The 57,671-nt window shown below is 43.0% G+C and carries 52 protein-coding genes (2 of these 52 cut by a window edge); 29 read left to right on the top strand and 23 right to left on the bottom strand.

The window, feature by feature from the left end:
• Positions 1–389, top strand: partial view of a DUF2628 domain-containing protein gene (locus Q0788_RS07295; protein WP_298809157.1) — the 3' end only. It extends 541 nt beyond the left edge of the window; the window shows 389 of its 930 coding nt (coding positions 542–930); its start codon lies off the left edge, out of view; the stop codon is at positions 387–389.
• A 58-nt stretch (positions 390–447) separates the two neighbouring features.
• Here Q0788_RS07295 and Q0788_RS07300 read toward each other — a convergent pair whose 3' ends face one another.
• The 8 genes from Q0788_RS07300 to gmk all read right to left on the bottom strand — a co-directional run bounded on the left by Q0788_RS07300 (position 448) and on the right by gmk (position 11,390).
• Positions 448–2,334 carry a monovalent cation:proton antiporter-2 (CPA2) family protein gene (locus tag Q0788_RS07300; RefSeq protein WP_114700593.1) on the bottom strand — a complete coding sequence of 629 codons (1,887 nt, stop codon included), beginning with the start codon at positions 2,332–2,334 and terminating at the stop codon, positions 448–450.
• Between the two features lie 91 nt (positions 2,335–2,425).
• The gene (locus tag Q0788_RS07305) at positions 2,426–3,130 is read right to left on the bottom strand and encodes a hypothetical protein (RefSeq protein WP_102091894.1); all 705 of its coding nucleotides are present in this window, start codon (positions 3,128–3,130) and stop codon (positions 2,426–2,428) included.
• Between the two features lie 307 nt (positions 3,131–3,437).
• Positions 3,438–4,625 carry a cation diffusion facilitator family transporter gene (locus tag Q0788_RS07310; RefSeq protein ID WP_298809160.1) on the bottom strand — a complete coding sequence of 396 codons (1,188 nt, stop codon included), beginning with the start codon at positions 4,623–4,625 and terminating at the stop codon, positions 3,438–3,440.
• 217 nt (positions 4,626–4,842) lie between these two features.
• Positions 4,843–7,131 (bottom strand): primosomal protein N', encoded by a 2,289-nt coding sequence (locus tag Q0788_RS07315; protein ID WP_298809162.1) that lies wholly within the window; start codon positions 7,129–7,131, stop codon positions 4,843–4,845.
• A 174-nt stretch (positions 7,132–7,305) separates the two neighbouring features.
• Complete coding sequence (locus Q0788_RS07320; RefSeq protein WP_057761400.1) at positions 7,306–7,686, bottom strand: RidA family protein; 381 nt, start codon at positions 7,684–7,686, stop codon at positions 7,306–7,308.
• A gap of 113 nt (positions 7,687–7,799) precedes the next feature.
• On the bottom strand, positions 7,800–9,998 hold the full coding sequence (locus tag Q0788_RS07325; RefSeq protein ID WP_057761397.1) for an HD domain-containing protein: 2,199 nt from the start codon (positions 9,996–9,998) through the stop codon (positions 7,800–7,802).
• Between the two features lie 339 nt (positions 9,999–10,337).
• A complete protein-coding gene (rpoZ, locus tag Q0788_RS07330; protein WP_057761396.1) occupies positions 10,338–10,598 on the bottom strand; it encodes a DNA-directed RNA polymerase subunit omega in 261 nt (86 codons plus the stop codon).
• 165 nt (positions 10,599–10,763) lie between these two features.
• Complete coding sequence (gene gmk, locus Q0788_RS07335) at positions 10,764–11,390, bottom strand: guanylate kinase (RefSeq protein ID WP_298809166.1); 627 nt, start codon at positions 11,388–11,390, stop codon at positions 10,764–10,766.
• A gap of 373 nt (positions 11,391–11,763) precedes the next feature.
• Between gmk and ispH the strand changes: the two genes are divergently transcribed.
• From ispH to Q0788_RS07390, 11 genes are all read left to right on the top strand, one after another.
• Positions 11,764–12,720 carry a 4-hydroxy-3-methylbut-2-enyl diphosphate reductase gene (ispH, locus tag Q0788_RS07340; RefSeq protein ID WP_102091898.1) on the top strand — a complete coding sequence of 319 codons (957 nt, stop codon included), beginning with the start codon at positions 11,764–11,766 and terminating at the stop codon, positions 12,718–12,720.
• Between the two features lie 59 nt (positions 12,721–12,779).
• Positions 12,780–13,028 (top strand): hypothetical protein, encoded by a 249-nt coding sequence (locus Q0788_RS07345; RefSeq protein WP_057761390.1) that lies wholly within the window; start codon positions 12,780–12,782, stop codon positions 13,026–13,028.
• Positions 13,029–13,081: 53 nt separating this feature from the next.
• The gene (locus Q0788_RS07350; RefSeq protein WP_298809172.1) at positions 13,082–13,897 is read left to right on the top strand and encodes a thioesterase family protein; all 816 of its coding nucleotides are present in this window, start codon (positions 13,082–13,084) and stop codon (positions 13,895–13,897) included.
• Positions 13,898–14,431: 534 nt separating this feature from the next.
• Complete coding sequence (gene htpG / locus Q0788_RS07355; protein ID WP_298809174.1) at positions 14,432–16,393, top strand: molecular chaperone HtpG; 1,962 nt, start codon at positions 14,432–14,434, stop codon at positions 16,391–16,393.
• Between the two features lie 319 nt (positions 16,394–16,712).
• Positions 16,713–18,194, top strand: a complete 1,482-nt coding sequence (locus tag Q0788_RS07360; protein WP_298809176.1) for a C13 family peptidase — start codon at positions 16,713–16,715, stop codon at positions 18,192–18,194.
• A 112-nt stretch (positions 18,195–18,306) separates the two neighbouring features.
• Positions 18,307–19,197 (top strand): S-formylglutathione hydrolase, encoded by an 891-nt coding sequence (gene fghA / locus Q0788_RS07365; protein ID WP_298809178.1) that lies wholly within the window; start codon positions 18,307–18,309, stop codon positions 19,195–19,197.
• A gap of 229 nt (positions 19,198–19,426) precedes the next feature.
• Positions 19,427–19,708, top strand: a complete 282-nt coding sequence (locus Q0788_RS13890) for a TIGR03643 family protein (RefSeq protein ID WP_367179716.1) — start codon at positions 19,427–19,429, stop codon at positions 19,706–19,708.
• A gap of 114 nt (positions 19,709–19,822) precedes the next feature.
• Complete coding sequence (gene rpe, locus Q0788_RS07375) at positions 19,823–20,512, top strand: ribulose-phosphate 3-epimerase (RefSeq protein ID WP_101205795.1); 690 nt, start codon at positions 19,823–19,825, stop codon at positions 20,510–20,512.
• A gap of 211 nt (positions 20,513–20,723) precedes the next feature.
• The gene (locus tag Q0788_RS07380; RefSeq protein WP_298809182.1) at positions 20,724–21,122 is read left to right on the top strand and encodes a hypothetical protein; all 399 of its coding nucleotides are present in this window, start codon (positions 20,724–20,726) and stop codon (positions 21,120–21,122) included.
• Positions 21,123–21,266: 144 nt separating this feature from the next.
• On the top strand, positions 21,267–21,578 hold the full coding sequence (locus tag Q0788_RS07385) for a hypothetical protein (protein WP_298809185.1): 312 nt from the start codon (positions 21,267–21,269) through the stop codon (positions 21,576–21,578).
• A 221-nt stretch (positions 21,579–21,799) separates the two neighbouring features.
• A complete protein-coding gene (locus Q0788_RS07390; protein WP_201548793.1) occupies positions 21,800–22,111 on the top strand; it encodes a hypothetical protein in 312 nt (103 codons plus the stop codon).
• 186 nt (positions 22,112–22,297) lie between these two features.
• On the opposite strand, the gene rpmG is transcribed toward Q0788_RS07390, so the two are convergent.
• Both rpmG and rpmB read right to left on the bottom strand, forming a co-directional pair.
• Positions 22,298–22,453 carry a 50S ribosomal protein L33 gene (rpmG, locus tag Q0788_RS07395; protein WP_010201403.1) on the bottom strand — a complete coding sequence of 52 codons (156 nt, stop codon included), beginning with the start codon at positions 22,451–22,453 and terminating at the stop codon, positions 22,298–22,300.
• Between the two features lie 128 nt (positions 22,454–22,581).
• Positions 22,582–22,818, bottom strand: a complete 237-nt coding sequence (gene rpmB, locus Q0788_RS07400) for a 50S ribosomal protein L28 (protein WP_057761372.1) — start codon at positions 22,816–22,818, stop codon at positions 22,582–22,584.
• Between the two features lie 484 nt (positions 22,819–23,302).
• Here rpmB and Q0788_RS07405 point away from each other — a divergent pair, with 484 nt between their 5' ends.
• Both Q0788_RS07405 and purU read left to right on the top strand, forming a co-directional pair.
• The gene (locus tag Q0788_RS07405) at positions 23,303–25,429 is read left to right on the top strand and encodes an Ig-like domain-containing protein (RefSeq protein WP_298809188.1); all 2,127 of its coding nucleotides are present in this window, start codon (positions 23,303–23,305) and stop codon (positions 25,427–25,429) included.
• Between the two features lie 182 nt (positions 25,430–25,611).
• Positions 25,612–26,532: a formyltetrahydrofolate deformylase gene (gene purU, locus Q0788_RS07410; protein ID WP_082624635.1), complete on the top strand. Its 921-nt coding sequence runs from the start codon at positions 25,612–25,614 to the stop codon at positions 26,530–26,532.
• A gap of 85 nt (positions 26,533–26,617) precedes the next feature.
• Here the strand turns inward: purU and Q0788_RS07415 are convergent, their stop codons facing one another.
• Positions 26,618–27,409, bottom strand: coding sequence for an inner membrane protein YpjD (locus tag Q0788_RS07415; RefSeq protein WP_298809191.1), 792 nt, complete (start codon positions 27,407–27,409; stop codon positions 26,618–26,620).
• Positions 27,410–27,834: 425 nt separating this feature from the next.
• Here Q0788_RS07415 and ffh point away from each other — a divergent pair, with 425 nt between their 5' ends.
• The 6 genes from ffh to Q0788_RS07445 all read left to right on the top strand — a co-directional run bounded on the left by ffh (position 27,835) and on the right by Q0788_RS07445 (position 34,440).
• Positions 27,835–29,382: a signal recognition particle protein gene (gene ffh / locus Q0788_RS07420; RefSeq protein WP_298809192.1), complete on the top strand. Its 1,548-nt coding sequence runs from the start codon at positions 27,835–27,837 to the stop codon at positions 29,380–29,382.
• Positions 29,383–29,651: 269 nt separating this feature from the next.
• Entirely contained in the window at positions 29,652–30,353 is a 702-nt protein-coding gene (gene tsaB, locus Q0788_RS07425) for a tRNA (adenosine(37)-N6)-threonylcarbamoyltransferase complex dimerization subunit type 1 TsaB (protein WP_298809589.1), read from the top strand.
• Positions 30,354–30,562: 209 nt separating this feature from the next.
• The gene (locus Q0788_RS07430) at positions 30,563–31,405 is read left to right on the top strand and encodes an undecaprenyl-diphosphate phosphatase (RefSeq protein ID WP_298809193.1); all 843 of its coding nucleotides are present in this window, start codon (positions 30,563–30,565) and stop codon (positions 31,403–31,405) included.
• Positions 31,406–31,487: 82 nt separating this feature from the next.
• Positions 31,488–32,387: a class I SAM-dependent methyltransferase gene (locus tag Q0788_RS07435; RefSeq protein WP_298809195.1), complete on the top strand. Its 900-nt coding sequence runs from the start codon at positions 31,488–31,490 to the stop codon at positions 32,385–32,387.
• Positions 32,388–32,852: 465 nt separating this feature from the next.
• Positions 32,853–33,770: a 4-hydroxybenzoate octaprenyltransferase gene (gene ubiA, locus Q0788_RS07440; protein WP_298809197.1), complete on the top strand. Its 918-nt coding sequence runs from the start codon at positions 32,853–32,855 to the stop codon at positions 33,768–33,770.
• Positions 33,763–34,440, top strand: coding sequence for a DUF4112 domain-containing protein (locus Q0788_RS07445; RefSeq protein WP_298809199.1), 678 nt, complete (start codon positions 33,763–33,765; stop codon positions 34,438–34,440). Before ubiA ends, Q0788_RS07445 begins: the two co-directional genes overlap by 8 nt.
• A 150-nt stretch (positions 34,441–34,590) precedes the next feature.
• On the opposite strand, the gene Q0788_RS07450 is transcribed toward Q0788_RS07445, so the two are convergent.
• The 6 genes from Q0788_RS07450 to ispZ form a co-directional block, all read right to left on the bottom strand.
• Positions 34,591–35,229 carry a hypothetical protein gene (locus Q0788_RS07450; RefSeq protein ID WP_298809200.1) on the bottom strand — a complete coding sequence of 213 codons (639 nt, stop codon included), beginning with the start codon at positions 35,227–35,229 and terminating at the stop codon, positions 34,591–34,593.
• An 82-nt stretch (positions 35,230–35,311) separates the two neighbouring features.
• Complete coding sequence (locus tag Q0788_RS07455) at positions 35,312–35,746, bottom strand: secondary thiamine-phosphate synthase enzyme YjbQ (protein ID WP_298809201.1); 435 nt, start codon at positions 35,744–35,746, stop codon at positions 35,312–35,314.
• A gap of 101 nt (positions 35,747–35,847) precedes the next feature.
• Positions 35,848–37,914, bottom strand: a complete 2,067-nt coding sequence (gene mnmD, locus Q0788_RS07460; protein ID WP_298809203.1) for a tRNA (5-methylaminomethyl-2-thiouridine)(34)-methyltransferase MnmD — start codon at positions 37,912–37,914, stop codon at positions 35,848–35,850.
• Between the two features lie 124 nt (positions 37,915–38,038).
• Complete coding sequence (locus Q0788_RS07465) at positions 38,039–38,428, bottom strand: hypothetical protein (RefSeq protein WP_298809205.1); 390 nt, start codon at positions 38,426–38,428, stop codon at positions 38,039–38,041.
• A gap of 56 nt (positions 38,429–38,484) precedes the next feature.
• Positions 38,485–38,811 (bottom strand): YciI family protein, encoded by a 327-nt coding sequence (locus Q0788_RS07470; RefSeq protein ID WP_102092803.1) that lies wholly within the window; start codon positions 38,809–38,811, stop codon positions 38,485–38,487.
• A 104-nt stretch (positions 38,812–38,915) separates the two neighbouring features.
• The gene (gene ispZ / locus Q0788_RS07475; RefSeq protein WP_101205812.1) at positions 38,916–39,467 is read right to left on the bottom strand and encodes a septation protein IspZ; all 552 of its coding nucleotides are present in this window, start codon (positions 39,465–39,467) and stop codon (positions 38,916–38,918) included.
• Positions 39,468–39,758: 291 nt separating this feature from the next.
• Between ispZ and Q0788_RS07480 the strand changes: the two genes are divergently transcribed.
• A complete protein-coding gene (locus Q0788_RS07480) occupies positions 39,759–40,640 on the top strand; it encodes a PHP domain-containing protein (protein WP_298809210.1) in 882 nt (293 codons plus the stop codon).
• Between the two features lie 292 nt (positions 40,641–40,932).
• On the top strand, positions 40,933–42,390 hold the full coding sequence (locus Q0788_RS07485; RefSeq protein WP_298809213.1) for a diguanylate cyclase: 1,458 nt from the start codon (positions 40,933–40,935) through the stop codon (positions 42,388–42,390).
• A gap of 112 nt (positions 42,391–42,502) precedes the next feature.
• Here Q0788_RS07485 and truD read toward each other — a convergent pair whose 3' ends face one another.
• Positions 42,503–43,672 carry a tRNA pseudouridine(13) synthase TruD gene (gene truD / locus Q0788_RS07490; protein ID WP_298809590.1) on the bottom strand — a complete coding sequence of 390 codons (1,170 nt, stop codon included), beginning with the start codon at positions 43,670–43,672 and terminating at the stop codon, positions 42,503–42,505.
• 381 nt (positions 43,673–44,053) lie between these two features.
• Between truD and Q0788_RS07495 the strand changes: the two genes are divergently transcribed.
• Entirely contained in the window at positions 44,054–45,703 is a 1,650-nt protein-coding gene (locus Q0788_RS07495; RefSeq protein WP_298809215.1) for an FAD-dependent oxidoreductase, read from the top strand.
• A gap of 87 nt (positions 45,704–45,790) precedes the next feature.
• Complete coding sequence (locus Q0788_RS07500; protein WP_298809217.1) at positions 45,791–46,414, top strand: GNAT family N-acetyltransferase; 624 nt, start codon at positions 45,791–45,793, stop codon at positions 46,412–46,414.
• Between the two features lie 44 nt (positions 46,415–46,458).
• Here the strand turns inward: Q0788_RS07500 and Q0788_RS07505 are convergent, their stop codons facing one another.
• The 4 genes from Q0788_RS07505 to Q0788_RS07520 all read right to left on the bottom strand — a co-directional run bounded on the left by Q0788_RS07505 (position 46,459) and on the right by Q0788_RS07520 (position 49,702).
• Positions 46,459–46,620, bottom strand: a complete 162-nt coding sequence (locus tag Q0788_RS07505; RefSeq protein WP_227670814.1) for a hypothetical protein — start codon at positions 46,618–46,620, stop codon at positions 46,459–46,461.
• A gap of 300 nt (positions 46,621–46,920) precedes the next feature.
• Positions 46,921–48,285 (bottom strand): glutathione-disulfide reductase, encoded by a 1,365-nt coding sequence (gene gorA / locus Q0788_RS07510; protein ID WP_298809220.1) that lies wholly within the window; start codon positions 48,283–48,285, stop codon positions 46,921–46,923.
• 174 nt (positions 48,286–48,459) lie between these two features.
• The gene (locus Q0788_RS07515; RefSeq protein ID WP_160022269.1) at positions 48,460–48,912 is read right to left on the bottom strand and encodes a threonine/serine exporter family protein; all 453 of its coding nucleotides are present in this window, start codon (positions 48,910–48,912) and stop codon (positions 48,460–48,462) included.
• 1 nt (position 48,913) lies between these two features.
• Positions 48,914–49,702: a threonine/serine exporter ThrE family protein gene (locus tag Q0788_RS07520; protein WP_298809221.1), complete on the bottom strand. Its 789-nt coding sequence runs from the start codon at positions 49,700–49,702 to the stop codon at positions 48,914–48,916.
• Between the two features lie 130 nt (positions 49,703–49,832).
• On the opposite strand from Q0788_RS07520, the gene Q0788_RS07525 reads away from it, so the two are divergent.
• The 3 genes from Q0788_RS07525 to Q0788_RS07535 all read left to right on the top strand — a co-directional run bounded on the left by Q0788_RS07525 (position 49,833) and on the right by Q0788_RS07535 (position 51,944).
• Positions 49,833–50,114 carry a DUF503 domain-containing protein gene (locus Q0788_RS07525; protein ID WP_298809222.1) on the top strand — a complete coding sequence of 94 codons (282 nt, stop codon included), beginning with the start codon at positions 49,833–49,835 and terminating at the stop codon, positions 50,112–50,114.
• Positions 50,115–50,503: 389 nt separating this feature from the next.
• Positions 50,504–51,334, top strand: coding sequence for a hypothetical protein (locus tag Q0788_RS07530; protein WP_298809223.1), 831 nt, complete (start codon positions 50,504–50,506; stop codon positions 51,332–51,334).
• 4 nt (positions 51,335–51,338) lie between these two features.
• On the top strand, positions 51,339–51,944 hold the full coding sequence (locus tag Q0788_RS07535) for an alpha-ketoglutarate-dependent dioxygenase AlkB (protein WP_201549608.1): 606 nt from the start codon (positions 51,339–51,341) through the stop codon (positions 51,942–51,944).
• Between the two features lie 89 nt (positions 51,945–52,033).
• On the opposite strand, the gene uvrA is transcribed toward Q0788_RS07535, so the two are convergent.
• Positions 52,034–54,940 (bottom strand): excinuclease ABC subunit UvrA, encoded by a 2,907-nt coding sequence (gene uvrA, locus Q0788_RS07540; RefSeq protein ID WP_298809227.1) that lies wholly within the window; start codon positions 54,938–54,940, stop codon positions 52,034–52,036.
• A 667-nt stretch (positions 54,941–55,607) separates the two neighbouring features.
• Between uvrA and Q0788_RS07545 the strand changes: the two genes are divergently transcribed.
• Together Q0788_RS07545 and Q0788_RS07550 are read left to right on the top strand one after the other, a co-directional pair.
• Positions 55,608–56,972, top strand: coding sequence for an MFS transporter (locus tag Q0788_RS07545; protein WP_298809230.1), 1,365 nt, complete (start codon positions 55,608–55,610; stop codon positions 56,970–56,972).
• A 141-nt stretch (positions 56,973–57,113) separates the two neighbouring features.
• Positions 57,114–57,671, top strand: partial view of a DUF3833 domain-containing protein gene (locus tag Q0788_RS07550; RefSeq protein WP_298809231.1) — the 5' portion only. It continues 54 nt past the right edge of the window; the window shows 558 of its 612 coding nt (coding positions 1–558); it begins with the start codon at positions 57,114–57,116; its stop codon lies beyond the right edge, outside the window.

Here is a 57,671-nt window from a genome sequence, read left to right on the forward strand (position 1 = left end):
TTTTTGCGTTTTCGCTATTGGTAATTAAGGTGCAGTTTTTACCGATTATTGCCAAGCCAAAAGCAAACGAAGTGTTGTTTGATGCTTATGATATTGCAAAGAATGCCCAAAATCGAGTGGCGTTGATTTATCAACAGACAGGGCAGTGCCCAGTAAATTTGCCACTTAGTACCGAGCAGCAGCAAATACGCATGCATGTCGATACTCAGGCTGCTGGTGTGCCAGAAACTGACTGTGCGGTAGTGGCAACGATTCAGAACGTGACGTTTCCAATACGCTACTTAAACGAGCAGACGCTGGTCTTTTATCATATACCAGATAGTGATAACTGGGATTGCACCAGCTCACTGAATAAAAAACAAACCCCTAAAAACTGCATAGCTGATTAGGGGCTGCACTTCACGATTGTTTGTAGATGTTGCTAGTGCTGAGAGCTGATTCTTAGAGCTAATGCTTAGAGTCCGTTGCAGTATCATCCTTTTCCTCAACTGGTGTTGCTTGGCTCTTTAACGCTTCATAAAAATCGGTCAAATCCATTTTACGCGCTTTACCAATATCTTCGTCAAACAAGCTTTCAAGCTCAGCCATTGCTGATTGCGCGGATTCAATCATGCTGGCTTCATCATCGTAGATAGCTTGTTGGCGTTCTATCAAGTCATCATCATAATCACGGAACGTTTTTACTGTTTCTCGCGCTTTTTCTGGTGAGATACCTAATAACTGTAGTGATTCACGTGACATGTCCAAAGACGACAAATAAGTCTCACGCCAAATATGACGTACGCCAACTTCACGCAAACGATAATAGTGCTGACGATCTCGCGCTCTTGCTAATACAATCAGTTCAGGATAATTTTTACGTAAGTATTGAGCGGTGGTGATAGAGCGTTCTAAGTCATCGATGGCAAGAATAAACACTCGCGCTTTTTGAATACCTGCTGCTCGTAAAATCTCAGGGTTTTTCGGATCGCCATAATAGACTTGGTTACCGAATTTTCTTACAAAATCTACTCGGTTTGCGGAGCGTTCGATGGCGGTAAATTCGATATTATGCATGCGCAGTACACGGCCAATAATCTGACCGACACGGCCGAAGCCTGCAATAATGACCTGATGTTCATGATCGGGAATGGTATCGTATTCGCGGCTCGGCTTGCTCTTGGCAAATAGCGGCTCACCCACTTTTTCTAATAACAAGAATGCCAGAGGTGTTAGCGCCATCGAGATGGTAACGACTAAGTTAAGAGTATTGGCAAGTTCGGGACGCAAGACATTTTGGGCAGTAGCGACACTGAACAAGACGAAGGCAAACTCACCACCTTGGGCTAGGGTCACACCCAATCGGATACTGGTAGGCCAGCGATTGCCTGATACTTTGGCAATACCTGCAATCACTGCAAACTTGATAAACATCAAGGCGAGGGCACAGCCAATAATAAAGATGGGCTCTGCCAAAATGAGTTTGACGTCGGTAAGCATACCGACTGACATAAAGAATAGACCTAATAGCAACCCTTTAAAAGGTTCGATACTGGCTTCTAATTCGTGACGATACTCAGAATCAGCGAGCAACACACCTGTCAAAAATGCACCTAATGCCATTGATAGACCGATTTGACCCATCAAGATAGACACGCCCATCACGATAAATAGCGCGACCGCTGTCAGTAGTTCTGATGCACCACTGGAAGCCACAAATTTAAAGAAGGGTCGAACCACGTAACGGCTGGCAAAAATCAGACCGGCAAAGACAGCAAATACCTTACCAAAATAAATTAAATCGTAGCTTTGCTCACGCACCCCTGATAAGAACGGAATGACTGCTAATAATGGAATGACCGCAATATCTTGGAATAATAAGATAGTAAAAGCTTCTCGACCATGGGTGCTTGAAAGCTGCTGCTTTTCAGTCAGTATCTGTAGTACAAACGCGGTAGAAGATAGAGCTAAACCAAAACCAACGATAAAGGCAGTATCTAGTTGTAAGGAGAAAAACTGATGTAATAGCCACATCAGTAGCGTACCAGTCAAACCGACCTGCAAACCGCCCAATACAAATATAGAGCGGCGTAATGCCCAGAGACGCGAAGGCTGGAGTTCAAGCCCGATAATAAACAGCAGCATGACCACGCCAAACTCTGAAAAGTGCAATAGACTTTCAGCGTCGCCTGCCACATCCAAGCCACTTGGGCCCAATATGAGTCCAGTGATGAGGTAGCCTAAAACTGTTGCAATGCCGAAGCGTTTACCGAGAGGGACAAAGAGCAATGCTGCTCCCAAAAAAATAGTGGCTTGCAACATGAGATTTGGTGAGCCGGCGGCGGCAGCAAACATCTGGGCTCCTTAAAAATTTGAATAAAATATACAATATAAAATGGACGTGACTAAAATCAGTATGACTAAAACGATATCGCGCTAGTATCGATTATTTTTTGCGATAAATTTTCCACACACCATTGTCTGCAAGCGGATTATTATAAGCATCGTTGCGGCGTTTACGCGGTGTCTGGCGACTATCTACAATCTTAAAGTCAGGCAGGGCATGTACAATAAGACCAGTACGATAAAAGCGTACTCGCTCAGGCTCTAGCATTTCGCCCTTACTATCACGACAAAAAACATAAGCACGCAGATCGATAAATTCACGGTGCGCTACCAGTCGCGCTTCCTCGTCATTTTCTAGCACTGCTGTCATGCGCTCAATTTCATCATCCGTATATTGACCACATTTATCAGTCAGGGCGCCTACTGATCCAAAGCTTTTAGATTCTTTAGCGCGTGTCTTAGTTAAATGTAGACGCTGAACGTGATAGATGAATTGTGGTATTTCAAGGCTGGCAGGGAGCGGTAGATAGTCAGGTGGCATATTGGCTGCTGGATAAAAGTCCTTTGCACGCTCAAGTAGATTTTGCCAACGTTGCTGATAGGTTTGGACTTCGGCTAAGTTGCCTTCATAAATAGGCATATCACGGATTTGGCGCAAAATATCAGGTGGAAACTGTTCATTACGAAAGTTTGCAATGTCTTCTTGCAGCGTTGATAACAAAACTTTGGCGTGTTTTTTGCCATCTTTTGATGCAGGATCATCGATATAGTCTGGGGCGACAAAGGGTGCTGAGCGTCTAGACATAGTGTTGTATCATCAATAGATAGAGTGAAAATACCAAAAAGTATGATTATAAAAATTAACTGGGGTGCTAAACAAAACTTTATAATAGTTATTATAACCACATAAGCCGATTCGGACTTAAGTTTTTTAAATTGAATAAAGCAAAATTTTGTCGTAAACCACGACTGCTTTAATGTGATCTAGATTCTAGTTCTAATTCTACGTAACTTTTAGTATGAGCCAGCATCAGATGCCTATACTTGTATTTGCTAAGTTATAATTCGAATTACTGATCTCTTTATTCAATCATTGAGCTGAAAATGTATCATCAATGATTATGACCAATATGACTATTACCATCAGGTAGCTGTCCCGAAATATCACAGACCAATGCATCGCTATGTGAGATATTCTGCGGGTGAGACGAGCTTTCGACCTGAATAGTAGCATGGTGAATACCAAGCTCCAGCAGTCTTTGCTCGAGACTGGCAATTAGAATATTTGATTCATGGATACTCATCTCACCATCCACTACTACGTGACAAGAGAGTGCATTAAGTCCGCTAGTAATACTCCAAACATGTAGGTCATGTACCTTTTGTACTTGAGAGTCTTCGAGTAATTTTTGCTCCACATCGACTAGCGATATATTGGCAGGCGTCCCTTCCATTAATATATGCACAGAATCACGTACGACGCGGTAGCCACTGATTAAAATAAGTACAGCAACGATTACTGATGCCACTGCGTCTGCCCATACCCAACCAAAACCCATCATGAGCAGTGCAGCGATAATCGCAGCCACTGACCCTAACAAATCGCTCAATACGTGCAAATAGGCGCTTTGCATATTGAGGTTAACGGGTTCTGCATTATTAGGTTTCTGCTCTGTGACCTTGGCATCATCCGTACCATGACTATGATTATGGCCGTGTGACTCGCCACCTTGACTACCTCGGTGCATTAGCCAAGCGACCAGAATATTAATCAGCATACCGATAGTCGCCACGATAAGCATGCCTTGGGTCGCAATTTCTGGCGGTGAGTTAAAGCGTTTAATCGCTTCATAAAAAATCATCAAAGCGATTATGACAAGTGTTGCACCATTTACCGTAGCAACTAATATCTCAAAGCGCTTGTAGCCGAAAGTTTTCTGGTGGGTGGCTGCTTTTTCGCCAATTTTAAATGCGACCAAAGTGGCGCCAAGCGCTATCGCATCGCTTAACATATGCCCTGCATCAGATAGCAAGGCTAAACTACCGGTAAGCCAACCACCAATGGCTTCGATAAACATATAACCAGTAATGATAATAAAGCTGAACAGCAAGGTACGCTGATAGCCTTTGGTATCTCGTGCTGTGGTTGTTTGTTCTAGATGCTCATCATGATCGTGATGGCCTTGATTTTCTTGAGTGTAGTTATTTTCTTCATCTTCGCGAACGTACTTAGGCACATCCGTATTATCATGCTGTTGGCTATGATTGTGCTCGTCAGAGTTTGGATTATTTGGATTCATAATAATACTCAAATTCGCTGATAGTTGCGTTCGATAGATGGTGCTTACTGATAAGTGATGCTTGCTATGGGTAAAGTAGGCATAGAGCCTTTATCGCATACCATTTGATAGTTATAAATTTAACATAGCCAAGCATGAGAAGCTGTAACGACGAAGTAAACATAATGAGAGGAGAAGCAGAAAGATATGCACCCATTTGTTGAGAGCTGAATGAGAATTACCAACCGACAGGATCAATGTCCAAAGTAAGCTTAAGGTATTTAGCGCTTGGTAGGGCAAGCACTGGCTGCCACCACTGTCCTAACACATGGTGCAATTGACGACGGTCTTTAGCCAGTAGCAAAAGCTGTGCATGGTAGCGGCTGTTCTTTTTACTCATGGGCGCATCAATAGGACCGAGAACAGCGAGGTTATGAGCATTAGGCAAATGCGCAATAGCATCCTTGAGCGCTTGAGTAGTAGCTACCAATGTTTTGCCTTCACAGCGTATCAATGCCGCATGTCGATGAGGAGGCAAGCCCATCATTTGACGCTCTTGCAATAACTCGCGCGCGAATGACAAGTAGCCGTCTTTGACCAGTTTTAATAGTAACTCGTTATCAGGTTGCAACGTTTGAATCAATACGCGGCCAGCTTTGTCACCTCGACCAGCACGGCCAGCCACCTGAATCATGAGCTGTGCGGTATGCTCTGGTGAGCGAAAGTCTGCTGATAAAAATCCGCGATCGGCATTGGGTAAGCAAACCAACGTAACGTTGGGGAAGTGATGACCTTTGGCAACCATCTGTGTACCGACCAATATGGCAGGGTTGCCTTTATTAATTTGCTCATAAATGTTTTCCCAGCTGTCTTTACGTCTTGTGGTATCACGGTCTATTTGAATAATTGGATAGAGCTCTTTGCTGGTTTGGGGATTAGCAAAGATTGCGTGTAGATTTTCGCTGAGCCTTGTCGTTCCCATACCTTTGGCATCCAGATTTTGACTGCCACAATCAGGGCATACGGTAGGGATATAGGCTTGCCAATCGCAATGATGGCATTTTAAGTGAGAGTTGCTTGAATAACTGTTTCGCTGGGATTGGCTATTGTAGTGAACGGTCAGGTGAGCGTCACAGCGCGGACAATCAGCTTGCCAGCCACAAGCTTCACACAATAGAACAGGCGCATAGCCACGACGATTTAAAAATATCAATACCTGATCACCGGCTTCTAGCGTTTGCCGTATCGCCCCGATCATGGCATCCGTCAGCCCTGTATCATAGCGCGCACCATCATCTTGAGCCTGTTGATGGGTACTTTGCAAGCGAGCATCGATCAGCTGCATGGTTGCAGGCTTGGCATTACCTGGACGAGTAAGCAGTTGGTATTCTGATAGTTTGCCATCATCGACCAATTTTAAATGCTCAAGAGAAGGTGTGGCAGTACCAAGTATCACTGGGATTTTGTACTGCAAACCTCGATAGAGAGCGACATCAGCGGCATGATAACGTAACGTGTCTTGTTGCTTATACGAGCCATCATGCGCCTCATCAACAACAATCAAGCCTAAGTCTGCAAACGGATATAACACAGCTGAACGTGTACCGATCACGATTTGTGCATGACCCGTGCGACAGTCTTGCCAACCTTGTAAGCGATGAGTATTGGTCATGCCAGAGTGCAATAGCACAATGTGGGCTGCGAACCGACTGGCAAATCTTGCCCGCGTTTGCGGTGTGAGGCCAATCTCTGGTACCAAAATAAGAACCTGTTTACCAGCCTCTAGTACAGCTTGCATCGCTTGCAGATAAACTTCGGTTTTACCACTACCAGTAATACCGTTGAGCAGAAAACCAGTATAAGTATCGGACTTATGGGCAGCGATAATAGCGTCAACCGCAAGTTTCTGCTCATCATTGAGATCAAGTGGCATTTTTGCCAGTTTGACTGGAGTAGGTGCTTGTTTTGGCTGAATATAGCGCTCAACTAATCCTTTATCTTCTAGCGTCTTTAAAAATGCTCGTTGCATCCCTTCTAGTAGCAATACATCTTCGCTTGCACCGTGCTGACCATGTAGCTTTAGCATATCGAACTGCTGCTTTTGTTTCTTAGCATTGGCTCGAAAATCATCATCAGTGATATGAGGCAAAATCCGCCAATGGGTAATCAGCAAGTCTAATGGTTTGCCTTGACGGACAAGGCTTGGCAGGATAACTGCTAACACGTCGCCAAGCGGATAGTGGTAATAGCGGGCTAACCAATAGGCAAGCTTGAGCATGCCAGCGTCCAAAATAGGCTCAGCATCTAGACATTTATTAATGGGTTTGATCTTATTAGCAGGTACGCTGCTATCGTCTTGTGAAATATGAGCAATCACAATGCCAATCAGAGTCTGACGACCAAACGAAACCTCAACACGGCTGCCGATTTGCGGTATCGCACTGTTTGGCAAAGTAAGCATATCAGCTGGTAGGCTATAGTCAAACACCCGATAAAGGGGAACGGGCAGAGCAACTTGTACCAACATAAACGGCTTCGCAGTCTTATTAGGTGAATATGAGTTCAGAATAATAGAACGGAGACCAATAAGCTTAGCATGATGCTAAGCTTATTGTGATATAACTTATAGGCTGTTGCTAAAATTAGCACTGAATAATTAGGCTTAACAATTAGCACCTAATATTAAGCATTCGATATCGTCTTATTCGATATAAAGAATAGACTCGATTTCTACCACACCACCTTTAGGTAGAGCAGCTACTTGGACGGCAGCGCGGGCAGGATATGGCTCGCTTAGATTGGCGACAAACACTTCATTTAAAACAGCAAAATCACTTAAATCCGTCAAAGATACGTTGAATTTGACCACGTCATTTAGACTGCCACCAGCTGCTTCACAGATAGCTTTGATGTTTTCAAATACTTGCTCAGCCTGTGCTTTAAAACCTTCTCTTAGTTCCATCGTGTCAGGATCAAAACCAAGCTGACCTGAGATATAAACAGTATTGCCGACTTTTACAGCTTGTGAATAGGTGCCGACCGCTGCAGGTGCTTTATCAGTTTGGATAGTTTGACGAGTCATGGGGTGTCCCTTTTATATTTTATGTGAGTGATTCATTGCTACTAGAATAGCAGTTCTATTTTAGCTATTTGCATCACAATTATAGCAGTGATGCAAATCAGCAAATGCGCTTATTATAATTGATATAACCTTATAATGTTAGGGAAACCTAGCAGCGAGCGTAATTCACGAATGCCCTGTGCTAAGTGGTTGCGACTACGTACCACGATATGAATGATGGTGTCAGTATTGCGAACATCAACAGTTTCAACACCCATATTGAGCTGGCGTAAGTGATAGATAACTTCACTGATTTGCTCGTCACTAAGGGCAATAGAGAGCTTTAAATAAGCAGGAAAACGAATCTTGCCGCTGTTTTTTAGGTCATGCTCGCCGATGTCACCTTGTTTGACTGCATTGTCATTGCGCCAACGTAATTGGATCACCTGATAAGGATTGTCTTTGCGGATATCGTCCAGTGAGAAACACTTATGTCGATGAACGACCAAACCATGACGTGATAAATGTCCTACGATAGGGTCGCCATATATCGGATGACAACAGTTGGCAAAATCAAGCTCGACGCCAGCAGCATTTGCAATCAACTGTTGCGGTTGGGTCATGTCATCGCTATGTACTTTCGCCTGTAGGTCGCTTAGCTCGTCGCTAAACAAACGTGTCACGACTAGCTGAGGAAGTAGCGTACCTGAGCTTATTTGTTCAAACAACGCATCTTTTTCAGTTAGACCGCGCCATTCAGTCAGGTCTTTCCAGTCTGCGTCTGTCAAATCATCAAAGCTTTTCTGATGCGTTCGGAGTGCACGATCTAAGGCTTGTCTGCCATGGTGTTGTTTGTCAGCGACAGACAGATCTTTGAACCAACGTAAAATCTCTTCACGGGCTTTGTTGGTCACTACAAATCCCAACCACTCGGCTTTTGGTTCTGAGTGACTGTTCACTTCTATCTCAACGGACTGTCCATTTTTTACCACGGTGCCGAGCTTTGCAGCTTTACCATCGATATTCGCACCAACGGCAACGTTACCAATCATAGGCCCAACCGCGTAGGCAAAATCTAGCGCCGTTGCGCCCTGTGGAAGCTCGTAAGCACGCCCTTGGGGACTGTAGCAAATGATTTTACTAGAGTGTAGATAATCCATCAGCTCATTAATGGTAGAGACTGCTGCTGAGAAATCAGGACTGTTTTCGTTCAGGTTGTCTTCATCGACCAAATCTTTCATGTTGCGCAATGACGCTTGGATAACCGACTGACTGACATCAGATGCGTGCTCTGCTCCGATGACCCCAAGTCTTGCAGCGCTCTGCATTTGCTTAGTCAATATAGTGACTTTTACTACATCATTATCACGCTCATAGATGAGGGTGAGGGACTGGTTACCACCTGGCAGCGGACGACGAATATTATCCGCAATATGGGTATCATCAATCTGATATTTTTTGATTAAGTAATAGGCCAGTTTGTCGCATGCTTCAATATTGTCGAGGACGATTTCAAACGCATAGTGACGCAGTAGCGCATTAATCTCACCGCGATTGCGGAAAAACTGACGATATATGACCACGCGATTGTCTAATACTTTGACCAGACCATTGAGATCCAAGTTGTTTAGCACGATACTCAAATAACGATGAATGGACTCTCTTTGAAAGTTTCGTCCAAGCCCATGCTGTAGCAGTTTATCGGACAGCTTATTGTACATATCAGAGTCTAAATTGCGATAACACAATACTTCGATATAGTCAGCAATATCATTCAGACCCATTAATCGGGCAAATGGCACATAAAAATCCAAGGTTTCTTGAGCTGTGGTACGCTGTTTTTCAGGACGTACCGCGTCAAGCGTAGACATATTATGTAGACGGTCAGCAAGCTTGATAATGAGTACACGCGGGTCGGCGAGGGTGGCGGTTAGAATTTTATGAAAGGTGGCCGCTTTATTTTGCTGCTTATTATGTGAAGATGATTTTAGTTTGGTCACACCATCAACCAGTCTTGATACAATTTCACCATAACGCTGCTTGATTTGCTCATCACTAACTTCGGTGTCTTCGACCGTATCATGCAGAATTGCTGCAATAATAGTATCTCGATCTAAGCGAAAGCCCGCTAGAATCTCAGCGACAGCGATTGGATGCGTGATATAAGGTTCCCCTGATTTGCGCTTGTCTTTAATGTGCGCAATATCTCCGAACTCACAAGCATCAACAATATCACGGCGCTCAGCAGCAGTGAGATAACCTACCGAACGTAGTAAATTATATTGAGCATCATCGACGAGGTGATGACTGAGTTTGGGTAGGGTTTGACTCATAAAATGATGATCCTATTTTCCATGACCTACTTGTTGGGCCACTTACCGAAGCAAATGGAGGCTAAATAATGACCTACCATACAAAACTTAAGGATGAGTACGCCATTCTCTAATTAATCGCAAATCGCTTTCAATGTCAACTGATAAGCGTGTGGGCGATGAAAAAATTTCACTCAGTGGTCTATTTTGGGGATAAATGGTGACCAAAATAGCCAATACATTATTATTACAACCAAAAAACCACAGCCTATGCTGTGGTCTCTATAGTTGATCAAGATGTGTATTTATTTTATAAAAACGCTATTGGCTTTATAAAATACATCTTATCAAAACAGCTTATTAGAAGCTGTGGTCGCCTGACAATGCTAAATCTAATGAGCTAGTAGCAAAATTATGCTCTGGCTGATTTAGGATATCGCGTGTGATTTTGCCAGCGGCAATTTCACGTAATGCCAATACTGTAGGCTTGTCGTTATCAACGTCAACCAACGGCTCGGCAATACCTTTGGCCAATTGACGGGCGCGTTTGCTTGCGACCAAAATTAGCTCAAAGCGATTATCAACATTATCCAAACAATCTTCAATCGTCACTCGTGCCATAAATAGCTACCTCGGTTGTTTTTATTAGTAACGGACCTTGCCCGCCACTCAATAAAAATAATATCAAAAATATAAAGGGGGATAGCTAAATATTATAGCATTTTTTGCCAAGTCGCGTAGTTGCTTTTTATATCTACTTACGAGATTAGCTGCTTGTTGCGTAGTTTACTCTTCTATCTGAGTGTTTAGCAAGTTGCTAATCGTGCGATGATAGCGCTGTTGCTGACGACCAAGCGTCTGCCTGTCGGCCACGATAATGGCTTTTAGCTCAGCTAAGGCTACGTCAAAATTATCATTGATCACTACATAGTCAGCATTCACATATTGTGCCATTTCGGTGACCGCGCCAGCTAGACGGCGCTCTATAACTTCTACAGAATCCTGCGCGCGGGTTGAGAGACGTTGACGTAATGTCGCAATGCTAGGTGGTAGAATAAAAACCATAATGGCATCGGGAAAGATATTTCTGATTTGCGTCGCGCCTTGCCAGTCAATCTCCAAAATAACGTCGATACCCGCCGCTAGCTGGGTACGGACACTTTCCTCTGACGTGCCATAGTAGTTACCAAATACTTCAGCATGCTCTAGAAATAGACCCGCATTGATACCATTGGTAAAACTATCGGTATCTGTGAAATGATAGTGCTGACCATCAATCTCGCCTGGGCGTGGTGCGCGAGTCGTATGTGAGACACTGACCGTTAAGTCATTGGTGGTAGCAAGCAACTGCTTGACCAGTGAGGTCTTGCCAGTACCTGAAGCGGCAGTAACGATGAATAATGAACCTGTCATACAATTTATCCTAATAGAAGGTGTCTTAGTAACTCGTAAAATGTATCGTAATAAATGTGTGTTGATAAAAAGTTAAGCAGTGCCTCAGTCAAAAACAAAGACTGGAAAAAATAAAAAACGCCATCATGTATGGCGATAGAAATTATAATAGATGCATTATTATAAACTGCTTTTATACAACTTAAAGCTGGTTTTGCAATATGTCGTGAGTATGCTGAGGTTTGCCTATAAAATATTGCTATGAGTAGACAGCTATTTTAGAGAGCGATAAAAGCAAATTATGCTAAAGTAGGGCATTGATTTCGCCTCAACTTTTGAATAAAAAATTCAAAAATACGTTTTAACTATAAATTATCCAATGATAGGCCTTTTTATGCAAATTTATCTTGCCAATCCCCGTGGATTTTGTGCTGGTGTGGACCGTGCAATTGCGATTGTTAATGAAGCATTGACACGTTTTGAGCCGCCTATTTATGTCCGTCACGAAGTTGTGCATAATAAGTTTGTGGTGTCAGACTTGGCCAATCGTGGTGCGGTGTTTGTTGAAGAGCTTCACGAAGTGCCAGATGGATCTGTTGTTATCTTTTCTGCTCACGGCGTGTCTAAAGCAGTTGAAGATGAGGCTGGTCGCCGTGATATTACTGTGTTTGATGCAACATGCCCGTTAGTGACTAAAGTACACATCGAAGTGGCAAAGTTCGCTCAAGATGGCATGGATGCAGTGTTGATAGGACATGCAGGACATCCGGAAGTCGAAGGTACGATGGGGCGCTTCAATCGTCGCCATGGTGGGCAGATTCATCTGGTCGAAGATGAAGGTGATGTGGCCGCATTGACTGTACAAGATGCTGAACGCTTGGCATTTGTGACTCAGACAACTTTGTCGATGGATGATACTGCGCGCGTTATCGATGCGCTACGTGAAAAATTCCCTAGTATCCAAGGCCCTCGCAAAGACGACATTTGCTATGCTACTCAAAACCGCCAAGATGCGGTAAAAGATTTGGCCAGTCGCTGTGAAGTAGTCTTGGTGGTTGGTTCGCCAAACTCATCAAACTCCAATCGCTTGCGTGAGCTTGCCGAGCGTATGAATTGCCGAGCGTACCTAATCGATAATGCCAGTGAGATGGATAAGCGTTGGTTAGATGGTGTGCAGAGTATAGGCGTGACCGCTGGTGCATCCGCGCCCGAAGTGTTGATCCAAGAAGTATTGCAACAGCTGCAAGACTGGGGTGGCGATCTACCTAGTGAACTATCTGGTATTGAAGAAAATGTAACGTTTAGTCTGCCGAAAGCGCTGCGGATTCCTGTTACTCAGGTTGGTAAGTAACTAATATTCGTGTTTGTATTTATATTTGTATGAACCATCATTGATATGGATAAGGTCGCATGAAAGAACCAAAAGCCAGATTTGTCTTGGCAGAGGCCACGCTCGCTGAAGTCAACAAACAACTAAAACTTAATATGCTAGTGATGGCAGCAGTAGTTTTTGTGTTGTTTATGAATATTATGAAGTTTATGGCAGAAAAAAGCTTTTTCTACGCGATGCTCGCAGTAGTCATGATCTGTTTGTTATTTTTCATACAAAAAGCTCGCCGTATTCTTACGCTAAGAAAACAAGAGCTTATCCATAAATAGAAATACAAGCATAAATAAAAAATACAGATGAAAGTGCCAAATATAGGATAGCTATGACTGCTTATTACAAATTTGTTAAACGAGAATTACAAGAAGACGGTGTCAGTGTGGCGCATTATCAGCCAACCAAGCATGCACAAGGTGCTTGGAATGAGCATGAGCAGCATATGGCACCAGCAACAGGCCTACTGACAGCTGAGATCAACAGCTTTGCGCCACAACCCAATACTCGTATCGCACGTGTGAGCCTTGATATCTTGGGGCTAATACCGCTTGACGATTTTACTATTACTACTCGCTGTATCCGACCGGGCAAGACTATTGAGCTGGTCGAAGCGGTCATGAGTAGCCGTGGTCGCGATGCTATCATTGCAAGAGCGTGGCGACTGATTACCCAAGATACCAGTGAGATTGCTGGACTTGAAGATCAACCAGCAGAATATAAACCTGAAGAACTGCCAGTTTGGGAAGGTATGAAAGGCTGGCCGGGCGGCTTTATCGAGAGCGTACGTCTAGTAGCGACAGAAGACCGTCGTGCTGGTCGCGGTATGGTATGGATTACCAATGATCTCGACATGATTGAAGGCGAGCCGACTGATGACTTGGTGCATCTGTTAGGTATGGTCGATACTGCCAATGGTGTTGTACCAAGATTGGGTCTTGGTTTATCTAAGTTGGAGTGGATGTTTCCCAATACTGATTTGCAAATCCATATGCATCGCTCGCCAAAAGGTCGTTGGCTCGGTATCGAGGCTGTACAACAATATGGCGATGATGGTATCGGACTGACCAGTGCAGTATTGCACGATGTACATGGGCCTTTTGGTCGTAGTGAGCAAATCCTTACTATTCGCCCGATGCCACGTTAAAAGGCTAAGAGTCAGCCATTTTATAGTTTTGAAAAATGAAATGATACGTTGTAATCAATTAATTATACAAATAATAGGGAAATGGTTTTAATAGTAGCTAACAAGACAATATTACTAAAAAGATAATATTACTAACAAGCCGATGTTAATCGACATAGAGGTTACTATGAAAACCCATACTCAATTTTCAAAAAAGCTGACGACTCTCTGGGATAGATTGATAGAAGCATATTCAGAGTAGTTGCTGTTGTTTGCACTTTGATTGCTATATCAGAAAATGACTGAGCAATTAAATAACCAAGTAAGTAAAAACCAAGCAAACAAACAACTGATACCAGAACACCGCCTTGGTAAACAAGCGCGGTGTTTTTTATTGAATAAAGATTTTGAGCTTGAATTTTTTCTCAATGCCCCTATTAGTATAGACAGTTTAACGGGATTGCATACGGCGGGTTCTCTAATATTATTAGAGCATCTTTGGTGAGTGTATCGTTATCTGATAATAGGTCTTTCATAGAATTTAAAGGAGTTTTTATGAGTGAAGCAACTCAAGCTGAAGGTCTGAATCCAGAATTAAAAAAACATACGTTTGAAGCTGAAGTGGCGCAGTTACTGCATTTGGTAACGCATTCACTATATTCTAACGCTGATATTTTTGTCCGCGAGTTGGTATCTAATGCGTCGGATGCTTGTGATAAGTTGCGCTTTGAAGGCACAAATGATGATAGCCTTTATGAAGATGATGGCGAATTAAAAATCCGCATCGCTGTTGATGAAGCTGCCAAAACTATTACCTTTACCGACAATGGTATTGGTATGAACGAAGCCGATGCAATCGAAAACTTAGGTACGATTGCTAAATCAGGCACCAAGGCGTTTTTAGACAAATTGTCTGAATCACAGAAACAAGACGGACAATTGATTGGTCAGTTCGGTGTTGGTTTTTACTCAGGTTTTATTGTGGCTGATACCATCAGTGTTGAGTCACGTAAAGCGGGCGAGCCTGCGGATAAAGGCGTGCGCTGGGTATCAGATGGTACTGGCAGCTTTACTGTTGAGCCTATTACCAAAGAAATGCGCGGTACGGCGATTACTTTGCATCTAAAAGAAGAATATAGCGAGGGCGAAGATAACTACTTAGATCGCAGCAAAATCAAGCGCTTGGTTAATAAGTACTCTGACCATATCAGCTTGCCGATTCAGATGCGTAAAGAGATTTGGCAAGAAGATGTAAAAGAAGACGAGAACGACGACACGCCTGCTGGTGGCGAGATGGTACTCACTGATGAGTGGGAAACAATCAACAAAGCCAGTGCACTATGGACTCGCTCAAGCTCTGAAATTGAAGATGATGAGTATGTCGATTTTTATAAGAATATTTCTTATGACATGGATGCGCCGCTTACTTGGACGCATAACCGTGTAGAGGGTCGCGTACAGTATACGCAGCTACTATATATCCCTAAAAAAGCGCCAGTTGATCTATACACTCGTGAGCAGCAGCATGGTCTAAAGCTATATGTGAAGCGCGTCTTTATCATGGACGAAGCTGAGCAATTGCTACCGATGTATTTGCGTTTCGTGAAAGGTGTGATTGATTCAGCAGATTTGCCATTGAACGTGAGCCGTGAGCTACTACAAGAGTCACGCGATGTAAAATCTATCCGTGATGGTAACGCTCGCCGTATCTTGACCTTACTCGCAAGTCTTGCTAATAGCGAAGACAGTGACAAGCAAGAAAAATTTGCACAGTTCTATACAGAGTTCGGTGATGTCATCAAAGAAGGTTTAGGCGAAGATGCAGGCAATCAAGAACGTATTGCTAAGCTATTGCGTTATGCAACTAGCACCCAAGACGGTCTAGTGACGAGCTTTGAAGACTACAAAGGCCGTATGAAAGATGGCCAAAAAGCCATCTATTACCTCACCGCTGATAACCTAGCCGCTGCGAAAAACAGCCCGCAACTTGAGTTATTCAAGAAAAAAGGCATCGAAGTTATCTTGATGACCAGCCGTGTTGATGAATGGGCAATGAACTTCTTGACCTCATTCGATGAGACACCGCTGCAAAACATCGCAAAAGGCGCAGTAGACCTAGGCGACTTGCAAGATGAAGCAGAAAAAGCGGAAGCGGAGAAAGCCCAAGAAACGCTAAAGCCTGTTGTTGATAAACTAAAAGCTGTATTGGGCGAGCGTGCTAAAGACGTCAAAGTGTCTACTCGTTTAGTCGATAGTCCAGCTTGTTTGGTTGTAGGTGAAGGTGAGTTATCACCACAAATGATCCAGATGCTACAACAAATGGGTCAAGACGTACCAGCAAGTAAGCCAACGCTAGAAGTAAATCCTGATCATCCACTCATTAAGAAGCTTGAGAGCAGTGAGCAATTCGATGATCTGGCGCAAGTCATTTTTGATCAAGCGTTATTGGCAGATGGTGGTCAGCTAGACGATCCAGCCGCTTACCTAAAACGCGTCAATGAGCTATTGATGAGATAATGTTTAGTAATTAGCAAAAAAGGAGGCTTTATATAAGAGGCCTCCTTTTTTATTTGAATTTTTAGCCAAATTTGAGTGAATTTTACAAATCAGCCTTATCCTCTTAACCGACAATCCGTTACAATCGCGATAGATTAGCGAGCTAAAATATTAGGCAGTGCTAGTCATCTTCTATAATCACTCCATCGTGAATTCAATATAAATCGATGTCTGCATGCTGTACAAAAAATCGTCAATTGATTGCACCGCGCGGCTGTTACATTAAGATAATTATCATTGAGTCATTTTATTTTTCTCGACTGGCTAGAGGTCTAAGTCTTTGTCACTTACGTCGTTAAAAACCGTCTCGCTTCAGCGTTTTTCGCTGAATTTCGCTGCCAATATTATTGCAACCTTGTGGATGCTAGTGGGCTCAACACGGGCTTTTTCTTGGGTTAAACCCACTTTTGTACAGTTTGCCATATTTGCATTATTGGCGCTTGGTAGTAATGTCTTGTTTTCATGGTTAGCTGCTGAAAGTGGCAGCATATTTAATGAGCAAGGATTGGTCAGTTATTTGATCTGGCCGATGATTATTTTGCTTGGTGGTATCATTTTGGCTCGGCGAGCGAGTAACCAAGCATTGGTATTTGTACCAGTAGTATTATGGTTGGTCGCTGATACATTGTCAGCTCTATTGCAGAGCTTGGTGCAGTTTTTTGGTAGCTATGGTTGGTTGCCAAATTGGAGTTATTCGTTCTTACCAGTACTGTTTTTAGTATTGTTCTTATGGCAAACGCTAGCTCTATTGTGGATTTTCTCCCGTCGTCTGCGCATACCATGGTGGGAGCGAATCATTGTATTGGTTGGCGCGGTAGCGTTGCTGACTATCTGGCAGCGTAATGTCGCAGACCAGCCGATCTTTAAGCAAATACCTGTAGAGCCTGTATTAGAAGAGGCGGCACTATATCAGCAGCCGCGCCTATTACAGCAAGCATTGGATAGTATAGACCCAAGTATCGATGGCAAAACCGACTGGTACTTTATGGGAGTGGCAGGATTCTCTGATCAAAATGTCTTTCGCTCCGAGATTAATAAAGTGCGCGAGTTGTTTGATGTACGCTTTGGTACCAGCGGGCATTCACTATCGCTGATTAATAATACTTATAGTTGGCTCGATGAGCCAATTGCTACTAAGACCAGCATTTTGCGCGGTCTAAAGAAAATCGGTCAGCAGATGAATGCTGATGAAGATGTGTTGTTCCTGACGTTGTCTTCACATGGTAATCAGGATATCGTCCAGTTGGCAAATCCGCCGCTTGCGATGGATAATTTAGATGCTACATGGTTGCGTGATGCGCTAGACGCATCTGGTATTCGTTGGCGTGTGATTGTGGTGTCTGCTTGCTACTCAGGTTCGTTTATTGACGAATTGGCATCGCCAACCACGGTAGTTATTACTGCATCAGCCGCTGACAAAGCATCGTTTGGCTGCACCAACACAGCTGAGATGACCTATTTTGGTCAAGCATTTTTTGCTGAAAGCCTACGAGGGAATATCAGTTTTGAGTCGGCTTTTAAGGATGCCAGTATACGGGTCAATGAGCGTGAGAGCGCCATGGGCTTTGAGCCATCGGAGCCGCAAATGGTCATTGGTAGCTTAATGGAGACGGCATTGCCTGCGTTTGAGCAAGTATTGTTTGATAAGGCGCGCCCATCCGTTGCTAGTATTACAAATAATGCTACTTCTACAACGGTTAATATTCCACCTGACAGTGCTACTAATCTATCGGTAGACGAAATAGAAATAGCCGTTGAATAAGCACAAAGTAAGATTTAGCATTTAATAAATTCCAATATTAGATTTACTATTAGATGATAAGCATTTATTAAACATCACCATTGGTTCTATTTTGAATAAAAGGATATCACTCATGCAAAATTCCTATAGTCATAGTTTATCTACCAATAAACAGCTTACCCAAAAAAGCGTGAATCGTTGCTTTAACGGTGAGCAGCATTATTATAGTCACGAGTCGACATCTACCAAAACCTCTATGACGTTTAGTATTTATCTACCTGATGAAGCCTTGGCTGGACGACGTTGTCCTGCGATATTGTACCTATCAGGTTTGACATGTAATGCTGATAATGTCACTCATAAAGCGCATTTTCAGCAAAAATGCAGCGAGCTTGGTATGATACTTATCGCACCTGATACTTCGCCTAGAAGTAGTGAAGACAGCGATGTACCAAACGATGATCGCTATTTTGTCGGGCAAGGCGCTAGCTATTATGTTGACGCGACCCAAGCGCCTTGGTCAGATAACTTCAATATGCAAAGCTATATCGTTGATGAGCTATATGACTTACTACGTTCAGAGTTTCCTATTCACAGTATCGGTGTCACAGGACACTCAATGGGTGGTCACGGCGCATTATTGCTAGGGTTTAAGTTCCCAAGTAAGTTTGTCAGCGTATCGGCTTTATCGCCAGTATGTGCGGCGAGTGAGTCTGCATGGGGGCAAGCCGCTTACATAGAGTATTTCGGTGATGATAAGTCTCTATGGGCACAAGCGGACGCCTCACAGATGATTGAAAAGGTCGGTCAGCAGTATTCGAGCATTTTGGTTGATCAAGGCGCAGCTGATAACTTCTTAGCAGAAGGCCAGCTACAGACCTCTAAACTACAAGATGCTTGTGCAAAAGCCGAACAGCCCTTAACATTACGCTATCAAGCGGGGCATGACCACAGCTATTATTTTATCCAAACGGTGATTAATGATCATATCGAACATCATTGGCATATGGCTCAAATGAGCTAAGATGTCCTGCAGATGACCGTGATACATTTTTCGATATTCCATTCATGCTCAGAAGGTGATTTTTATGGCAAGTTATCAAGATTTGACAGCTTCTAATTCAAAGAATAAGTCAGCAGATACGAGCTCTACAAAAGCGACTATGCAAGCTGATATGGATGCTGCTCTACAAAAAAAACAACGTAGCATTGATTATAGTGATGAAGTGTCTCAAGCTAAGTCAGAAGAGCTGATTGCAAAAACCGCCAACGATGCTGGCGATAGAGTACTTGATGATGTACAAATATCTCGCGTGATAGAGATGGCATGGGAAGATAGAACGCCATTTGGTGCCATAGAGCATAGCTACGGTCTCGATGAGACTGGAGTTATTAAACTCATGCGCCAAGAGTTAAAGCCGTCATCTTTTCGCTTATGGCGTCAGAGAGTAAGCAATCGTGCTACCAAGCATGAAGCAAAGCGCTCTTTTGAAGTTGGCCGTGCTTATTGCAAAACTCAATACAAGCAGCGCTAAACCATTAAGTATTTAACATCAGTACATAAAGGGCTTGCAATATATGTGAGCCAATTAGGATTTTCTTTTTAATTTATCAATATCTTATATAAACATGAATTAGGTAGCTCAATTATGAACAGTCCTGCTAAACCTTATCTTATTGCACCGTCGATACTCTCAGCTGATTTCGCGCGGTTGGGCGAAGAAGTGGAGAAGGTACTAGAGTCGGGTGCCGATGTGATTCATTTTGATGTGATGGATAACCATTACGTACCCAATTTGACGTTTGGTAGCATGATTTGTAAGGCATTGCGTGACTATGGTGTTGAAGCGCCAATTGATGTACATCTGATGGTTTCACCTGTCGATAGTATGATCGAGCAGTTTTTGGAAGCGGGTGCTAGTATCATTACCTTCCATCCTGAAGCCAGCGCTCATATCGATCGCTCACTTCAGTTGATCAAAGATGGCGGTGCAGAGTGTGGTTTGGTATTGAATCCAGCGACACCACTACATTATCTTGATTATGTCATGGATAAAGTAGATCAAATTTTATTAATGAGTGTGAACCCAGGCTATGGTGGACAGTCGTTTATCGATAGTACTTTAGACAAAGTCCGTCAAGTACGTCAGCGTATTATTACCAGTGGTCGAGATATTCGATTGGAAGTTGATGGCGGTATCAAAGCCAGTAATATACGTGCGATTGCTGAAGCAGGTGCTGATATGTTCGTTGCGGGTTCTGCGATTTTTAATCAAGAAGATTATAAAACGGCTATCGATGAGATGCGCGCAGAGTTGTTATTAGCCAACAACAGCTAGCGAGTGTTGTATGGTTAATAAACGCTATTAGCCATACAATAATAATATTAGAATGTGCTGTATAACTTATGACTATATAGTTAATCCGATATAAAAGAGCTACAGCGTTAACCTCGCTTGAAGTATCACAGTTACATCTGCACTCAGTTGCCTTTTATCTCTTTTAAATTGAATCAACTATATATAACGGTCAGTCACGTAAAGGTGAAATATGGACACAAACAATTCTAGCAGTTCAACAGAACCTTCTGAGCAAGCAGGCTCTCATGAAGCGTTGAACCAGCAGGCTAAGCAATCACTTGAAAGTGAAACACCGCAGCGCAGCTTGGTGCCTAGAGGTATTACCATTGGCTTAGCGATGTTTGCACTGGTACTTAGCTTGGCAGGTTATGGCTTTCGCCTGATGGTGGGTGATGATGTTGAAACCGTGCTGCGTCATGCAGCGGTCATTGTGCCTGCATTTATGCTAGGCATTCCGCTGTTTTTTTGGGTAGGCTCTCGCATACTTAATAAAGTTAAAGGCTTGCATATCGAGAGTTGGAATGCGATTAGTTTGGGTTATTTGACTTCTTGTATATCGATGCTATGGCTGATGGGTACTTATAGTTAAGTTGTTTAGCTGCAGATATAATGCTTTTTCGCGTCTCTATTATTTATTCGCGCCTATATTGTTTATTCGCGCTTACATAACGTCGTAATATTTTATATTTTTTAATCATTAAGCCATGTTCTACAAGCATGACTGGAATTTTATATGAGAATCGTACCAGCCAGTATTGCTAAAGTTATCTATCCTAAAGATTTACCAGATGGCTTATTTACCAGCTTAATTCTCGCTTGTTTGTTAATGGGGTTGGCGTCACTACGTCACGGAACTGATTTACAAGGTTGGCTAAATGTCATTGAGAATTGGCTGCTTATGCTGCTGATATTGCCCACTGCGACGGCTACCGTTGCACTGCCATTTAAATACCGTGATCCCACCCTTGAGCTAAAGCTGGTCTATTACCTTGGGATGTTCGTTGCTTTCTTATTTACATTAGGAAAATTACGTTATTGGCACTAATATATACAAATGACATGGCATTCAAGTTTGCTTTTACAGCGAAGACTTATGTGACAGCCCTTGAATTCCAGTGTTAAAGCGTCCATTGTATGAGTAAGACAGATTTACCCGCGTTACTGTAAGACGATAGATTTGCCGAATGAGTTTATTTTTAAGAAATGACTGCTTTGCAATGACTAGTTTCTCTACCAGTACTAAACGGGATAATAAGGAACACATTAATGCCATACGATATCGATAATGATATAGAAGTAGATAACGAGAATAGCGATCAGTTTGCAGGATTTGCCAAAGAAACCACGTTAGAGTTGGTGGAAGCAGATGATGGCAGATTGTTATTGCGTGATGCTGAACAAGATGAAGCGCCGCTGATGACTATCGATTTTTCTGACAAACTAAAAGAACTACTTGGTAGTGATACTCAAGCCATTGGTCAACACATGATTCATGCTGCGATTCAGGTCATTATGCAAAAGCAGATGAGTAAGTGGCACGCTCATGTATATGATAAAGAACCAACACACTACAGCTGATTTTTAGTTATCTTTGAGTACCAGTTAAAGCAAATACCAGTCAAAGCGAATGATTGAAGATATAGTTTAGCAACATGAAGCTACAGCAATAAAAAAAAGGGTTTATCAACTGATAAACCCTTTTTTTGTTCAAATAACTTCTTTATAGAAAGTATTTATAAAAATGCCTTCTACAAATGATGGCAGTTATTTGATTTTAGCTTCTTTAAAGATCACATGCTGGCGTACTTTTGGATCAAACTTTTTGATTTCCATTTTGCCAGGCATAGTGCGCTTGTTTTTAGTAGTGGTGTAGTAATACCCAGTACCAGCTGTTGATACTAATTTAATTTTATCTCTCATGATAGCTTTCCTGTAAATGAGGGGTCTTCAAACGATAGGTACGTGTCTCAAAGAGTGAGTTGCCACAATTAATGTAGCAAAACAGCAGCCTAAATGATGAGAGTCATCATCCAGCTGCTATTTTTAACTTAAACTTTTTGACCTTGTGCGCGTAGATCCGCTAACACTTTATCGATACCAAGTTTGTCAATAATGCGCATACCTTTGGTAGACACACGTAGACGTACAAAGCGGTTTTCAGACTCTACCCAAAAACGATGGTTGTGAAGGTTTGGTAGAAAGCGACGACGGGTTTTGTTGTTTGCATGCGAAACATTATTACCCACCATAGGGCGCTTTCCAGTCACTTGGCAAACTCGAGACATGGCGAACTCCTAATCTATGAGGTATGAGTTTTTCTCATACCAGTCTGGGCAAGTTGCACGTTTTTGCGGCATGGACACAGCAAGCGGCAGCTTTGCACCAAACAAAACTATATGAAGGTTGAGCTGGTTTTGCTGCTATCTAAAGGCAAATAACAGGCTGACCAATTCAGAAAATTTTAAAGCCGACATTTATACCATAAAACAGATGAATACTCAAATATTTTTACAATAACTGTCGAATTAAAGGAGGGCTATTATACCCTGAAATGAGCGCTCTATGTTGTTGATTGTTTAATAGTAAAGATTAATTTTTAGTTGTAAGTTATAACAAAAGTCAGTAAAGTTGCTGTTATATATTTAATACAATCTGTTAATACGCCAGTATTACTGTAAATCTATGTATCATTACCAATCTCTTTTGATTCTGTGTAATGATTTTTTGCTTATTTGCTCAGATAAATTACTGCTTATGCGGAGTCAAAACATGTCACATACATCATTGCCTACTTTCAAGCTATTTCAGTTAACAGCGCTCACATTATCGTTGGCCTTGGCGGGTTGTGGTGGTGGTGGCACAGATACGGTTGCGCCAGAACCTGATACAGGCGTGCAGCAACCGGGTACGGGTGGTAATAACGGTGGTGGCACTGAACAACCAGTAGGTTCTTTGAACATAAGTAGTAGTCAATTAGTCGATGTAGATGATAATCCAATAACTTCTATTGGGTTAGAAGGTGCCTACTATGAAGTAACAGTAACTGATAGTAATGGTCAACCTCTTGCTAACGCAAAAGTAGCTTTCTCAATTGATGCGCCAGGCGTTGACTTATCACAAACAACATCAGGATCTACTCTAACGAACAGTGATGGCGAAGCTCGTATATTTTTAAAGCCTAATGCTCCTGAAGTTTCTGGCGCATATGTCATCACTGCTAACGTAAGTAACAATGACAACACGGCGATTAATAATTTAACATTTGCCGTACAAGCGACAAATGTGAATCTCAGTGGTTTAACTGCAGTCGATTCTCAGCTTTCAGCAGGCGGTCAAACATCTATATCGTTAACAGCGACTGATACGGAAGGTGTTGCTATAAGTGGCATACTAGTGAACCTAAATGCTAGTTGTGGTCAGCTGCCTACTCAAGCGACCTCAGATGAGAATGGTGTAGTCACATTTGTCTATAAAGCGATAAAGACAGATAATACATTGTGTAGTGGTCCTGTCCGTGTAACAGCTAGTACAAGTAGCTCGGCCACTCAGACAGCTAATCTTACTGTTCAAGCGCCTGAAGCGAACTCTATCGTTTTTACCTCGGATTCTTTTAGACTGGGTGCAAAAAATAGTGGTTCGTCAGCAACAGGTATTGTGGAGTTTACTGTTTATTCGAATAACAAGCCACTCGCAAATCAAGCGGTCACATTGAATTTAAAAAAAGCACCTTTTGATTTAACGTTTGGTGTACTGAATAATAGAGAAGATATACGACTTACAACAGATGCAAGTGGCAAAGTTTCTGTACAAATATATCCTGGAACAACGCCAGGTCCAGTAGAAATCAAGGCAACTTTAGTTAGTGATTCTAATATTAATGCTTTGTCAAAAGGTATATTCATTGACAGCTCTCGTGTAACACAGGATGGTTTGAGTTTATCAACGGGTAAAAACGTACTAGACTGGGGTTTTGATGGTGATAGCACATCAGTGACAGCACGATTAGTAGATCGTAATGGTAACAAAGTACCTGATGATACAGTGGTAAGTTTTACAGCTGAAGGTGGTAAGATATTCCCATCAAGTTGTGAAACGGTTGATGGTGAATGTGAAGTGACATTTTCAACCCAAAATCCGCGCCCTGGTGATGGCCGTGCAACTATCTTAGCCGTTGCTGAAGGCGAAAAAGCATATATTGATAAGAATGAAAACAATGCTTGGGATGAAGGAATTGATACTTTAGTTCACAATATAGGTGATACCTTCCGCGACGACAATGAGAATGGCACCTTTGAAATTGGCGAATTTACTTATCCATTAACAACAAAAGCTACAGATGTTTGTGAAAATAATATCAAAGAGTTTATCCAGTTGAAGTTCCCATCTTCTATTGATGAAGTGAAAGAAGCATTCGAAAGAAACTTTATCAGTGATTTTGTATCTCCAAACAAGCCGATGACATGTAACTCTGGGCTTTCTACCGTTGTGCGTCATGAATCAATTCAACTATTATCAAATAGTGGTGATAGTCGATTTACATTAGTAGATAATTTAGGGATGGCATTAAGCTCACAAAATGTGAGTGCAGGCAACAGTATAGTAAGAGTTCGAATCAATAGCGGTGGTTTTTATGACCTAAATCCAATGCCTTCTGGCACTACTATTTCTGGTACAGTCGTAGACAAAACTAATGGGACTAACAGTGGTAGTTGTGAAATTGATTTAGTTGGAGGAGCAGATAAAGTCCCTGATCTAGTCGCTACAGGTGCACCTGGAGAAAATACAGGCACAATTAATACGTACGCTTTGAATCAGTGTGAAGCTGGTGACTACTTCAAAATATCTGTGACATCACCGCGTAATAATACAAGTACTCTAACCTATATAATTCAATAATTATCAATATCATGAACAAAAACCCTTGACCACATGTCAGGGGTTTTTGTTTTATGGAGTTAAATAACTAAAAACAACCAACTCGCTCAGCAAAGTATTGCAAAAAAGATTAAAATAACCGGTTTACTATGCTGTCAGCAATTTTTCAGCGATAAGTCATCATTTTTTATATTGGGCGAATTATGTCAGACAACACTAAAACGGTTTCATTATCGACCATAGCTTCTCAGAGCAAACAGATTCCTAGCGCTATTGATACAGCCACGTTGCTCATCAAATGCAAAGATCAGGCAGGTATCGTACAGGCAGTCTCTGAATTTATTCATCGTTATGGCGCTAATATCATTACGCTCGATCAGTATTCAACGGCACATGAAGGCGGGCAATATTTTATGCGCTTAGAGTTTGCTTTGGCAGGATTAAGCGATATTATCGAGAATTTTGAGGCTAGCTTTGCGCATACGGTTGCTAAGCGCCATGACATGGATTGGCGTCTACATAATAATGCAACGAAGACCAAAGTCGGTATTTTGGTATCTAAGTTTGATCATGCGTTGTTAGATTTATTATGGCGACATCAGCGTGGACTGCTCGATTGCGAGATTACTTGCGTGGTCAGTAACCATCCTGATTTGAAGCAAGCAGTACAAAATTTCGGCATTACTTTTCATCATGTGCCAGTGACCAAAGACAATAAGTTCGATGCAGAAGAGCAGATTCATAAGTTGATGGCAGGTAACGATTTGCTAGTATTGGCGCGCTACATGCAGATATTGTCATCAGATTTCGTCAAACGTTGGCCGATGCAGATTATCAATATTCATCATTCATTCTTGCCGGCGTTTGTGGGTGCAGATCCTTATCGCCAGGCTTATGATAAAGGCGTTAAGCTTATCGGCGCAACTGCGCATTATGTCACAGCTGAGCTTGATCAAGGGCCTATCATCGAGCAGGATGTACACCGTGTGACGCATCGCCAAGGGGTAACCGAGCTGCGTGCTATCGGCCGTGATATCGAACGCAACGTATTAGCACGTGCTGTAAACTGGCATGTGCAAAACCGTGTGATTGTGGCGGGTAATAAGACAGTGGTATTTAACTAAAAAAATGAGTAGTGAGTCGGCTAAAAATATAAAAAAGGCGGTCAGTAGCAACAGTTACTGACCGCCTTTTTTATGATGTGATATTTTATAGGAGCATTTCTAAGACGAACTTGCTACCAACAAAGCCAATGGCTAATAGAATAAAGGCATAAATAGTGATGTTGGCCGCACGTTTGCCTCGCCAGCCTGCACGCCAATTACCGAATAGTAGTACACCAAATAATAACCACGACAGCAAACTAAAAACAGTCTTATGCACGATATGTTGCGCCATCAAGTCTTGCACATAGATAAACCCAATTCCCAGTGCGATACTGAGCAATACAAAGCCAACCAAGAGCATATCGAATAATAAACTCTCCATACTTTGCAAGGAGGGTAGTTTATTGACCCAAAATCGGTGAATGGTATGATGCTTGAGCTCACGTATTTGTAGACGTAGAAATAGCGCTTGTACCGCCGCCATCAACAGCACACAATAGGCAGCCAATGATAATATGATATGGATTTCAAGCCCGATACTGACATCTGTTAGTGGTTGATAAGGGGCGCGGCCGATATAACCGACCGTCATACCTATTAGCGCAGTGGGTGCAGCCAAAATGCCAAGACTAAGAATAGGGCGGTATAAACAGAACAACAGGTAAAAGAATAAGAAAAATAAACTGGTTAGACTGATTATATTAAATAAGTTGAAATTTAAACCATACAGCGTCACAACGTATGGATATAGTAGTGCTGCATGTGCAGCCATGCCGACCAGCAGTAAGCCCAAATTGAGGCTTTTGTGGATAGGTTTGTCCTGAACCAACGCCCAACCAATGTGGATGCTGACTAAGATATAAGCCATGCTAGCAAGTAAGAATGCAAAGTGCACAGATAAAAAGCCTCATCTTATACTGAGCATAAACTGCCGCTCAATGTGTCGCTAAAGTGGTATTATCAGAATGATTAGAATAATCGTCCAATTTATCATAAAATGGGTGCCAATTGAGCACCATCTTGCTTATAACTTATAAATGATCGGCAGTGCTGCATAGCGCAAAACATAGAGTATGTCATCTATAAAAAGTTGACTACAATTATAAGCGCTGTGTCCTTTGCGAAACGACTATAAGTTTTGAGCCATGTTAATGCTATAGTATTGATAATATAATTCTTTTATCATGTCCCTTGTCATGCAATATCCTAATATCTTATAGCGTATCCTAATATTATTTACGAACCATTTTAATGGTTTGATTTAGAGTTATTTTAATTGCGTATTATTTAATTGAAAACCATTTTAATTGAGAGTTATTTATGTTTGATACCTTAACAGAACGCTTATCGTCGAGCCTACGTAACATCGTCGGTACCGGACAGTTGACCGAAGACAATATCAAAGACACGCTACGTGAAGTGCGTATGGCGTTGTTAGAAGCTGATGTAGCATTACCTGTCACTCGTGATTTTGTAAAACGCGTCAAAGAACAAGCGCTTGGTGCTGAAGTGCTAAAAGAGTTAGCGCCAGGTCAAGCCTTTGTCAAAATCGTACACGACGAGCTGACTGAAATGATGGGCAGCGCCAATCAGCAGTTAGAGATGACAGGTAAACCGCCTGTTGTCTATTTGCTAGCGGGTTTGCAAGGTGCGGGTAAAACGACTACAGCTGGTAAGTTGGCCAAATATCTACAAGAGCGTCAAAAGAAAAAAGTCATGCTAGTCTCTGCCGACGTTTATCGTCCAGCCGCTATCAAGCAGCTTGAGCAAGTAGCCGGTCAAGTGAATGCTAAGTTTGTGAACTCAAGCACAGATGAGAATCCAATTGATATCGCAAAGCGTGCGATTGAAGAAGCCAAAATCCAATATCAAGATATTTTGATTATTGATACCGCGGGTCGTCTACATATCGACGATACCATGATGGATGAGATTAAGGCGCTAACTGCTGCGGTTAACCCATCTGAGACGCTATTTGTCGTCGATGCAATGACTGGTCAAGATGCCGCCAATACCGCAAAAGCCTTTAATGATGCGTTGCCGTTGACGGGTGTTATCTTAACTAAGACTGATGGTGATGCTCGCGGCGGTGCGGCGCTTTCTGTACGCGCTATCACCGGTAAGCCAATCAAATTCTTGGGTCGCGGTGAAAAACTAGACGAGCTAGAGCTGTTCCACCCTGAGCGTATCGCGCAGCGTATCCTTGGTATGGGTGACGTACTGAGTTTGGTCGAAGAAGTTGAGCAAAAGATTGACCGTGATAAAGCCGAAAAAATGGCGAAAAAGATGCAAAAGGGCGGTGATTTTGACCTTGAGGATCTATTGACTCAGTTCCAGCAGATGAAGAGCATGGGCGGTATGGCAGGCTTTTTAGACAAAATGCCTGGTATGGGCGGCTCAGATATGCAAAAAGCCGTCGAAGACGCCAAGCCAGAAGAAAAAGTACGTGAGATGGAAGCATTGATCAATTCAATGACACCATTTGAGCGTAAAAACCCTGACAAGATTAATCCAAGTCGTAAGCGCCGTATCGCTGCAGGTTCAGGTCGTGAGATTCAAGATGTTAACCGCTTGCTCAAGCAACATAAGCAAATGGCAAAAATGATGAAAATGATTTCAAAGCCTGAAGGCATCAGTAAAATGATGAAGTCTATGCAAGGGCTCATGGGTGGCGGCGGTGGAGCAGGTGGCGGCGGTCCATTGTTTGGCGGTGGCGGTCAGCAAGGTGGGGCTAAAGACGTGAATCCAGAACAAATGGCCAAGCAGATGGGACTGGATCCAAACAACATGCCGAGCACCGAAGAGATGCAAAAGCAAATGCAAGAAATGCAAAACCAAGCACCAAAGAAGTTCAAAACCCGCTTTTAAATAACAATTAGTTATTTTTAAGACGTTTGATAAAAGCCCCGAAGCAAATGAAGCTTTGGGGCTTTTATCGTTAGCAGTTGCAGATAAACACTGATGGATAAAGTGTGAAAAATATAGAAATTAATAAAATTCGTGTACCCTAAATGCTATGATAGGCGCTGCTTCATTCTGTCAGTATTCTTATAGTGAATGAATGATAGATCGTTATTAAAAATTATTAAAATCTGACAAATCAATTTAGAACGCCAAAAGTAAAAGCCGAGGTTGTGATGTTTTTAGCAATGGATACCGTGTTCGACCAGTGTTCGATCGCGATTTTAGATTCGAGCGGACAGGTACTGTCGAGCCATACCGAAACAGGTAAGCGTCAGCAGACTCAACAGATTTTACCGATGATTGATGCTGCATTGTCTGAGGCGCAGTTACGTCTTGCTGATATACAGGCTTTAATATTCAACCGTGGGCCGGGTGCATTTAGTGGTATCCGTATCAATACGGCAGTGGTACAGGCTCTGTCTGTAGCGCATGACTTGCCTTGTGTTGGCGTCTCAAGCCTGCAAGCAATCGCACAATGCGCGTATCAGAAGTATGGGCTGACACACCTATACAGCGCCCTTGATGCTCGTATGCAGCAAGTTTACTTTGGACAGTATGAGTTGGTAACTGATGACAAATTAGGTCATAGCATTATGCAGCCAGTCTTGGCTAATGATAGCGATAGCACTGAGCAGCTATTGGATTATGATCGCCAAACCGCACTTAGCCTACCTATCGTGGGTAATGGCGCAACGCTGTTGGCACGACATGATCAGCAAGACTGCCATGAAGATGTTTGGCCAGATGCTGTTGTCATTGGGCAGCTTGGTATTGCTCAGTTTGCAAATGATGGTGGTACGGAAGCATCGCAGGCATTGCCAAAATATCTACGCAACCAAGCTTGGAAAACACTTAAAGAGCAAGGTAAAGCATAGCTTTATAAAATATGCTTTTTGCAGCGTCGCTTGCTGTCACTGGTTATGATAAATACTTTAACCATAACCAGTTTAACTCAATTGATAGCAGCCAGCTTTTTAGTGTTTAGCAAGCGTATACCAATATAAAATCAACGTTAATATAGGACAGCCAATCGGTCTGTTTTTAGGCCAGTTTTTTAGGCCAGTCTGTTTCTAGGAAAGTCACTGTGGATATAGTTTTATTCGTTCAAGCTGTCATCATGGGTATCGTTGAAGGTATCACTGAGTTTTTACCCATCTCTAGTACGGGATATTTGATTTTATCAGCAGATGTGATGGGTTTCTGGACTAAAGAAAAAGTTGATTTATTTGTCGTGGTGGTACAGCTTGGCGCTATTTTGGCAGTGATTTATGACTATTGGGGTAGATTGTGGCAAGCGTTGATGGGTTTGCTGACTGGCAAAGCAGAAGGAATGACCAATCCTAGACAGCTGGGACTGAGTCTGATTGTCTCTACTATCCCTGTGATGATTGTTGGTTTTACCTTTGCCGATGAAATCAAAGCTTATTTGTTTAATCCTATCGTCGTTGCCATTATGCTCATCATCGGTGGTCTGCTGATATTTTACGTGGAAAAGCGTCCTAAAACGGTCATTGCAGAAGAAGCGGAAGATGTCAGTATAAAAACTGCGTTGATGATTGGTCTGTTTCAATGTTTAGCTCTTATACCCGGGACGTCACGCTCAGGTGCCACTATTATCGGTGCGCTGTGGTTAGGTGTCTCCCGTAAGGCTTCTGCTGAGTTTTCTTTCTTTTTGGGTATTCCTGTCATTGTAGGGGCAGCACTGTTGGATCTACTCAAACATGGTGACGTACTGACCAACAGTGAAGACTGGCTGGTGCTAGGTCTCGGAACCATCGTATCATTTGTAGTAGCGCTACTTTGTATCCGCTTACTTGTGGCATGGGTAAGTCGCCGCGACTTTACTATTTTTGCTTGGTTGCGCATTATCACGGGTGTTATCGTGTTGGTCGCCGCTTGGGGCTTTGGTTATCAAATGGCTGGCTAGATTTAGACGGTAGTTTATAATGCCAATGATTTAACACGCCAGTAATTTATAGTGAAAATAAGCAGCAAATAGGATGATGGTTATGACCGATGTGCCCCAAACGTATGACGAGACAGGTGCTGTTGTACATTGTCAGTTATTCTACGTCAATGACAGCCAGCAAGCACAGGTTGAGAGCCTACAGTCATTGATAGCTGAGCATCCATTACCAATTATCTTAGATATAGAGGTCGCTACAGAGAAATTAACTCAAAAGCGCCGTCAGCAACTGAGCCAAGCATCTACTCAGCCCATTCTATTATTAGATGATAAAGATAAGTTATCATGGCTAAGTGATGGGCTCAGTGTGGCACCTGAGTGGGACAAGTTGCAGCGCCGTGTAGTGAGTGCTGGCCGTAAGTCTGAGTTGCTATTACAAGCCGCCAAAATCACATCAGATAGTCAAGTTATTGATGCAACCGCTGGCTTTGGGCATGATAGTTTGATATTGGCCAGTACTGGTGCCCAAGTCACTATGCTTGAGCAGCAGCCGTTGATGGCATTGCTGTTACTTGTAGAGCAGCAGCGTATGAGTGCGCTACCCAATTGGCAAAAGCTCATGAGCCGTCTACAGATTATTAACACTGATGCACTCAGTTATTTTGCGAATCTAGAAGCAAGCAATGTAATAGATAATGCTACCACAATCGATGTCGTCTATTTGGATCCGATGTTCCCAGAGGATAGCTATCAGGATAGCAAAACAGGCAAAGGGGCAAAAGTCGGTAAGCATATGCAAGCACTGCATCAACTGGCTCGTCCACCAACGTTAGATGAAGAGCGTCAACTACTAAGTAGTGCACAGACCGTTGTCAAACAAAGTACGCAAGGTCAAGGTCGCGTGGTCGTAAAGCGTCCACAGTATGCACCGCTGCTTGCTGGTGAGCCAGCTAGTGAAAGCTGGCATAATGAAGCCGTACGCTTTGATGGGTATTTTGTCTGACAGCTGCTGTTTGCGATAACGAATGTACGAGTATAAATGTACGCAAGTTATCAGCTTATATGTTCAAAGTTAATGGATTTAGGAGCAAGGAATGTCAGCGCTAATCATTTGGGTTATGGGTGCAATTCTATTATTGATTAATATCATGCTGCGTACTCGCATTCTTCGGCTTGAGGCACGGTGAAAAGAGCTGAGCAATCCACAAGAGCAGCTGGCATTTTTACGTCAGCAAGCTAAATAGAAAGACAAAGTCCTAGCGCTGAAAGCATTACGCAAGCAATATCCTGAGCTATCACTGACCGAAGCAAATAAATTATGGCAACAAATTCAGTAGCCAGACCATTAAACTTAGTAGTTAGTCTATTAAAACTCAGTAACTAGCCCCTTCAAAAATTAATTTAGTTGTTCTGAGCGAAATATATAAGCGCACATAAAAAAGTATCCAATTAATGATAATAAAAAGCCATGACATTTAAAGACAAGCTACAAGCCTACATCCAGCTAACCCGTTTTGATAAGCCAGTCGGCATTGAGCTGCTCTTATGGCCAACGCTTTGGGGCGTACTACTCGCTGCAATGGGTCAAGCGCAGCAGCAAGGAATAACGGCAGCGTTGCCAAGTATCAAGGTGTTCGCGATATTTGCCCTTGGTGCAATATTTATGCGAGCGGCTGGTTGTGCGATTAACGACTTTGCCGATCGAAAAGTAGATGGTCATGTGACTCGTACTAAAGGACGACCGTTAGCAGATGGACGCTTATCTGGTAAAGAAGCTGTTTTTGCATTTTTGGTACTGGTGCTGTTAAGCGCCAGTCTGCTATTCTTCTTGCCTATAGCCGTATTCTATTGGTCGCTTGGTGCTGTTGTATTGGCGTTTATTTATCCATTTATGAAACGCTATACGCACCTGCCGCAAGTATTTTTAGCAGCTGCTTTTGGATGGGCGATACCGATGTCCTATGTGGCGGTGCAAGGTGCTCCCGATGTTTGGTGTTGGCTGCTATTTTTAGCCTATATGTGTTGGACCGTAGCCTATGATACCCAGTACGCCATGGCTGATCGTGAAGATGATTTAAAGATTGGTGTGAAATCAACGGCGATACTATTCGGTCGTTATGATGTGATTATCATCTCAATATTACAGATGCTCTTTTTGCTAATGATGGGCGTGGTTATGTGGCATTACTTTGCTCCGACCACATTAGGCGTAACCCCAGTATTTGGATTGGCACTAGTTGCGATGATGTTTGCCAAACAAAACAGTGCTTGTGCCAGTCGCAACCCTTTGGCTTGCTTTCAGGCGTTCTTGGCCAATATCTGGGTAGGGCGCTATGTCTTTGCGCTCATCGCAATCACTTGCATATGGACGACGCTAAATGGATAAGTTCGATCAATTGTCGAGATTCAAATCAAAGAAATCGTCTGATACAAATGGCTCAGGCGTAGACTATCAAGCTAAACTTGCCAAACATGGTCTGACTCGTGAGCAAGTTATCGCAACTGAGCGTAAACTGGCAAAATTTGCCAATACCATGGATTCGCTAGTACGAGTGCCTTTTACCAACCAAGGAATGGGTGCGGATGCGGCGCTTTCGACCATTCCACTAGCAGGAGATTTGGCAGGATTGGCATTGACCAGTTATGCATTTATATTAGGGCGTCAGTTAGGTGTGCCCGCTCATAAAATGACGCCAGCGGTTAGATTGGCACTTATTGATATGGTCGTTGGTATCGTACCTGGCATTGGTACGCTATTAGATATTTTCATTCGCCCTAGCCGTAAGACACTGGGTATCGTGCATGAGCATCTACATCATGAGTATGGTATTACCGAAACCATGCATATGGATCGACCGTTTTTGCACCAGTCACTAGAAGACAAGCAGCAGCAAAGCCGCTTTGGGTTTTTTTGGCGCAATCCAATCGTTGCTTGGTTATATTTGCATATCCCTGATTTTCTTGGACTGCTAGTCATTGTGTTTGTCGGTTGGGGGCTGTGGACAGTGATAAGTTGGTTGGTTGGGATGTTTGGGCAATCGACTGGGTTTGGTTAAATGCAATCACTCATCACTCATTAGAAAGCTTAGTAGAGACAAGTCAGCGGAGAGTAATACATAGAAACGAAAAAAGCGGCAACGATAATAACGTTTGCCGCCTTTTTTATGGTTTTAAATAGAGTGTTGAGACAGAAAGCGAATTAGGTTTTATTCAGTGATGACTTCTGCTTCAGCACTGACGGCATCAAAGCTAGTAACTTTATTGTTTCGGATAAGGTCGATCGTGCCACCACCAGCGTGGCTTACGAGTTGGATACTGCCGTCAGCTGATTGATAGGTAGGATTATTGCCTTGGCCTTCGGGTGCACTTAATGTCATTTTTGGTTGATTGGGACGAGTAATGATCGCGTTCAGCATACCAGCTGCCGACGTCTCAAAGACTACGGACAAATTCTCACCTGCTGCACTCTTATAACGGACATCAGTGATTTGTGCGCCTTTGATAGCTTGTTCTGGATTAGGTTTTTCAGCGCTAGCATTTGCCGTAGACGTAGTATCACTAAGGTCTTTATCTAACTCTGTTAAGCTCATATCACGTTCTGAATCAGTCTGTGCTACATTTTTAGCGTCATCTACATTGCTATCTTCCGCTTCATCAACATTGATATTAGTCGTTACTGGCGTGGTTTGCGTTGAGGTCTCAGCTGTAGTTGTATCAGTTGCTTCAGGTTCTGGATCTTTTTGACAAGCAGTCAGTAGCAACAGACTGAAGAAAATAGCAGGAGCGGTACGATAAAGCAGTTTAGATTTTCGTAAGTTTAGTGTTTTTGAGAGAGAAGTATTCATAATCAGCTTTATCCGTTAATGGTGCTCTACGTATATATGGTAATTTGCAAGGGTCAACCTGCTATTTATTGACAGTATATTATTACGTATTTACCGTAATCACCAGCTTACGCTGTCCGCCATATTCTGGCAGGTTTCTATGCTCACATAAATAAACCCTTTGCCACGTACCCAGTCCTAACTCACCATTGACAAGCGGTATAGTCAAGCTTACTCCAAGAATCATGCTTTTAAGATGCGCGGGCAAGTCGTCTGAGCCTTCTAAAGTATGGCGATACTCTGGCTGATTTTCTGGTGCGATTTTATTGAGCCATTCCTCTGTATCTAGTCTGACATCTGGATCAGCATTTTCATTGATCGCAAGACTGGCTGACGTATGCAGCAAAAACAGATGAACCAACCCTACCTTGGCCGAGTGAGGTAACAGCTGAGAAATAGCTTCTTCAATCCTCGGAGTGATGATATGAATGCCGCGTGCATAGGCGGGTAGAGTAAGGGTTGTTTGGTGATAGCTCATGGGGTATATCTCATTATTAGAGTCGACATCAAATTAAGATATCATAAGACAGAATAAACCGTAGAGAGCGTTGTTGTTATTTACACAAGAGCCATTTATTCTTAAACAAGCGGCGTCTGTAAACGTGTACGATTGGGTGATAGGCGTGCGAGCATTGCCTCTGACAGTGGTGTAAATGACCCTAGCATCATATCTGCTAATGCTTCAGCACAAATAGGTGCCAATGCATAACCCTTTGCGCCCATCGCACTCATTGTCCATATCCGCTGACTGTTTGCCAATTGTCCAACGATAGAATGGTAATCAGGCGTTTGGGTGCGAATGCCAGCTCGTCCCTGCCATAGGCTCGTATCTGCCGGAATGACAGATGCCATCTCAGGAATAGCATTGATGAGCTTGTCTCGGCTAATCTGATGCTCTTCCTCACGGATACCCGTGTCCGTATCATTACGTATAAAACTCGCCCCTAGTAGAAACTGAGGACTGCACTCTGTAACATCGTTTAATTGTCCGTCATATACTTGGGCAGTGAATGGCGTACAGTAACCACTATATTTGAGTGGTATTTTAGGTAAGCTTGCGAGTTGTTCGGCTGTCGGCGTAAACCATGAAAGCTGCCCACGAATTTTTCGACAGTCAAAAATACGCTGATCCAATTGATGGCTCTCATATGCCGCACAAACCACCACATTATCAGCAGTTATGGATACTACTTCTTGATTTTGATCATACCCTTCAACACAAACATGACTTTCTGTCTCGCTAATATCATTTACGGCTAACTGCTGAAAATGAATGAGCGGATGGGTCAGTATGATGTCTTTTAATGCTTGTGGGTTGACCAGACCAGACTGAGGTAAGTATAAATTATCTGATAAGTTCTGCTCTTTTAGACCACTAGTAATCTGTGCTTGCTCGTGCGATAGGGTGGTCGCCATCTCATCAGGATAGTCGGCAATTTGTTCTGTACCGATATTGGCTTTTATGAGTAAATCAAGGGCGCCAGTCAGTTCAAGTACCGGTGCTGTATGAAGCTGTACGGCTGTTTGATTAAGGTATCGATATAGCCTGCTGCTATGGAGATAGCCTATGGTATGCAGATGCTCGTCAACATGGTGAAGTGGCGTCATTTTGGGCGCAAGTAACGCTCTAGGATTGCCTGATGCACCTGCTAAGGGCGCTGATTTATCTAATAAGGTGACGGTAATACTACGATTGGCAAGCGACCAAGCTGTGAGCAACCCTGAGACACCTGCACCAATGACGACAGTGTGATCGAATGTGCTATAAGTCGTTTGCTGCTTCGCCTCGTGGCTTTTATTATCACAACTTTTATTATCGCTAGTAATGTCACTACTGTCCGTATCAATCATGATGGCCGTTAGCATTTCTCGCTTTCGACCAAAACCTCTGACTTTTTTAATTTGAAAGCCATGCTCTCTTAGTCCACGCTTGACGATACCTGCACAGCTATAAGTAGCGGCAGTCGTATGAGGGCGTGATAGGCGCTGCATTTGTGCAAAGATACTGTCAGCCCACAACGTACTGTTGCAAGAGGGCGCAAAACCATCTAAAAACCAAGCATCAATACAAGGCGTATACTGGTTAGAATGGTCTAATACCAGTTTGCTTAGACTTTCTGCTGCATCACCAAACCACATATCGACGGTTAAGTTATCATAAGAAAAACTTAAACGATGACAGCCTGAAATCAGGGGCGGATATGCAGCCAAAAGTGGCTTAATAAATGCCATTAGCTCAGGCGCACGCTCACCCCATAACGCAAGTATCTGCGTCAGATCTGCTAGCGGTATAGGGAACTTTTCAGTAGTGATAAAGTGCAGACGAGCCGTTGCTAATTGCGGGTTGGTTTCACGCAGTTGGCGCCACAATTGCCACGTTGCTAGTAGATTAAGCCCAGTTCCAAAGCCTAGCTCAGCAATCGTAAAGCATTGCTTTGGTGCAAGGTGTGCTAAACGTTCTGATAACTGATTGTGCTCTAGAAACACGTGACGCGTCTCTGCCAAACCATCCGCATGAGAAAAATACACATCTCCAAACTCACCTGATACTGGCACCATATAGCCAGTATCATCCGTTTGCCAGTCAATCTTGGCAGGCGTGATAACGTTTAAGTGTTCAGGGTTTTGATGATTAGCGGTAGACATGAGGCACTTCTTAGAAATATCAGAAACGGTAGCTAAACGATGAGTAGTGACGGATCAATGATATCGACATTTGGTTAGACGCAGCGAAGTAGAGTAATGCAAGTCAGTGCGAGCACAGCATATGCTACCAGCGCTCACGACGGACAAATACCAACCAAGAGACAAAAATACCGACTAATAGACTGATCAAAACGGTAAACGCACCATATAGAAACAACTGTCCTTTACTTTCGTAAACCAAGACATTTACTTGAGTCTGTAAATCGTTTACTTGGCGCTGCAGTTGTGCATTACGGCTGAGCAATTCTTGATTGGCAGCTGACAATGCTTTAGTAGATGGTTGCAACTGTGCCGCCAAGGTATCATTAATATCTAGCGCTGAGTTTTTCGTTGGCAAAGCACGCGCCGCTACTGGCCCAGTCAATGGCATCATTGCTGTCGGATCGGTTGCCTCGACAGCAGGTGTTACGAGCGCAGCAGGTGCAGCCTGCGCCGAAACAGCTGTCGCTAACATGAGACCAGTCAGGGCACTTTTGTAGAAGCAGGTAGGTGAAAAAGAGACTCTCTGGATCACGATGCAGCTACTTGATTGTTACTGTCAGTTGGTGCTGGCAATGCTTGCACAAATGGTTTGATATCGACATGACTATACACGCCATCACGTAAGTAAGGCTCATCGTTTGCCCAAGCCTGAGCCGCTTCGATAGAATCAAAATCCGCAATGATTAAGCTGCCTGACATATCGCTCTTGCCATGCTCGATAGGCGTTGGACCTGCGATAACAAGACGGCCTTGCTGATGCAGTGCTTTTAGGCGTTCAATATGTTCAGTACGAGTAATCAGACGTTGTGCACTGCTATTAGCCACGTCATGACCAATGATGGCAAATAAAGACATGAGACTTCCTTAGTGAATAATAAAAAAGTAATGATGAGCTTATGTGGGCTTAGTATAAACGTCATAGCGACAAAGTGATTGCTGCTATGACAAGGCAACAGAAACTATTTAGTGGCTTTGTCTGTTAGGGCAGGGTTGAGATGCTTTTTCAACACGGCAAATTGAGCCACAACAAACACCAGCATAATTGGAATCCAGCCATAGGTCTTAAAGTTGATCCATGCTTCATCTGACATTGTGAACGCTGTGATATAATGTAGTACAGCCATTAGGGCAAAAAACAATGCCCAAGCAACGGTCAGCTTTTTCCAGCCGCTAAGCGTCAGGGTGAATACCTCTTTCATAGCAAGCTGCATCAATGGCTTATTAATAGCGGCACTGACGAATAGCGTCAATGCAAAAATACCATTGATAATGGGCGACTTCCAACGCAGATAAATATCATCACGCAGCAGTAATGTGCCGCCGCAGAATAAAATCGTTAATAATAAGACAACCCATTGCTGCTTATCAAACTTACCTTTTTGACGAATAAAATGAATGGCGTAAACGATAATAGTGGCGACGAGCAAAGCCCCTGCCGCTGCTAAAATACCGTTATAACGCGCCGCGATAAAAAAGGCAATTAAGGGAATAAAGTCTAATAATGCTTTCATAGCAAAGGGTATGTCCAACAAAAACGTATGGGGTAGTTTACACGTCTACCGCACCAAAAAAAAGCAATCAACACGATAATCATGCGATATACGCAACCTACAGAGTAATACTTTCTTATTGCGGCTGATGACCATGTCACTGGCCAAATATAAACACAAATACAGCACCGATAACTGCTAAATCTACAGAATCATCAAGACAAACTACAACGCACATAATCGTAACAATGACTGTCTGCTCACTAGCTTTTATTCTACTCTTATTTTATTTAACACTTTAAGGCTCAGCTTATGAAAATCGACTTACATTGCCATAGTACTTGTTCAGATGGTACCTACGCACCGACCGAGGTCATACAGCGTGCCCATGCAGCGGGCATCAACGTATTGGCATTGACTGACCATGACACGCTGGCAGGGATTGACGAGGCAAGGGTCGCTGCCAGTGCCTGCGATATGCAGATTATTAATGGCGTTGAAATCAGCTGTGAACATACATTAAGCGGTGGTTACGGAAAGAATAAATCCACTAATAAAATTATTCATGTACTTGGACTGGACTTTACTGATCGCGAAAAAATGCACGCAACGTTGCAGCAACTGCAAGACAGTCGAGCCACTCGTGGTCAACGTATCGCTGAAAAATTGAGTGAGCTATTAGATATTAATTATGATGAGCTATGGCAAGCAGTGCTCGATAAAGCAGGCGGTAACCCTCAAGCAGTCGGGCGCGCCCATATTGGACAGGTATTGTTTGAGCGCGGTGAAGTCAAAACCGTTCAAAAAGCCTTTGATAAGTACCTAGCAGATAATAAGCCTGCCTATGTAGCAATCGAGGCGTTGACGATGCAGCATGGTATCGAGCTGATTCACGCTTGCGGCGGCAAAGCGGTGCTCGCACATCCTACGCGATATCAACTATCAGCGACACGCGTGCGTAAACTGATCGAAGAGTTTGCGCAGCTTGGCGGCGATGCTTGTGAACTACCAGCCACTAGTGAGCCAATTAGTACCCGCAGAATGGTCGACCGTAGCATTGCTGAGCATGGTCTTGCGGCTTCTATTGGTAGTGATTTTCACGGTAGTAACATGCCTTGGCGACGTTTGGGCGATGTCCCTATTTTGAATGATGATCAGCAAGGGGTTTGGGAGTCTTTTGCAACGCTTGCTTAGTGAGTGAGATTTACCTTGTTACAGTTACTTCTAATAAGGTTACCTCCAATAGTGATAGGGCTTGATTTATCATGATGAATAAGGCTAAAGATGGGTAAGTAAACAAAATTGCATTCATAGAGAAATTATTGGGAAATAAATGCGTAAAATAGATTGATAATAGGGCCAGAACTTGTAACACTTGATATGGAAGTTTCAGAGCGAATAATATGCTTTGGCTTTGATTTTAGCGCTTATATATTCAACGCACTTACACCTTTAATGCATTTATACTCTCTGCGGTAGCCCTTCTATGGCTGTATCGATATCCCATCTAGGTTACAACAAGATCTCTCAAATGATTTTTGAGTGGCAGGCTGCTGACCGAACATCGCTGATGGCCTTATTTATCGTGTTAGAAGTGTCATTGCATTGGTTCTGGTGCTTGTATGTCTGGTGGCAGCAAGATGCGTTAAACACCTATGTGAACATACATTATTTATATCCATTATGGCTTGGGATTAGCTTCGTCGGACTGTTCTTTTTATGCATGGTCAAAGGCTTATTTCACTCAAGCAACGACAACGAAATTGTTTTAAGCAGATGGCAGATAGCTTTGGTCTTGGTTTACACCGCCTACATTTCTACTGTTATTGTGATGATAGGGTACAGCAGTTTGTTTGCAGGCGTGTCGCTCGTCGGCGGCGCTATGCTTGGCATGATGCTGATTAAGCGCCGCTATGCTTGGCGTATGTTTTGGCTGCATATTATCTTGATGTTATTAGCGATCATGTCACCTTACTTTGGTATCAGTTTGCCCAATTTACGCCAGTTTACCGTTATTCATCCCATGCTTGAGAGTCATAACTATCTAACTTACAACGAGATTATGGCTGCTGAAAATGCGGTTGCTGCGTTAGCTTTTGAAAACAACGTCTTAAATTGGGATAGTATCAACGAGCTACAGCGCTCATCCGCATTTTTTTGGCGGTCGACGCATTTATATTTAGCGCTGCCAAAAGCGATTTTTATCGTTTATATGTTTCGTGCTTTGCTATTGGTATTAGATGATAGTCGGTTTGAGACCTTACGACATGCCAATCAGGACGAGCTTACCCAGCTTAAAAATCGTCGCTACGGTCTGAAAAAGATGAAGTATGCCTTGGCTACTGTGCGAGAATATCAAGACTTAAGCGTCATGCTGTTAGATTTGGACTGGTTCAAACAGATTAACGATAATTATGGTCACGACGTAGGTGATCAGGTTCTGATTGAAATATCGCAGACGCTATCGCAGTCGTTAACAGATGAGTCAATCATCAGTCGTTACGGCGGCGAAGAGTTTTTGGTTGTCCTACCAGACACGAAGCATGATAGCGCTATGATGATTGCCGAGCAATTACGGCTAAATATTGCTGAACATGTCATGAAGATTGAAGGTCTGGCTGATTTTAATGTGACAGCAAGCTTTGGGCTATATACCTTAACTCATGAAGAGCGAGATTGTATCGCGCAAGGCTATAAAACGATCACACAGCAAAAGACTGTCGCTCGAACGTCACCTCTTATCAAGCCAATTGCTACTCAGCGCGCGGAAAGCCAAATAGCCTCAATGCAAAAGCTGCCTAGTGATATCTGCCAACGTCTGATTAGTACAGCGGATAAGGCCTTATATGAAGCCAAGCACCGTGGTCGCAATCAAGTTGTCAGTGCAAATGAGATGTGGGCTGAAAAAGAAGGCGGTAAGCAATTGCTTTACAAAAGTCGTTAGCCATTAATTATTAGCGATCAGCCATGCCGCTAAGATTGTGTAAGTATTATCGGTATGGCTGATATTCTATTGATTAGTCCAATTTAGATGCCAGTTTCATTAATCCCTCCAATCAAGAAGCTAATTGCTGTACCAAGCTTGCGAGCACACTTGTGGCAAAGCTACCCGTCGTCAAAGTAAAGTTTAATACCAGCGTCTGATCGTCCGACCATTCCCAGCTTAACGCCTCAATCGGTAGACGTAGCGCTCGTCTTTGCGCCTTAATATCGCGCTGCTCTAATCCAGTTGCCAGTTGCATGAGCAGGGGGCTGTGTTGTACTACCTCGGTCTCTAAATCTGCAGCGCTACCGATGACTTTATCGTTACCCGTGCCCCATAGCACGGCAGTTGGATGAATATCACCGCTATCAATACGAGCATGCAACGTATCATCTAGTGTTTCACTAGTAAATATCGATCCTGAACCATCCAAATTAAACACTTCACCTGTTAGGCCAGTGTTCCAGCTGCCATTACGTACCCGTGCTGCCAATATCTCATTAAATATCAAGCTACGTGCAGCAGACAATTCCATCGTATTTTGCTCGCGCGGGGCACGCTTACGTTTGCTCTTTTTTGGTTGCGGGCGAGGCTCTCGCGGTGGACGAGCAAACAGTGATAAAGCTTCTCTGACGTTATTACCCTGACGACCAAAACGCTGTGGACCAAAATAATTGGGTACGCCATTTTCACCAATGCGCGTTAAGTGCTGCTCGACGGCCTCTTTTGCAGATAGTGGTTGCTCGGGTGATGCGTTACTTCCGTCATCAACATTTTCGTCACCAGCGCTCGCAAACTGGATATCACGTAAAGTAATAACAAACTGATTGGCACGGTGCGTACCGCGATTGAGTTTTTTATTGTGCCAATGCTGCGCAAGGATAGTGACAGACTCATTTTCGCCAATATCCACTGGTGCAAACTCAGTAGGCGGTAATTGTTTTTTTGGTATTCGTAGACTAAACCATTGGGTCGTCAACGCATGACGATCTTTCAATCCTGAGTAGCCGACGTCACGCAATGGAATGTCTGCCCACTCTGACAGTATTTTCGCCAGATAAGCAGTATTCATGCCTGATTTTTCGATATGCAACCATAAATGCTCACCTTCACCAGTGAAGTCTAATGGCAATAGCTCATTAACGATAAAATCAGTCGTATTGGCTTTATAAGTCGCCTGCTGTATCGGCTGCAAACTTGGCTGAGGCAAATTTGCAGTATCTGTAATAGCAGCAATATCCATCTGAGCTAGGTCAATTTGCTCACTGGCTGTTCGTTCATTAGCGTTTTGAGCAACAGTTGTTCGATCAATAGTAGCAGCTTGGCTATCTAAACTATCTTGAGAAGTAGTTATTTCGTTTTGGTTGTCTTGAAAAGTCATAAGGTCGTCTTTTATTTTGTTTATTAATAATGATTAGAAGTAAAAAGAGTGCGGAAAGCAAAGTTGCATCATTACGTTTTGCAACGCAGCAAACATACAAAAAAACATCGTGTACGCGGCGCTCTTGCTACTATCAATGCATAGCATATTAAAAATAATAGGATAAGTTGAATTTGTCTGGTTGGTTACGGTCATTTTCAACCTGCTGTCATCAGACATCATTATAACTGTTAAGGAAGCATTATGACCGACGCAACGATTAACACAGTCACTATCAGTAAAGCGGATATCCCAAGCGGTGGCATGAAATCATATAAGCAAGAAGACGATAGTATCATCTTAATCACTCGTGATGACGATGAATTCCGTGCATTCGATGGTAAGTGCCCACATGCAGGTGCAGATTTGGGTAACGGATTACGTTGTGGCAATCGGGTAGTCTGTCCTTGGCATCATGCGACTTTTGATAGTCGCGATGGCTCACTATTAGAGCCGATAGCGACTAAAGGTTTGACCCAGTATGAGCTGACTCATGATGGTGATAATCTGACAATTGATACCTCAACTCAGGTAACGGGGCAAGTCGAAAATGACAAATTAACTGACACTCATACTATTATCGTTGGTGGGGGCGGTGCAGGATTTATGACGGCCGACCAGTTGCGTCAGGGTGGCTATGGCGGCAAGATTACGTTGATTAGTAAAGAGGATAAGGCTCCTTACAATCGTCCTTTATTATCCAAAGTGTTTTTGGCAGGTAAGATGGACGAAGATAAGCTGCTATTGGGCGGTGCTGACTGGGCGGATAATAACAATATTGAGTTACGCCTCAACCAAACGGTTAACGAAGTGCTGCCTAATGAATCGACCGTCGTCATAGAGGATGATGATGGCAACAGCGAGCGACAAACCGCAGACTTCTTGGTCGTCGCCACTGGTGCTAAACCAAACTTACCACCTATTACAGGTGCTGACATAGATGGCGTGTATACGCTACGTAGTATGAGTGATGCCAAATTAATTAAAGCGGCCAGTCATGACCAGCGTGTGGTGATCATCGGTACAGGTTTTATCGGTATGGAGACCGCTTCGGCATTAGCACAAGTAGGCACGACAGCTTCTATTACAGTGATTGGGCAAGGTAGCCGTGTGATGGGCAATATTGTCTCTGAAACGGTGAGTAATGCCTTAATTAAGTTACATGAAGAGAAGGGCATCAATTTTGTGTTTGACGCAACCGTCAATGAAATTACTAAGGTTGACCGTCAAGTGGACAAGGATGGAGATAACAATAATCAGGCTTTCTCAAATGTAGGTGGTGTCACGCTGACGAATGGCGAGCATATTGATGCTGATATCGTGATATTGGGTACTGGCGTGTCTCCACGTACAGAGATATTGAGCGAAGTTAACGATCCAGATGGTGTACAAGTCGATGCGCATCTACAGCTGCGCGATGGCATCTACGCGCTGGGTGATATTGCAAAAGCTAGCAACCAAATGGGTCGCATGCGTATTGAGCATTGGCGTGTGGCGCTGCAGCATGGCATGGTCACGGCAGCTGCAATCCTAAATGATGACAGTGTCGATTCACTGGAAGCGCGTATTCCGTTCTTTTGGACTATGCAATATGGCAAAAGCCTACGCTATAGCGGTCATGCCGAGACACCAGATCATAATATTCTATTTGGTACGCCAGATACGCATGATTATATCGAATACTACTTCGATGATGAAGGCGAGGATACAAGGGCTAGTGCGGCAAGTACGCTTGGACGTGACAAAGAGCTGGTTGCCTTCTCCGAGCTATTACGCTGTGGTCATGCACCGACACGCGCTCAGCTCAATGCAGGGCTTGATATTATTGAGCAAGCGCATGCATTATCGCCCTAGTACTATCAAGCAATAAGTATTAGTATTTAAGCTGACTTAGTGATCTAAGTCAGTTTTTTTATATGAGTGAAAAGGAAAAATTACAATATGAGCGAAAATAATATAAATAACAGCAATATAAAAACAGACCACTTTAATAAAGAGTCGGTATTTTTGCGTGAAGCGACATTAGATGATATTGGCGCACTTGAGCAGTTATTGAATTGCTGCTATCGTGAGACGGCAGGTTGGACCAATGAGGCCGATTTGATCGGTGGTATTCGAACCACATCAGCGGAGCTCGCCGCCGTAATCAATGATCCTAATCACTATTATTTTGTCTATCCGAAAACCACAACAGGCAACCGTGATGGAGAAGAAACGGGTGAAATACTTGGCTGTATCGCTGTCGATATCAAAACCGATGCTGCCTCAAATAAAAAAGCCTATATCGGCATGTTTGCGGTACATCCTGTGCTACAAGGGAGGGGTGTTGGCAATGTAATACTACAAGCGGCCGAGACCTTTGCAGATCGTCATTTACAGTCACTGAATCAGCCTAGCCGACTGACTATGTCTATCCTAAGTCATCGTCCTGAGCTTTTGGCTTACTATCAGCGCCGTGGTTATCAGTTCAATGGCAATAAAATGCCGTTTCCAAACGATGGCAATAATGGCGAGCCAAAGCGTGATGATTTAGAGCTATTAGAACTAGAAAAAATCGTTAGCTAATCAAATTGGCTTAGTAAAAAGCATTAAAAAATATTCTACCTAAATTAACCCCAAAAATGACCAAAGGTCATAAATAGTCCAATACTCAGCAGCACAAATGCCACGATGATTAAGCGCTTGAACCAATTAAATGCTGGCAAGCGCGTGGCATTATCATCCGACATTAGATAAGCGAACAAAAACAATAGGCTTGCTGCCAAGGTCATGATGCCAAGCCCAATTGGTAATATAAATAGATACACCTGCCACACAGTCATCTCTCAACGGTCAGTATTAATCGCATCATAGCAGCATCGGGATTGCGCTGTCAGTATGCCTTGCTTTAAATTTTTCAAAGCGAATAAATTATAGAAATTACAGTAATCATCAGGGCGATATAAAAGTAATGAGCCAGCTTTAGACCTACGAAGCTATATGTTTGCGTTATGACTGACAATAAAAAAGGACGCTCAAATGGCATCCTTTTTTATAATAGCTAAGACTAAGAGAAACGTTAAACAGTGAGCTTAGCGCATCGTCACAAACTCTTCTGAGCCAGTTGGATGGATGGCAACCGTATTATCAAAGTCAGCCTTGGTCGCGCCCATTTTAATCGCAACGGCAAAGCCTTGAATCATCTCATCGACGCCAAAACCAATGCCATGTAGGCCAATGACTTTTTCGTCATCGCCCAAGCATACTAGCTTCATGGTGCATTTTTGACGATGTTGAGTGACCGCGCTATACATATCGGTAAAGCTTGAGGTATAGCATTTAATGTTTTCTTTGCCATAGCGTTCCACCGCGTCGATTTCAGACAGGCCAATCGTGCCGATAGCTGGGTGAGTAAAAATTACCGTCGGTATCAACGAGTAGTCCAAATGCTCATTAGGCTTATTGTTAAACAAACGCTCAGATAAGCGGCGACCAGCGGCAATCGCTACAGGCGTTAAATCTACGCTGTTTTCGATAATATCACCGACTGCATAAATACCATCGACATTGGTGTTTTGGAATTTATCGACTTTGATTTTACCCGTCTCAGTCGTCGCAACTCCTGTTACTTGCAGATTGATACCGTCTGTTGATGGCGCGCGACCAATCGCCCAGATCAAGCAGTCGACAGTATCGATACAGTCTTCACCGCCATCGTTGGTGGTTAAATCAAGGCTGTCATCGTCATTTTTATTGACTTCACTGATCACCGTATTGGTGTGTAACTTAATGCCAGCTTGTTCCATTTCTATCAGCAAAGTCTCTACGATAGTATGGTCAAACGTACGTAGTGGCGAGTGTTTACGTACATATAAATGTACCTCTGCGCCCAGACTGTTTAGTACGCCTGCGATCTCGACAGCGATATAGCCTGCACCCACAATTGCCACGCGTTTTGGCAAATGATTCAACGCAAAAAATCCGTCAGAGTCGATGCCGTATTCTGCGCCTTTGATGTCTGGCTGAATAGGATGACCGCCCGTAGCAATCAAAATATGGTCAGCGGTAATCAGCTCGCCATTTACTTCTACGGTATTGGTATCGACAAACTTAGCAAAGCCTTTGATCACTTCTACGCCGTTTTTTGCCAAGTTATTGTCATAAGCGCGGTGAATGTTTTCGATGTATTGTTGACGGCTCTGTACCAGCTTTTGGAAGTCAAAACCTTTTAACTCAACATCAAAACCATAATCTGGCGCATATTTTTGGATAGCTTCAGCCACTTGCGCGCCATACCACATTACCTTTTTGGGAACGCAGCCCAAATTCACACACGTGCCGCCCAATTGGTTGGCTTCGATAATGGCGCATTTTTTGCCATAGTTTGCTGCACGGTTGAGTGACGCGATGCCGCCGCTACCGCCGCCAATAGAGATATAGTCATAATGTTTGGTCATAATACGGTCTCTTTATTAAGTTGTTATTAGTGCTGTTTCCGACTCTACTGTAATGGGTCTTATCACCCATCTTACAAGTTTCTTATGGTTAAGATGTGTTGAATCGCTTGAGTATAAATGGTGTTTGGTATATTGAAGCCCAACATCTAGATATTTAAATCCACTCAAACCCATTTATACAATAGGACGACGTCTATAAAATAACAGTCCCGGAATAGACAAGCCAAGTACCAATCCTGAGGTGACAAATAGTGCCTCAAACAAATACACCATCATTTGGCTAAATAACTCGTCTGAAAAACCAAAGTAGCCAATCTGTACCATACTGACCATCGCCTTATAGGCGGCGATACCAGGCATCATACAGATGACACTGGGTGAGATGAGCGCTTTGGGAGGTAGGGTATATTTCTTAGAAAAGTATACACCCAAAAAACTGGCGAGCATCGCCCCAAAAAAGCTAGCAACCACGATATGGATGTGTTGATAAACGAGCGCTGTCTTTAGTCCAAAGCCAAACGCTGTCATCAGCAAACAAGGCAGAATATAGCGTTTGGGTACGCTAAACATCAGCGTCCAGCCAAGGGTAATGATACAAGACAGTACGACGGTTTTAATAAACCACATCTTAAAACCCCCAGTGCTGTATGCGAAGTAAAACCAGTGCCATCACGATACCGACGCACGCGGATAAGGTGAGCATATAGGTAAAGACCGCACGCCCAACCCCAATATTGACATAGCCTTTTAAGATATCGGACAAAGAGTTAATCAAAGGAAAGCTGGGCACCAATAGCAGTACGCTGGAGGCAACAGCGATATCCGCATTGTTACCAATATCAAAATAGTAAGTCGTCGCGCCAATGAGCGAGGCAATAAAAGCCGTCACAATGACGGTGATAAAAGGGTTGAAATGATGCTTGGATAGATATATACGAGTAAACATCGCTACCATACCCGCGATGAAAGTCACCGCCGTAATCGACCAGCTGCCACCATTCAGATAAGCAAACGCCGCACAAGATGCGCCAACAAACACGCTTACTAACCACGTTGGATATACCGTCTTATCCAACTCATCAAAGGCAAGGGTAGTGCGGTCAATCAAATCGGTACTATCGACAGTGGCTTCGGTCTTGTTGATGATTTGCTGGATTTGCACCAATAAATTGACATTGATGCTCTGATTGATCGTATCTCTGGTAGTGGTAATACAGCGCTCGTCACAGATAGTCGTCAGGGTAATGGCGTTAAAGTTCAGCGAACATTCGACGCTATTCATCCCCAAGGCAAGCCCCAAACGTTTGGACAAGTCCACCACCACGGCAGACTCAGCGCCATACTGCATAAGGAGTAATCCGCAGCGCACGCATAGTCTAGTAATACGCTGCTGCTTTACGTAGCTGATAGAGGTCATGGGTGAGATACGCAGGTTGGTTGGTATTGATACGCTATTATAAAGGGTCTGGATGCTGACGCGCAGACATTATCGGACATTATATTTGATGCTACTATAAAGTATAAATTTTTTTGGCAAGGAGCACAAAATGCATATCGCTATTTTGACGCTGATATTTTCACTGCCTGGCTGTGGCTCGCTAAAAGAAAAACGCCACCGTATGGGCGGCTTGCATGCGCGCTTTGGTAATACGCCAAGTGTCGCAGTATGTGAGAGCGGTGAGCGGGATCGGCATGATGCCAGCGAGTGGACGTTTGTGATTGTCGGGCTGTCTAAACGTGAGGTCGAGTCGCAGTGTAGTCAGATTGAGGAGAAGCTAGAACGTACGGTAGATGCACGGGTCATGAATGTGGAGAGGGAGTTTGTTTAGGTTGGGGCGTCTTTGTAGATAGCAAATCTAGTTTTCCTCGCATATGCGGGTTAATGTAGGGACGCGATCTTAGTATAGCCATGTTATAACAAATAAATAATAAGAAACCTTATACTAGATTTTAGTTTGATATTTAAAATTGATTGTCTACAATAGACCTCTTGCATAAGTTATCACTATCCCTTGTAACTACGTCAGTACAAGTAAATAAACTGGTACTTTTGTAAGAGGTCTAATATGGTTTGATAAAAATACCTAATAACCTAAGAATTACCCGTATAAATTTATAGTCTATATCTACTACATATAGGTATAATTAAATTAACCTAAGAAAAGGGAACGACGTGAGTTGCATAATAGAAGTGCTGAACAAGGAAGTAATTTCATTTTTGAATGAAAGCAACAGCGTTATTAGTGCTAAAGAAAATAACAGCAACTTAGATAAATATGTAAGAGAAGACATACTAGAAAACGGTAAAAGATTTGAGCATGCAGATTTTACTAAAAAAGAGATGGCCTACTTATACATATATACTTATCTTTTGATGCATATGGGGTCTTATGAGCGGATGCTTAAAGAGCAAGAACACTTGTTCTTTGATAGGATATTTAACGACAATGTACTATTCGTAGACTTTGGTTGTGGCTGTGCTACTTCACTGCTTGCAATATATAGTTACGTGGAGGAAATGAAATCTTTACCTTGGGATACTGTAGCATCTTTACCTAGTAACTTAACCTATATAGGAAAAGACATCAATGACGAGCTATTAGAAAGCGCCATAAAGTTAACTAAAAAAACCTTTAATAACTATTTTAGGAGTTACGAAAATCATGCTGATTCTGATGAAAAGTGTGTGATAATTACAACAGATATCGATAATATTGGCTATAAAAACATCATTTTTAATTTTGCATACATGCTAAGTCAGAATGGTATTGAAGATTATTTGGAATCATTTGTTAAAAAAATTGTCGACTCAGTAAAGCAATATAATTGTAATTACTATTTGGTTTATCAAAATTTCTATTGCGCAAAGAATTATAATAAAATGATAGCGATTTTAGAGAGGAATAAATTGATTGTTACAGAGCTTAAAAGTGAGAAAAATGGATTGTATAGTTACAGTGTCATAAGAAACTTGGATATATTAGACAAAGATTCATTACGATCAAAATACTTAAACTATAGTATTGCTCGAATAGTGAAAGGAGGGTAAGTAGATGTCCTTTAACTTTGATTTGTTTGCATCAGAATATGAGCCACACCAACCAAGTCTTGCTAGCGGTTTAAAATACAAACGAGAATTCATAACGTCTGAAGAACAAAAAAGATTGATTAGTTTTATCGATGAAAATGAATGGTCAAATGAGTTAAAACGCAGAGTACAACATTACGGTTACAGATATAATTACAAAGTTAGAAAAATAGATGAGTCTTTAAGAGTAACTTCTATACCTCATGAGTTAGATTTTATTTTAGAACGTTTAGTCAGTGATGGAATATTTGATGCAAAACCAGACCAACTTATCATCAACGAATATTTATCTGGACAAGGTATTACAAAGCATACGGACTGCGTACCTTGCTTCAAAGATACTATTGTGATGATTAGCCTTAATTCGACTTGTGTTATGAAGTTTACTAAAGACAATATGGAAACTATTGAATTATTTCTTGAACCAAGAAGTATATTGGTCTGTAGTGGCGAGTCTAGGTATGAATGGGCACATGAAATACCGCCAAGGAAAAGTGATAAACATAATGGTAATATAGTTTATAGAGACAGAAGAGTTTCATTAACTTTCAGACAGGTAATTTTAGATTAGTAATCATATTAACAATTAATTTAAACTCCACCCAACAAAAAAAAGCCACCCTATAAAGAGTGGCCTTTTATCAATCATGACTAACGGTATTAGCCGACTTCTTTCATACCTTGTTCAAGCATTGGCTTTAAGAATATACCCGTATACGATTCTTTGACTTCAGCCACTTCCTCAGGCGTGCCTTCAGCGATGATCATACCGCCACCTTTACCGCCTTCAGGGCCTAGATCAATCACCCAGTCTGCCGTTTTGATAACATCCAAGTTATGCTCGATGACGACGATGGTATTACCTTTATCGCGTAGAGCATGCAGGATATTGAGCAGCTTATCGATATCATGAAAATGCAAACCAGTGGTTGGCTCATCCAAGATATAAAGCGTCTGTCCCGTATCACGTTTGGCAAGCTCACGCGCCAGTTTGACACGTTGCGCTTCACCACCTGATAGCGTTGGCGCAGACTGACCCAAGCGAATATAGCTCAGACCGACATCCATCAGTGCTTGCAGGCGACGATAGATGGCTGGTATCGCTGAGAAGAACTCAACGGCATCTTCAACGGTCATATCAAGCACATCAGCGATGGTTTTGCCTTTGTAGTGAATCTCTAGTGTCTCGCGGTTATAGCGCTTGCCTTCACAGGTATCACAGGGCACATACATATCCGGTAAGAAATGCATCTCAACTTTGATAAGACCATCACCTTGGCACATCTCACAGCGTCCGCCTTTTACGTTGAAACTAAAGCGACCAGGCTTATAACCACGGGCGCGCGCTTCTTGTGTCTGGGCAAACATCTCACGCACCGGGGTAAATACGCCAGTATAAGTCGCTGGGTTTGAGCGCGGTGTACGACCGATTGGACTTTGATCGATATCGACCATTTTGTCCAAATGCTCAAGACCACTGATGCTTTCAAACTTATCGGCAATCAGCGTTGAGGCATTGTTTAACTGAGTCGCTGCCAATGGCATAAGCGTACGGTTAATCAAGGTCGATTTACCTGAACCTGAGACACCCGTCACACAAGTCATAATACCAACAGGAATGGTCAAATCCACATCATGTAGGTTGTTACCTGACGCACCTTTTAGCTCGATGGTCATCGGTACTTTCTTGGCTTTGGCCTTACCTTTGACTTCGACATCGATGGTTTTGGCTTTATGACGCACAGTTGGAATCTCGATTTTTTTCTTACCAGACATATATTGTCCAGTGAGCGATTCTTTATTTGCCATGATGTCATCGACCGTACCTTGGGCGATCACGTGGCCACCATGTACGCCTGCACCGATGCCGATATCGATGACGTGATCTGCTTGGCGAATCGCATCTTCATCATGCTCAACGACCAGTACCGTATTACCCAAATCACGCAAGCGCGTTAGGGTTTTTAGCAGACGATCATTGTCACGCTGATGCAGACCGATTGACGGCTCATCAAGTACATACATGACGCCCATCAGACCAGCACCGATTTGGCTAGCCAAACGAATACGCTGCGCTTCACCGCCCGATAATGTCTCAGCAGAGCGAGCAAGGGTCAAATAATCCAGTCCAACGCTCACGAGGAAGTTTAAGCGCTCATTAATCTCTTTAAAGATTTTTTCTGCGACTTCGCCTTTATGACCACCAATCTTTAGCGTTTTATAATAATCCGCCGCATCACCGATAGATAGCTTAACGATTTCTGCAATGGTCTGATCATCAACACGGACGTTGCGTGAGATTTCATTCAGACGCGCGCCGTCACAGACGTTACAAGTAGTATCTGCCAGATATTTAGCTAGCTCATCACGCACAAGGTTACTTTGCGTCTTGGCATAACGACGCTCTAGATAAGGAAGCACACCTTCAAACGGTACGGTCTTATTCGTCTTGCGACCGCGCTCATCGGTAAAGTTAAAAGTCAGCTTTTCTTTACCAGAGCCGTGCATGATAAGGTCTTGCTGCTCTTTGGACAGATCTTGCCATGGCGCATCCATATCGATTTTGAAATGCTTACAGACAGTGCTAAGCAAGCCAAAATAGTACGCATGACGCTTGTCCCAACCATTGATTGCGCCTTGATTAAGTGACTTCTCATGATGAGTAATCAGTTTTTCAGCGGCGAAATATTGACGTTTACCGAGACCGTCACAGCTTGGGCATGCGCCGTATGGGTTATTAAAACTAAACATACGTGGCTCAAGCTCAGGCACCGCACGATCACAGACAGGGCATGAATGCTTAGCTGACATGACTTGGTTTTCGTCACCGCCTTCTTTTGGATTGCCATCCATAAAGTGTAGCGTGACCAGCCCTTGGCCTAGACGTAACGCTGTCTCTAAGCTCTCAGCGACACGGTTGCCCAAGTCATCACGAACTTTAAAGCGATCGACCACCACTTCGATGGTATGTTTTTTCTTTTTATCTAGGGTCGGTAGTTCATCGGTATCGTAAACATCACCGTCGACGCGCACACGGACAAAACCTTGCCCAATCAGCTGCTCAAGCAAGACAGTATGCTCACCTTTACGCTCGCGAATCACCGGTGCCAAGATCATAATCTTGGTGTCATCTGGCAATGCCATGACTTGATCGACCATCTCAGTGACCGACTGCGCAACCATTGGCTCACCGTGCTCAGGGCAGTATGGCGTACCGATGCGGGCATATAGCAGGCGCAGATAGTCATAAATCTCGGTAATCGTACCGACGGTCGAGCGTGGGTTATGATTGGTTGATTTTTGCTCGATAGCAATCGCAGGGGATAGACCCTCGATACTATCGACATCAGGTTTCTCCATTTGCGAGAGGAACTGACGCGCGTATGCCGATAAACTTTCGACATAACGACGTTGCCCTTCGGCATAGAGAGTATCGAAAGCCAATGAAGATTTACCAGAGCCAGATAGGCCAGTGATTACCACGAATTTATCTCGTGGAATGTCTAAATCAATGTTTTTTAAATTATGAGTACGTGCGCCGCGTATTGCGATATGGTCATGTGCCATCGGTTACAGGTTTCCTATTTGCTAAAAGGGGATTGGGAAATATCTCAAGTCAAAAGTAAATACAGATCAGTAAAGTGGTTGGTTAAAAGGTGAATAATTCTAAATTTATGATGTTGTTATAAGTAGTTTTGTTATAAAGGTTACATATATTGATAAGGTAAAAGTTAAGCCAGCCTAGCTATTCATTTTCTATTATTGTTTGGCTTTATGTTACTTGTCGTTCTTATGACTATTTTTTATAGGACTAAGCAAATCTAAATCAAATCAGTGTTAAGTAACAGGCATCGTTTGTTATGGTTTTGACCAAAAATGTCATTTTATAGAAGATTTCGTCGTTACGTAGATATGGTGAGTGAGCCATTAATTGTGCTGACAACGTTTTACTTTATTGTCATGGTGACAGCATTATTCAAGGTGTCACTGTGCATCTGATGCACTTGGTAACAAAATAATCTCGTAATATGAATGGCTTGGGTTGAGGGTGCATACGTTACTGCACCAGTGAGACAAAAGTCTCGGCAACCAAACGGCGAATGTCTTATACTAGGGGGCTTGATTTATAGGCCAATGCCTTGATAAACCAGTAGTGATAAATCATGGTATGGCGCAGTGTTAGTCGTGAAAGATAGCAATGAGCAACCAGCAATGATCAACCAGTGAGGCAAGTATGAATAGCGTAGAGAAACGGGCAATCCTCGGAGTCGGTGGCATCTTTGCCTTACGTATGATTGGCTTGTTTATGATTGTGCCGGTATTTTCTGTCTACGGTGATAATTATGCACACGCGACGCCGTTTTTGATTGGTTTGGCCGTTGGTATTTATGGCTTAGGGCAGGCCATCTTTCAGATACCGATGAGTTTGGCTGCTGATAAATTCCCGCGTAAGCCTATTATCTTTCTGGGATTGATACTGTTCGCTGTCGGCGGCATGATTGCAGCAAATGCGACGGATATTTACGAAGTGATTATTGGTCGAGCGCTGGCGGGTAGTGGTGCGGTCTCTGCTGTGCTTATGGCATTACTGGCTGATGTGACTCGTGAGGAAATGCGTACCAAAGCGATGGCTACGATGGGGTTGACGATTGCGACCTCTATTATGCTGGCCTTTGCTTTTGGTCCATTATTAGTCGGCTCGCTCGGTATCTCTGGACTGTTTTGGTTGACTTCAGGGTTTGCTATTTTGGCAATGCTGCTATTGGTGGTTGTACCGACGCCTATGCGCGTGCTCAAGCATAATCTGGATAACAAAACCATCGGTCAGCAATTAGCGACTGTCCTCAAGATTGGCGATCTTAACCGCTTACATATCGGTATCTTTGCGCTACATCTGACGATGACGGCGATATTTGTGATATTACCGCACCAGCTCAGTGACGTACTTGGCTTGTCAGTACGTCAGCAAGGCATGGTGTATTTGCCACTATTGTTTATTGGTTTCGCCATCGCGATACCGTTTATTATCATCGCTGAAAAGAAACGCAAAATGCGTCAGGTGTTTTTGGGTGCAATTGCACTGATGACTGCCGCTTTAGTAATACTCGCGCTTGGTAGTCAGGTCGGTGTTGGTATCATATTTGGTTTGCTGCTGTACTTTATGGGCTTTAACTTGCTTGAGGCGACGATTCCCTCGTGGATATCTAAGCGCGCACCAGTCGCCAATAAAGCGACCGCGATGGGGCTTAACTCTTCTAGTCAGTTCTTTGGTGCATTTGTAGGTGGTGCAATGGGCGGCCTGTTATTAAGCCAGCCTAATTTGTTGGCGTGGGGCATACTGGCTATTATTATGGGTGCCGCACTACTTATCATTATTCCCATTTCTCAGCCACCTTATCTATCGAGCACGACCGTTACTATTCCCAAAGACATCAATATCCAAGACTGGTCACGACAAATGCTGGCAGTAGATGGCGTTGACGAGCTGGTCGTCATGGCAAAAGAGCAAGTCGCCTATTTAAAGTTAGATAAGACACAGTTGACGGACGATTCACGTCAGCAGCTATCGAGTTTGGCGCAGAGTCCGTTAGATATTTAATACGATATATAACAGCTTTAGGCTTATGTTTTTATATAGAAACAAAGCCAAATAGCAAAAATTGCACAGACAGCAATCTCATAAACCATCAGTATCAATCAGTGGAAACTAACTATTTATTTCTACTTAAAAGGAATTAATATGAGTAAATTTGAGATGTTGTCTGGTAGTGTCATCGAAGGTAAAAAGAAGGCACATCGCTCAATAGCCAAGTTAACCGTAGGTCTTGGTTTATCAGCCATGCTGCTGACCTCTGGTTGCGCTACGCAAAATATTCAGGCGTATCAGAACACTACACCAACGCTCGACATGCATGAGTTTTTTTCGGGTCAAATCGATGGTTGGGGTATGTTCCAAGGTCGAAATGGTGAAGTCAAAAAACGCTTTTATGTCGACATTGATGCAACCCATGAGGGAGATGATGTCATTGTCTTAAACGAGAAGTTCTGGTGGGCAGATGGCACGAAATCGCAGCGTATATGGCGTCTGACTGAGCAGACAGATGGCAGCTGGAAAGGTGTCGCAGGTGATGTCATTGGTGAGGCAACAGGGCAAGTGGTTGGCAATACGTTGCACTGGAATTACTTATTAGAGTTACCTGTCGAGGATAAAACCTACAAAGTGAATTTTGATGATTGGATGTATCTTATCAATAAGGATGTCATGCTCAATCGTTCAGTGATGAAAAAATTTGGCGTA

It is taken from the genome of uncultured Psychrobacter sp. (genome assembly GCF_947500265.1).
Classification (GTDB): Bacteria; Pseudomonadota; Gammaproteobacteria; order Pseudomonadales; family Moraxellaceae; genus Psychrobacter.

Excerpts from the sequence above, each read along its gene's own strand:
- mnmD (WP_298809203.1), bottom strand. The coding sequence starts at position 37,914 with ATGTCTACCGCTAATCATCAAAACCCTGAACACTTAAACGTTATCACG.
- Q0788_RS07485 (WP_298809213.1), top strand. The coding sequence starts at position 40,933 with ATGGCTGTATCGATATCCCATCTAGGTTACAACAAGATCTCTCAAATG.
- Q0788_RS07350 (WP_298809172.1), top strand. The coding sequence starts at position 13,082 with ATGACTGCTTATTACAAATTTGTTAAACGAGAATTACAAGAAGACGGT.
- htpG (WP_298809174.1), top strand. The coding sequence starts at position 14,432 with ATGAGTGAAGCAACTCAAGCTGAAGGTCTGAATCCAGAATTAAAAAAA.
- Q0788_RS07390 (WP_201548793.1), top strand. The coding sequence starts at position 21,800 with ATGCCATACGATATCGATAATGATATAGAAGTAGATAACGAGAATAGC.
- Q0788_RS07520 (WP_298809221.1), bottom strand. The coding sequence starts at position 49,702 with ATGACCTCTATCAGCTACGTAAAGCAGCAGCGTATTACTAGACTATGC.
- gmk (WP_298809166.1), bottom strand. The coding sequence starts at position 11,390 with ATGACAGGTTCATTATTCATCGTTACTGCCGCTTCAGGTACTGGCAAG.
- Q0788_RS07480 (WP_298809210.1), top strand. The coding sequence starts at position 39,759 with ATGAAAATCGACTTACATTGCCATAGTACTTGTTCAGATGGTACCTAC.
- purU (WP_082624635.1), top strand. The coding sequence starts at position 25,612 with ATGTCAGACAACACTAAAACGGTTTCATTATCGACCATAGCTTCTCAG.
- tsaB (WP_298809589.1), top strand. The coding sequence starts at position 29,652 with ATGTTTTTAGCAATGGATACCGTGTTCGACCAGTGTTCGATCGCGATT.
- Q0788_RS07435 (WP_298809195.1), top strand. The coding sequence starts at position 31,488 with ATGACCGATGTGCCCCAAACGTATGACGAGACAGGTGCTGTTGTACAT.
- Q0788_RS07495 (WP_298809215.1), top strand. The coding sequence starts at position 44,054 with ATGACCGACGCAACGATTAACACAGTCACTATCAGTAAAGCGGATATC.
- Q0788_RS07455 (WP_298809201.1), bottom strand. The coding sequence starts at position 35,746 with ATGAGCTATCACCAAACAACCCTTACTCTACCCGCCTATGCACGCGGC.
- Q0788_RS07535 (WP_201549608.1), top strand. The coding sequence starts at position 51,339 with ATGTCCTTTAACTTTGATTTGTTTGCATCAGAATATGAGCCACACCAA.
- Q0788_RS07320 (WP_057761400.1), bottom strand. The coding sequence starts at position 7,686 with ATGACTCGTCAAACTATCCAAACTGATAAAGCACCTGCAGCGGTCGGC.
- Q0788_RS07545 (WP_298809230.1), top strand. The coding sequence starts at position 55,608 with ATGAATAGCGTAGAGAAACGGGCAATCCTCGGAGTCGGTGGCATCTTT.
- Q0788_RS07405 (WP_298809188.1), top strand. The coding sequence starts at position 23,303 with ATGTCACATACATCATTGCCTACTTTCAAGCTATTTCAGTTAACAGCG.
- Q0788_RS07465 (WP_298809205.1), bottom strand. The coding sequence starts at position 38,428 with ATGTTAGCGACAGCTGTTTCGGCGCAGGCTGCACCTGCTGCGCTCGTA.
- rpoZ (WP_057761396.1), bottom strand. The coding sequence starts at position 10,598 with ATGGCACGAGTGACGATTGAAGATTGTTTGGATAATGTTGATAATCGC.
- Q0788_RS07345 (WP_057761390.1), top strand. The coding sequence starts at position 12,780 with ATGAAAGAACCAAAAGCCAGATTTGTCTTGGCAGAGGCCACGCTCGCT.
- Q0788_RS07515 (WP_160022269.1), bottom strand. The coding sequence starts at position 48,912 with ATGTGGTTTATTAAAACCGTCGTACTGTCTTGTATCATTACCCTTGGC.
- Q0788_RS07380 (WP_298809182.1), top strand. The coding sequence starts at position 20,724 with ATGGACACAAACAATTCTAGCAGTTCAACAGAACCTTCTGAGCAAGCA.
- truD (WP_298809590.1), bottom strand. The coding sequence starts at position 43,672 with ATGGATATTGCTGCTATTACAGATACTGCAAATTTGCCTCAGCCAAGT.
- fghA (WP_298809178.1), top strand. The coding sequence starts at position 18,307 with ATGCAAAATTCCTATAGTCATAGTTTATCTACCAATAAACAGCTTACC.
- ffh (WP_298809192.1), top strand. The coding sequence starts at position 27,835 with ATGTTTGATACCTTAACAGAACGCTTATCGTCGAGCCTACGTAACATC.
- ispZ (WP_101205812.1), bottom strand. The coding sequence starts at position 39,467 with ATGAAAGCATTATTAGACTTTATTCCCTTAATTGCCTTTTTTATCGCG.
- Q0788_RS07310 (WP_298809160.1), bottom strand. The coding sequence starts at position 4,625 with ATGAATCCAAATAATCCAAACTCTGACGAGCACAATCATAGCCAACAG.
- rpe (WP_101205795.1), top strand. The coding sequence starts at position 19,823 with ATGAACAGTCCTGCTAAACCTTATCTTATTGCACCGTCGATACTCTCA.
- Q0788_RS07470 (WP_102092803.1), bottom strand. The coding sequence starts at position 38,811 with ATGTCTTTATTTGCCATCATTGGTCATGACGTGGCTAATAGCAGTGCA.
- Q0788_RS07300 (WP_114700593.1), bottom strand. The coding sequence starts at position 2,334 with ATGTTTGCTGCCGCCGCCGGCTCACCAAATCTCATGTTGCAAGCCACT.
- Q0788_RS07315 (WP_298809162.1), bottom strand. The coding sequence starts at position 7,131 with ATGTTGGTACAAGTTGCTCTGCCCGTTCCCCTTTATCGGGTGTTTGAC.
- uvrA (WP_298809227.1), bottom strand. The coding sequence starts at position 54,940 with ATGGCACATGACCATATCGCAATACGCGGCGCACGTACTCATAATTTA.
- Q0788_RS07525 (WP_298809222.1), top strand. The coding sequence starts at position 49,833 with ATGCATATCGCTATTTTGACGCTGATATTTTCACTGCCTGGCTGTGGC.
- ispH (WP_102091898.1), top strand. The coding sequence starts at position 11,764 with ATGCAAATTTATCTTGCCAATCCCCGTGGATTTTGTGCTGGTGTGGAC.
- Q0788_RS07325 (WP_057761397.1), bottom strand. The coding sequence starts at position 9,998 with ATGAGTCAAACCCTACCCAAACTCAGTCATCACCTCGTCGATGATGCT.
- Q0788_RS07500 (WP_298809217.1), top strand. The coding sequence starts at position 45,791 with ATGAGCGAAAATAATATAAATAACAGCAATATAAAAACAGACCACTTT.
- Q0788_RS07450 (WP_298809200.1), bottom strand. The coding sequence starts at position 35,229 with ATGAATACTTCTCTCTCAAAAACACTAAACTTACGAAAATCTAAACTG.
- gorA (WP_298809220.1), bottom strand. The coding sequence starts at position 48,285 with ATGACCAAACATTATGACTATATCTCTATTGGCGGCGGTAGCGGCGGC.
- rpmB (WP_057761372.1), bottom strand. The coding sequence starts at position 22,818 with ATGTCTCGAGTTTGCCAAGTGACTGGAAAGCGCCCTATGGTGGGTAAT.
- Q0788_RS07505 (WP_227670814.1), bottom strand. The coding sequence starts at position 46,620 with ATGACCTTGGCAGCAAGCCTATTGTTTTTGTTCGCTTATCTAATGTCG.
- Q0788_RS07305 (WP_102091894.1), bottom strand. The coding sequence starts at position 3,130 with ATGTCTAGACGCTCAGCACCCTTTGTCGCCCCAGACTATATCGATGAT.
- rpmG (WP_010201403.1), bottom strand. The coding sequence starts at position 22,453 with ATGAGAGATAAAATTAAATTAGTATCAACAGCTGGTACTGGGTATTAC.
- ubiA (WP_298809197.1), top strand. The coding sequence starts at position 32,853 with ATGACATTTAAAGACAAGCTACAAGCCTACATCCAGCTAACCCGTTTT.
- Q0788_RS07445 (WP_298809199.1), top strand. The coding sequence starts at position 33,763 with ATGGATAAGTTCGATCAATTGTCGAGATTCAAATCAAAGAAATCGTCT.
- Q0788_RS07385 (WP_298809185.1), top strand. The coding sequence starts at position 21,267 with ATGAGAATCGTACCAGCCAGTATTGCTAAAGTTATCTATCCTAAAGAT.